This window comes from Hydrogenophaga sp. PML113, from assembly GCF_001777155.1.
Taxonomy (GTDB): Bacteria; Pseudomonadota; Gammaproteobacteria; order Burkholderiales; family Burkholderiaceae_C; genus Hydrogenophaga; species Hydrogenophaga borbori.
The window spans coordinates 392,155-448,457 of record NZ_MIYM01000002.1 but is presented as its reverse complement, the minus strand read 5'-3'; the positions used below and the strand labels follow the sequence as shown (position 1 = coordinate 448,457).

Annotated in this window: 49 protein-coding genes, 1 pseudogene and 1 riboswitch (2 of these 51 only partly in view); of the genes and pseudogenes, 9 read left to right on the top strand and 41 right to left on the bottom strand. The window is 71.4% G+C overall.

The window, feature by feature from the left end; translation table 11 throughout:
* The 5 genes in view from BHU06_RS05455 to BHU06_RS05435 are tightly spaced (at most 27 nt apart) and all read right to left on the bottom strand, a layout consistent with a single transcriptional unit that may run on beyond the window.
* Positions 1-1,188, bottom strand: partial view of an MFS transporter gene (locus BHU06_RS05455; protein WP_070398120.1) — the 5' portion only. The gene continues 186 nt to the left of window position 1, outside the view; 1,188 of the gene's 1,374 nt are visible here — the first part of the coding sequence; it begins with the start codon at positions 1,186-1,188; its stop codon lies beyond the left edge, outside the window.
* A 22-nt stretch (positions 1,189-1,210) separates the two neighbouring features.
* Positions 1,211-1,534, bottom strand: a complete 324-nt coding sequence (locus BHU06_RS05450; protein WP_070398119.1) for an NIPSNAP family protein — start codon at positions 1,532-1,534, stop codon at positions 1,211-1,213.
* A gap of 9 nt (positions 1,535-1,543) precedes the next feature.
* Positions 1,544-2,527 carry a tripartite tricarboxylate transporter substrate binding protein gene (locus BHU06_RS05445; RefSeq protein WP_070398118.1) on the bottom strand — a complete coding sequence of 328 codons (984 nt, stop codon included), beginning with the start codon at positions 2,525-2,527 and terminating at the stop codon, positions 1,544-1,546.
* 27 nt (positions 2,528-2,554) lie between these two features.
* Positions 2,555-3,082: an aromatic-ring-hydroxylating dioxygenase subunit beta gene (locus tag BHU06_RS05440; RefSeq protein ID WP_083292971.1), complete on the bottom strand. Its 528-nt coding sequence runs from the start codon at positions 3,080-3,082 to the stop codon at positions 2,555-2,557.
* On the bottom strand, positions 3,079-4,398 hold the full coding sequence (locus BHU06_RS05435) for a Rieske 2Fe-2S domain-containing protein (protein ID WP_239478287.1): 1,320 nt from the start codon (positions 4,396-4,398) through the stop codon (positions 3,079-3,081). The genes BHU06_RS05440 and BHU06_RS05435 overlap by 4 nt, the downstream gene beginning before the upstream one ends.
* A gap of 97 nt (positions 4,399-4,495) precedes the next feature.
* Here BHU06_RS05435 and BHU06_RS05430 point away from each other — a divergent pair, with 97 nt between their 5' ends.
* Positions 4,496-5,464, top strand: coding sequence for a LysR family transcriptional regulator (locus tag BHU06_RS05430; protein WP_070398117.1), 969 nt, complete (start codon positions 4,496-4,498; stop codon positions 5,462-5,464).
* Between the two features lie 181 nt (positions 5,465-5,645).
* On the opposite strand, the gene BHU06_RS05425 is transcribed toward BHU06_RS05430, so the two are convergent.
* The 4 genes from BHU06_RS05425 to BHU06_RS05410 form a co-directional block, all read right to left on the bottom strand.
* Entirely contained in the window at positions 5,646-6,413 is a 768-nt protein-coding gene (locus BHU06_RS05425) for an alpha/beta fold hydrolase (protein ID WP_070398116.1), read from the bottom strand.
* Between the two features lie 112 nt (positions 6,414-6,525).
* The gene (locus tag BHU06_RS05420; protein WP_070398115.1) at positions 6,526-7,833 is read right to left on the bottom strand and encodes an Hsp70 family protein; all 1,308 of its coding nucleotides are present in this window, start codon (positions 7,831-7,833) and stop codon (positions 6,526-6,528) included.
* Positions 7,830-9,440 carry a gamma-glutamyltransferase family protein gene (locus BHU06_RS05415; RefSeq protein ID WP_070398114.1) on the bottom strand — a complete coding sequence of 537 codons (1,611 nt, stop codon included), beginning with the start codon at positions 9,438-9,440 and terminating at the stop codon, positions 7,830-7,832. Before BHU06_RS05415 ends, BHU06_RS05420 begins: the two co-directional genes overlap by 4 nt.
* Before the next feature lie 8 nt (positions 9,441-9,448).
* The gene (locus BHU06_RS05410; protein ID WP_070398113.1) at positions 9,449-10,927 is read right to left on the bottom strand and encodes an NAD-dependent succinate-semialdehyde dehydrogenase; all 1,479 of its coding nucleotides are present in this window, start codon (positions 10,925-10,927) and stop codon (positions 9,449-9,451) included.
* 250 nt (positions 10,928-11,177) lie between these two features.
* On the opposite strand from BHU06_RS05410, the gene alaS reads away from it, so the two are divergent.
* Positions 11,178-13,811, top strand: coding sequence for an alanine--tRNA ligase (alaS, locus tag BHU06_RS05405; protein ID WP_070398112.1), 2,634 nt, complete (start codon positions 11,178-11,180; stop codon positions 13,809-13,811).
* Here alaS and BHU06_RS05400 read toward each other — a convergent pair whose 3' ends face one another.
* The 8 genes from BHU06_RS05400 to BHU06_RS05360 form a co-directional block, all read right to left on the bottom strand.
* Positions 13,812-14,708, bottom strand: a complete 897-nt coding sequence (locus BHU06_RS05400; RefSeq protein ID WP_070398111.1) for a hypothetical protein — start codon at positions 14,706-14,708, stop codon at positions 13,812-13,814. It abuts the gene before it with no gap.
* 126 nt (positions 14,709-14,834) lie between these two features.
* Complete coding sequence (locus BHU06_RS05395; RefSeq protein WP_070398110.1) at positions 14,835-15,767, bottom strand: pseudouridine synthase; 933 nt, start codon at positions 15,765-15,767, stop codon at positions 14,835-14,837.
* 114 nt (positions 15,768-15,881) lie between these two features.
* The gene (gene trmB / locus BHU06_RS05390; RefSeq protein ID WP_070398109.1) at positions 15,882-16,601 is read right to left on the bottom strand and encodes a tRNA (guanosine(46)-N7)-methyltransferase TrmB; all 720 of its coding nucleotides are present in this window, start codon (positions 16,599-16,601) and stop codon (positions 15,882-15,884) included.
* A 78-nt stretch (positions 16,602-16,679) separates the two neighbouring features.
* Positions 16,680-17,618 (bottom strand): hypothetical protein, encoded by a 939-nt coding sequence (locus tag BHU06_RS22380; protein WP_070398108.1) that lies wholly within the window; start codon positions 17,616-17,618, stop codon positions 16,680-16,682.
* A 471-nt stretch (positions 17,619-18,089) separates the two neighbouring features.
* Positions 18,090-18,869 (bottom strand): hypothetical protein, encoded by a 780-nt coding sequence (locus BHU06_RS05375; protein ID WP_070398106.1) that lies wholly within the window; start codon positions 18,867-18,869, stop codon positions 18,090-18,092.
* Between the two features lie 203 nt (positions 18,870-19,072).
* The gene (gluQRS, locus tag BHU06_RS05370; RefSeq protein WP_070398105.1) at positions 19,073-19,951 is read right to left on the bottom strand and encodes a tRNA glutamyl-Q(34) synthetase GluQRS; all 879 of its coding nucleotides are present in this window, start codon (positions 19,949-19,951) and stop codon (positions 19,073-19,075) included.
* A 15-nt stretch (positions 19,952-19,966) separates the two neighbouring features.
* Positions 19,967-21,058, bottom strand: a complete 1,092-nt coding sequence (locus BHU06_RS05365; protein WP_070398104.1) for an NAD(P)/FAD-dependent oxidoreductase — start codon at positions 21,056-21,058, stop codon at positions 19,967-19,969.
* Positions 21,059-21,083: 25 nt separating this feature from the next.
* Positions 21,084-22,034: a LysR substrate-binding domain-containing protein gene (locus tag BHU06_RS05360; protein ID WP_070398103.1), complete on the bottom strand. Its 951-nt coding sequence runs from the start codon at positions 22,032-22,034 to the stop codon at positions 21,084-21,086.
* 127 nt (positions 22,035-22,161) lie between these two features.
* Here BHU06_RS05360 and BHU06_RS05355 point away from each other — a divergent pair, with 127 nt between their 5' ends.
* The 5 genes from BHU06_RS05355 to dnaE are packed head-to-tail and all read left to right on the top strand — an operon-like array spanning position 22,162 to position 28,221.
* Positions 22,162-22,863 carry a pirin family protein gene (locus BHU06_RS05355; protein ID WP_070398102.1) on the top strand — a complete coding sequence of 234 codons (702 nt, stop codon included), beginning with the start codon at positions 22,162-22,164 and terminating at the stop codon, positions 22,861-22,863.
* 36 nt (positions 22,864-22,899) lie between these two features.
* Positions 22,900-23,307, top strand: a complete 408-nt coding sequence (locus tag BHU06_RS05350) for a DoxX family protein (protein ID WP_070398101.1) — start codon at positions 22,900-22,902, stop codon at positions 23,305-23,307.
* Positions 23,308-23,328: 21 nt separating this feature from the next.
* Positions 23,329-23,883: a flavodoxin family protein gene (locus BHU06_RS05345; RefSeq protein ID WP_070398100.1), complete on the top strand. Its 555-nt coding sequence runs from the start codon at positions 23,329-23,331 to the stop codon at positions 23,881-23,883.
* Positions 23,884-23,920: 37 nt separating this feature from the next.
* Positions 23,921-24,616 (top strand): DUF599 domain-containing protein, encoded by a 696-nt coding sequence (locus BHU06_RS05340; RefSeq protein WP_070398099.1) that lies wholly within the window; start codon positions 23,921-23,923, stop codon positions 24,614-24,616.
* A gap of 35 nt (positions 24,617-24,651) precedes the next feature.
* Entirely contained in the window at positions 24,652-28,221 is a 3,570-nt protein-coding gene (gene dnaE, locus BHU06_RS05335) for a DNA polymerase III subunit alpha (protein ID WP_070398098.1), read from the top strand.
* 87 nt (positions 28,222-28,308) lie between these two features.
* Here dnaE and BHU06_RS05330 read toward each other — a convergent pair whose 3' ends face one another.
* From BHU06_RS05330 to BHU06_RS05235, 20 genes and pseudogenes are all read right to left on the bottom strand, one after another.
* Positions 28,309-28,926 carry a YdeI family protein gene (locus BHU06_RS05330; RefSeq protein ID WP_070398097.1) on the bottom strand — a complete coding sequence of 206 codons (618 nt, stop codon included), beginning with the start codon at positions 28,924-28,926 and terminating at the stop codon, positions 28,309-28,311.
* Between the two features lie 21 nt (positions 28,927-28,947).
* Complete coding sequence (tolA, locus tag BHU06_RS05325) at positions 28,948-29,919, bottom strand: cell envelope integrity protein TolA (RefSeq protein ID WP_070398096.1); 972 nt, start codon at positions 29,917-29,919, stop codon at positions 28,948-28,950.
* Between the two features lie 20 nt (positions 29,920-29,939).
* Positions 29,940-30,380: a biopolymer transporter ExbD gene (locus tag BHU06_RS05320; protein ID WP_070398095.1), complete on the bottom strand. Its 441-nt coding sequence runs from the start codon at positions 30,378-30,380 to the stop codon at positions 29,940-29,942.
* 10 nt (positions 30,381-30,390) lie between these two features.
* A complete protein-coding gene (tolQ, locus tag BHU06_RS05315; protein ID WP_070398094.1) occupies positions 30,391-31,104 on the bottom strand; it encodes a protein TolQ in 714 nt (237 codons plus the stop codon).
* 54 nt (positions 31,105-31,158) lie between these two features.
* On the bottom strand, positions 31,159-31,569 hold the full coding sequence (gene ybgC, locus BHU06_RS05310) for a tol-pal system-associated acyl-CoA thioesterase (RefSeq protein ID WP_070398093.1): 411 nt from the start codon (positions 31,567-31,569) through the stop codon (positions 31,159-31,161).
* 17 nt (positions 31,570-31,586) lie between these two features.
* On the bottom strand, positions 31,587-32,807 hold the full coding sequence (locus BHU06_RS05305; RefSeq protein ID WP_070398092.1) for a pyridoxal phosphate-dependent aminotransferase: 1,221 nt from the start codon (positions 32,805-32,807) through the stop codon (positions 31,587-31,589).
* A pseudogene (gene nusB, locus BHU06_RS05300) lies at positions 32,804-33,262 on the bottom strand (transcription antitermination factor NusB); the annotation flags it as partial. The gene BHU06_RS05305 and the pseudogene nusB, both read right to left, overlap by 4 nt.
* Positions 33,263-33,308: 46 nt before the next feature.
* Complete coding sequence (ribH, locus tag BHU06_RS05295) at positions 33,309-33,773, bottom strand: 6,7-dimethyl-8-ribityllumazine synthase (protein ID WP_070398090.1); 465 nt, start codon at positions 33,771-33,773, stop codon at positions 33,309-33,311.
* 26 nt (positions 33,774-33,799) lie between these two features.
* Positions 33,800-34,930 carry a bifunctional 3,4-dihydroxy-2-butanone-4-phosphate synthase/GTP cyclohydrolase II gene (gene ribBA, locus BHU06_RS05290; protein ID WP_070398089.1) on the bottom strand — a complete coding sequence of 377 codons (1,131 nt, stop codon included), beginning with the start codon at positions 34,928-34,930 and terminating at the stop codon, positions 33,800-33,802.
* On the bottom strand, positions 34,927-35,571 hold the full coding sequence (locus BHU06_RS05285) for a riboflavin synthase (protein WP_070398088.1): 645 nt from the start codon (positions 35,569-35,571) through the stop codon (positions 34,927-34,929). Before BHU06_RS05285 ends, ribBA begins: the two co-directional genes overlap by 4 nt.
* 69 nt (positions 35,572-35,640) lie before the next feature.
* Entirely contained in the window at positions 35,641-36,144 is a 504-nt protein-coding gene (locus tag BHU06_RS05280) for a type IV pilin protein (RefSeq protein WP_083292963.1), read from the bottom strand.
* On the bottom strand, positions 36,137-36,733 hold the full coding sequence (locus BHU06_RS05275; protein WP_070398087.1) for a hypothetical protein: 597 nt from the start codon (positions 36,731-36,733) through the stop codon (positions 36,137-36,139). Before BHU06_RS05275 ends, BHU06_RS05280 begins: the two co-directional genes overlap by 8 nt.
* Complete coding sequence (locus BHU06_RS05270; RefSeq protein ID WP_083292995.1) at positions 36,730-37,719, bottom strand: PilW family protein; 990 nt, start codon at positions 37,717-37,719, stop codon at positions 36,730-36,732. The genes BHU06_RS05275 and BHU06_RS05270 overlap by 4 nt, the downstream gene beginning before the upstream one ends.
* Entirely contained in the window at positions 37,716-38,255 is a 540-nt protein-coding gene (gene pilV, locus BHU06_RS05265) for a type IV pilus modification protein PilV (RefSeq protein ID WP_070398085.1), read from the bottom strand. Before pilV ends, BHU06_RS05270 begins: the two co-directional genes overlap by 4 nt.
* Positions 38,252-38,788 carry a GspH/FimT family pseudopilin gene (locus BHU06_RS05260; RefSeq protein ID WP_070398084.1) on the bottom strand — a complete coding sequence of 179 codons (537 nt, stop codon included), beginning with the start codon at positions 38,786-38,788 and terminating at the stop codon, positions 38,252-38,254. The genes pilV and BHU06_RS05260 overlap by 4 nt, the downstream gene beginning before the upstream one ends.
* Positions 38,785-42,810, bottom strand: coding sequence for a pilus assembly protein (locus BHU06_RS05255; protein ID WP_070398083.1), 4,026 nt, complete (start codon positions 42,808-42,810; stop codon positions 38,785-38,787). The genes BHU06_RS05260 and BHU06_RS05255 overlap by 4 nt, the downstream gene beginning before the upstream one ends.
* Positions 42,811-42,941: 131 nt before the next feature.
* The gene (ribD, locus tag BHU06_RS05250) at positions 42,942-44,081 is read right to left on the bottom strand and encodes a bifunctional diaminohydroxyphosphoribosylaminopyrimidine deaminase/5-amino-6-(5-phosphoribosylamino)uracil reductase RibD (RefSeq protein ID WP_070398082.1); all 1,140 of its coding nucleotides are present in this window, start codon (positions 44,079-44,081) and stop codon (positions 42,942-42,944) included.
* A 43-nt stretch (positions 44,082-44,124) separates the two neighbouring features.
* Positions 44,125-44,574, bottom strand: a complete 450-nt coding sequence (nrdR, locus tag BHU06_RS05245) for a transcriptional regulator NrdR (protein WP_070398081.1) — start codon at positions 44,572-44,574, stop codon at positions 44,125-44,127.
* 16 nt (positions 44,575-44,590) lie between these two features.
* Positions 44,591-45,832: a serine hydroxymethyltransferase gene (glyA, locus tag BHU06_RS05240; RefSeq protein ID WP_070398080.1), complete on the bottom strand. Its 1,242-nt coding sequence runs from the start codon at positions 45,830-45,832 to the stop codon at positions 44,591-44,593.
* 35 nt (positions 45,833-45,867) lie between these two features.
* Positions 45,868-46,029, bottom strand: a riboswitch (ZMP/ZTP riboswitch).
* 50 nt (positions 46,030-46,079) lie between these two features.
* Complete coding sequence (locus tag BHU06_RS05235; RefSeq protein ID WP_070398079.1) at positions 46,080-46,958, bottom strand: lytic transglycosylase domain-containing protein; 879 nt, start codon at positions 46,956-46,958, stop codon at positions 46,080-46,082.
* A 672-nt stretch (positions 46,959-47,630) separates the two neighbouring features.
* Between BHU06_RS05235 and BHU06_RS05230 the strand changes: the two genes are divergently transcribed.
* The gene (locus BHU06_RS05230) at positions 47,631-51,362 is read left to right on the top strand and encodes a DUF748 domain-containing protein (protein WP_070398078.1); all 3,732 of its coding nucleotides are present in this window, start codon (positions 47,631-47,633) and stop codon (positions 51,360-51,362) included.
* Between the two features lie 127 nt (positions 51,363-51,489).
* The gene (locus tag BHU06_RS05225; RefSeq protein WP_070398077.1) at positions 51,490-54,132 is read left to right on the top strand and encodes a DUF349 domain-containing protein; all 2,643 of its coding nucleotides are present in this window, start codon (positions 51,490-51,492) and stop codon (positions 54,130-54,132) included.
* Here the strand turns inward: BHU06_RS05225 and BHU06_RS05220 are convergent.
* The 4 genes in view from BHU06_RS05220 to BHU06_RS05205 are tightly spaced (at most 17 nt apart) and all read right to left on the bottom strand, a layout consistent with a single transcriptional unit that may run on beyond the window.
* Positions 54,122-54,976 (bottom strand): zinc-dependent peptidase, encoded by an 855-nt coding sequence (locus BHU06_RS05220; protein ID WP_070398076.1) that lies wholly within the window; start codon positions 54,974-54,976, stop codon positions 54,122-54,124. The two genes, BHU06_RS05225 and BHU06_RS05220, sit on opposite strands and share 11 nt — an antisense overlap.
* The gene (locus tag BHU06_RS05215) at positions 54,973-55,773 is read right to left on the bottom strand and encodes a UDP-2,3-diacylglucosamine diphosphatase (RefSeq protein WP_070398075.1); all 801 of its coding nucleotides are present in this window, start codon (positions 55,771-55,773) and stop codon (positions 54,973-54,975) included. Before BHU06_RS05215 ends, BHU06_RS05220 begins: the two co-directional genes overlap by 4 nt.
* 17 nt (positions 55,774-55,790) lie before the next feature.
* The gene (locus BHU06_RS05210) at positions 55,791-56,297 is read right to left on the bottom strand and encodes a peptidylprolyl isomerase (RefSeq protein WP_070398074.1); all 507 of its coding nucleotides are present in this window, start codon (positions 56,295-56,297) and stop codon (positions 55,791-55,793) included.
* A gap of 2 nt (positions 56,298-56,299) precedes the next feature.
* Positions 56,300-56,303, bottom strand: the 3' portion of a protein-coding gene (locus BHU06_RS05205; RefSeq protein WP_070398073.1) for a peptidylprolyl isomerase. 590 nt of this gene lie beyond the right edge of the window; 4 of the gene's 594 nt are visible here — the last part of the coding sequence; its start codon lies off the right edge, out of view; the stop codon is at positions 56,300-56,302.

The following is a 56,303-nucleotide window of genomic DNA, read 5'->3' as shown; positions in this document are numbered from 1 at the left end:
CATGATGGCGAGCTGCCAGACCATGGTGTTGAGCGTGGTGGCCGCGCCGATGCGCGCCGGCGGCAGTTCGGCGTAGGCGATGGCCGCCACCGCGTTGAACTGCACCGCGCGGAAGAAGCCCGCGATGGACACGGCCAGCGCGATGGCGCCCAGGCCCCAGGATTCGCGAAACAGCGCGCACACCAGCAGACCGGCCACGCACAGGCTGCCGTTGGCCAGCATCACGCGGCGAAAGCCCCAGCGGCGCAGCATGGGCGTGGTCTGTGTCTTGGTGAGCATGGCGACCAGGCCGGCGGCCAGCAGCACCAGGCCGCTTTGCACCGGCGTGTAGCCCAGGCCCAGCTGCAGCATGAGCGGCAGCAGGAAGGGCAGGGCGCCGTAGCCCACGCGCAGCAGCGAGCCCGACCAGAACGAGGCCGCGAAGGTGGGCACGCGCAACAGCGAAAAGTCGAGCATGGGCAGGCGCGCGCGGCGGTGGCGCCAGCCGTAGGCCAGGCCGAGCGCGGCCATCGGCACCAGCCACAAGGCCCCGCTCCAGCGCCCTTCGCGCAGGCCGTCGAGCACAACGATGGCGATGGCGAGCGCGCCGCCGAGCAGCAGCCAGGACAGCGGGTCGAAGCGGCCGTCGGCCGCCTGCCGGATCTGCGGGAAGGCACGCAGCGAGCCCAGCAGGCACAGCAGCGCAATGGGCACGTTGATGAGGAACACCCAGTGCCACGACAGCCAGGTGGTGAGCAGGCCGCCCAGCGGCGGGCCCAGCATGGGGCCGGCCATGGCCAGCGTGATCATCCAGGCCAGCGCGTTCACCAGCTGCGGCTTGGGCGTGACGTGCACGATGGACGTGCGGCCCACCGGCACCATCAGCGCGGCCGAGGCGCCCTGCAGGGCGCGCGCCGCCACCAGCAGGGGCAGGCTGGTGGCCAGCGCGCACATCAGCGAGCTGAGCGCGAACACGGCCAGTGCGGCCTGGAACACGGTGCGCGTGCCAAAGCGCGAGGCCAGCCAGTCGCCGGTGGGGATGAAGACCACGCTGCACAGCAGGTAGACCGTCATCGTGAGGTTCAGGCTGAGCGGGTCCACGCCCAGGCTGGCCGCGATGTCGGGGATGGCCGGCGCGATGATGGTCGAGTCCAGCTGCTCCATGAAGAAGGCCAGCCCCACGGTGAGGGGCAGCAGGCGCGCGTTCATGGGCAGCGGGTGGCCGGGCGGCTCAGTGCGCGCCGGGCGAGAAGGCGCTGGGGCGCAGCACCGTGGTGGTCTGGCGCGCCAGCAGCGGGCCGTTGGCCTCGCTGGCGGCCTTGCCGGCTTTCCAGTCGGGGTCGGCGCCGAAGGCCTTCCAGGCGGCCTCGCTGGCGGCCGCGTCGGCGAAGGCCACCAGGTAGACGAAGGTGTCGGGCTCGCCCTCAGGCTCCCAGCAATGCAGCAGAGTGATGCCGTGGCGCTGGAACAGGGGCATGGTGAGCCGGGCGAAGCGCTCGCGCAGGGCCGGGCCCTGGCCGGGCGCGGCCTCGTAGCGTTTGAGTTCGTGGATCATGGGAAGAGCTTACTGGGTGACCTGGATGCCGCTGGTCTTGACGAACTCCGACCACTTGCGCGCGTCGTCCGCCACCTGCTTGGCGAACTCGGCGGGCGAGTTGCCGCCGGGCTCGGCGCCCACGGTTTCCATGCGCTTGCGCATGGCCGGCGTCTGCAGGGCCGGGCGCAGCACGTTGGCGATGCGCTCGACGATGGCGGGTGGCGTGCCGGCCGGCGCGAACAAACCGCTCCAGCCGGTGACGTCGAAGCCGGGCACGCCCGATTCGGCGATGGTGGGGATGTCGGGCGTCTGCGGGTAGCGGCGCGCCGTGGTCAGCGCGATGGCGCGCAGCTTGCCCGATTGCATCCAGGTCAAGGCGTCGGAGTAGTTGGCGAAGCTCAGGTGCACGTCGCCGGCCGCGGCCGCCGCCACGGCGGGCGCGCCGCCGCGGTAGGGCACGTGGACCATGTTGATGCCCACCTGGTGCTTCAGGATCTCGCCCGCGAACTGCGTGAGCCCGCCGGCGCCGCCGAAGTTGAGCTTGCCCGGGTTGGCCTTGGCGTAGGCGATGAACTCCTTGAGGTTGGTCACCGGCAGCGAGGGGTTGACCATCAGCACCAGGGGGTTGGTGTTGATGAGCGTGATGGGCGCGAAGTCCTTCACGCCGTCGTAGCCGACCTTGAAGATGTACTGGTTCAGGGTCTGGGGCGCGGCCAGCGCCAGTAGCAGGGTGTAGCCATCGGGCGGGGCCTTGGCCACGAACTCGGTGCCCAGGCTGCCGGCGGCGCCCGGCTTGTTCTCGATGATCACCGGCTGCTTGAGCTCGTCCTGCAGGACGGGCTGGATCATGCGGGCGACGATGTCGCCGATGCCGCCCGGCGCGTAGGGCACGACGATGCGGATGGCCTTGCTCGGCCAGGGGTCGCTGGCCAGGGCAAAGGGGCTGGAGAGCGCGAGGCCGGCGCCGAGCAGCGCCAGCGCTGCCAGGCGGCGCGGGATCGTGGGTGTCATGGGCTTTTGTCTCCGGAAGGGTGGGGGTCAGAGCGGATAGACCATCAAGGTGTCGACCATCCGCGAATCCAGCACGACGCGTCTTTGCGCGATTCGCCATCCCTGGGGTCCCGGCTTGAGCACGTCGTCATAGCGACCTGTCGCGAAGACCTCGGTCTCGCCGGTGTACATGGTCCGGTAGATCACGAAGGACGTGCGCACCTCGCAGCATCCGTCGGCCCGGGGTTCGATGAGGGGCCGACCCATCACGTGGCGGTGGGTGTGGCTCTCGAAGATGTTGGCGATGCGCAGCGCCTTGACGCGGTCGTCCAGCATGCCGCGGCCTTCGCACAACACGATGCCGATGGGGCGGCCGGCCTGCTGGTTTTCGCGCGTGGTCACCTGGTAGACGCCGTCCGGCTCGAAGAAGCCGCTCCATTCCTCGACGCGGTCGTCGTCGAGGGCCTGGCCGTAGCGCTCCAGCAGGTCGGCGATGGCCTCGCGCGCCGCCGGGGAAAGGGCCGGCGCCGCGGCCTGGGCCGTGGCGGGCGTGGGGGAGAGAACAGCGGCGCTCATTCGTGGAATCCCATGATGGTCTGGTAGCCGTGCCAGAAGCCGCGCACGGCCGCTTCGGTGGCGCGCGAGGACTCGTTCGATTCGGCGAGCCGGCCGCCCATCTCGATGAACGAGGCCTTGTCGTCGGAGCCGCGCGTGCCCCGCTGCACGAAGGAGTTGATGCAGCCGTCCTCCAGCGCCACCAGGCCGGCGGCGCCGGTGAGGTTGGCCTGCATCACGCGCATCTTTTCCTGCTCGGGCGTGTCGGTCTCGTAGCCCAGGAAGACCCAGAACAGCTCGGTCTTGTCCACGCCGCGCGGCACCACGAAGCGCACCGCCAGCGAGTTCAGCGTGAGCTGGCTCACCAGCGTGGGAAAGATGGTCTGGATGCTGTGCGTGATCTGGTCGTCGAAGCCGTCCCAGGCCTGCAGCAGCTGCGGGCCGTCGAGCTCGGAGCTGTACTTGGCCGAATGCACCTCGGCGCTCTGGTACTCGGCGGCGGCGTCCAGCGTGGCGCGCTTGCTGTAGCTGATGTGGTGCCACTTCTTCTCGGACAGGATGATGCCGCCGTCCATGTCGAGCCGGTTCACCTTGAAGGTGGTGTAGAAGGTGTGCAGCAGCGTGGCGTGGTACGAGTCGCGCACGTTCTCGGCGTACAGCTTCCAGTTGTTGTGGATCATCTGGCTGTGCGTGCCGAGGATCTTCAGGGGGTGGTCCATGTTGCGCTTGAGGAAGGCGGTGATGCGATCGCCCAGGAATTCCTCCAGCGGTGGCGTCTCGTCCTGGAAGGTGCCGAAGACGATGCCCGCCATCACCGACACGCGGATCGGCTGCAGGCGGTGCTGGGACACATCGAAGTCCTCGGGCATGCCGCCCTTGCCCTTGACGCCCTTCTGGAAGGCCACGCCGCGCAGGCGGCCGTCGAGCCGGTAGTTCCAGGCGTGGTACACGCAGGTCAGCGACTTCTTGTTGTCGTGGTCCTTGAGGCAGACCAGGGCGCCCTTGTGCGCGCAGCGGTTGACCATGGCGTGCAGCTCGCCGTTCTCGTCGCGCGTCACGATGATGGGTGTGTCGCCGATCCAGGTGGTGCGGATGTCGCCGGGGTTCTTCACCTCCACCGCCAGGCAGAGGTAGTGCCAGATCGGGCCGCGGAAGATCTTGTCCTGCTCCATCTGGTAGATGGCGGGATCGGAGAAGACGCGGTAGGGCACGCGCGTGGCGCCGCCGGCGGGCCAGCGCAGGCTCACGGGCGGGGCCACGGGGGCCTCGGCCGCGCGAGCGCTCGCGGCGCCAGCGCACGCGTCGGCGTCGTGCAGTTCGCAGGAGGTGGTGTCCATGTCTCGTGGGGGCGGGATGAAGAAGGTGTGCGGATGCTAGGTACGCGCCACTCATAAGTCGATAAGATGAAGGCGATCAACAGTATCTGGATTGCAGATGGGACAAGACGCCGCCCCCCGCTTCGACCTCAACCTGCTGCGGGTGTTTCTCGCGGTGTACGACACCAAGAGCGTGGGCGGTGCCGCGCAGGCGCTGAACATGAGCCAGCCTGGCCTGAGCACCGCGCTGGCGCGCCTGCGCAAGCAGCTCGGCGACCCGCTGTTCCTGCGTGGCGCCAGCGGCATGGAACCCACCAGCCGCGCGCGCAGCCTGGCCGATTCGGTGCGCGGCATCATGCGCGCGGTGGACGCCGAGGTGCTCAAGCCGCCGGTGTTCGACCCCACCACCTCCACGCGCGAGTTCCGCATCGCGCTCACCGACATCGCCGAGGGCATCTACCTGCCGATCGCGCTGCGGGCCTTGAAGGAAAACGCCTCGCGCATGAGCCTGCGCTCGGTGTTCATGTCGCCGCGCGACCTGGAGGAGGCCATGGCGGCGGGCGAGGTGGACATGGCGGCCGGCTTCTACCCCGACATCAAGGGCTCGGCCTTCATGCACCGGCGCATCGCGCTGCACTCGTTCGCCTGCCTGGCGGCCGCGCGCCACCCCGAGCTGGGCGAGCGCATGACGCCGGAGCAGTTCGCGCGCCTGCCGCACGTGGTGGTGGAGGCCACCGGCCGAAGCCAGGAGGTGTTCGACCGCTTCCTGCAGCGGCGCCAGCTGCAGCGCGACGTGGTGCTGCGCACGCCGCACTTCATGAGCGTGCCCGTCATCGTGGCGGAGAGCGACGCGGTGGCCGTGGTGCCGCAGGCCTTGGCCGATTTCATCATCGACCACCCGCGCATCAAGCAGGTGCGGCTGCCCTTTCGGCCGCCCACGTTCCAGGCCAACCTGTACTGGCACCGCAGCGCGCACACCGACCCGGCCAACCAGTGGCTGCGCCAGGCGCTGATCCGCGAGTTCCCGCGCCTGCAGGCGCGCGCCTACGACCGCAACGGCCGCGCGGCCAATGCGCCGGGCGGGTGATGGTCGTTGCCTGGGTGGTGGGTGTCAGGGCCGGGCACAGGGCCGTGGCGTGCGGCACCTGAGCTGGCCAATCAACGAAAGAACCTCGCTTCTCGCGCCATTGCCCGAACCCTCGGCCCGCCCACCCGCAGCCCCTGAAGCCTGAAGCCCAAAGCCCAAAGCCCAAAGCGTGCACGCGGCCTCAGGCCGCCTCGGCGGGCAGCGCGCGCACCCAGTCGCCCAGTACGCGGGCGAGTTCGTCCGGGCACTCGGCCGCGCTGATGTGCGCGGCCTCCACCTCGGCGATGCGCGCGCCCGCGATGTCGGCGGCGATGGCTTGCGACTGCGCCAGCGGCGTGGCGAGGTCGTGCCGACCCGCGACGACCAGCGTGGGCGTGTGGATGCGCCGGTTGCCCGGGCGCAGGTCCATGGCCGCGATCGCCTCGCAGGCGCGCACATAGCCCAGCGTGTCGGTGCCCAGCAGGCTTTGGCGCAGCCGCTCGGCCACGGCCTGGCCGGCCGGGCTCTGGCGGAACGCCGGCGTCAGCCAGCGGTCGAGCGAAGCGTCGGCCACGGCGGGCATGCCGCTGCGGCGCACGGCCTCGATGCGCGCGTCCCACAGCGCGCGGTCGGCGTAGTGGGGCGCGGAGTTGATGACGGCCAGGCCGCGCAGCAGCGCCGGGTGCCGCGCCGCCAGCGCCTGACCGACCATGCCGCCCAGCGACAGGCCGGCGAACACCACGGGTCGCGACGAGACCGAGCGGATCACGGCAGCGGCGTCGTCCGCCAGGTCGTCGATGGTGTAGGGCGCCTCCGGCGACGGGCCCTGGCCATGGCCCCGGTGGTCGTAGCGCACCACGGTGCAGTGGGTTGCGAGCCGGGCCGTGAGCGCGTCCCACATGTGGCGGTCGAGGGCGAGTGCGTGGCTCAGGACCACGAGGGGCCCTTGTCCTTCCTGACTGATGTTCATGGGGTCTGCCGTGGCGTTGAGGGAACGCCGGGCAGTCTACGGGCGGGGATGGCGCGGGCGCATCGCTCGCAGCGATACGCGGTATCGCGCCGGGCAAGCCCGCCGCGGCCGCTCACGCGAACAGCCGCTGCGCCTGCACGCCCAGCCCCCGGGCCACGCTGGCGTCGCGGTCCCCATGCCAGGCCAGCGCCGCCGGCAGGCGGGCGGCGATGCGCTCGGTCAGGGGCCTGAAGCCGGTGGAGCCGCCGGTGAAGTACACGGCGTCCACCGCGTCGGCGCGCACGCCGGCCGCCCGCAGCGTTTCGTCGGCCGCCGCCACGATGCGCTGCAGCTGCGCGTCCAGCGCCTGCACGGCCTGGGCGCCATCGAGCGTGGCCTGCAGGCCGGGTTCCAGCCGGGCCAGGTCGATGCGGGTGGCGCCGCCCTCGGCGACGGCGATCTTGGCCGCTTCGGCCTGGCCGACGAGGGCGTGGCCCAGGCGCTTCTCCAGCACGGTCATCAGCCGCCGGTACTGCGCGGGGTCGCCGTAGAAGCCGCCCATGCGGCGCAGCTCGGCCATGCGCCGGGGGCTGTAGACCGTATTGATGAGGTGCCAGGTGGCGAGGTCGAAGTACACGCGGCTGGGCGCCTCGCGCGGCGTTTCGCCGGGGCGCCGCGGGCCCAGGCCTTTGTAGCCGCACAGGGGCAGGATGCTGGCCAGCTCGATGTGGCGGTCGAAGTCGGTGCCGGCGACGTGCACGCCATGGTTGGCCAGGATGTCGTCCTGGCGGTCCAGTCGCTGGCGGCGCTCGGGGCCGATGCGCACGAGCGAGAAGTCCGAGGTGCCGCCGCCGATGTCGGCGACCAGCACCAGCTGCTCGCGCTGCACGGTCTGCTCGTAGTCGAGCGCGGCGGCGATCGGCTCGTACTGGACGCTCAGCTCGCGCAGGCCGACGGCGCGCGCCGCGTCTTCCAGCGCCCGCTGCGCCTGGGCGTCGCGCACCGGATCGCCATCGACGAAATAGACCGGGCGGCCCAGCACCGCGCGCTCCAGCGGCGCGCCGGCCTGTTGCTCGGCCAGCGACTTCAGGTGCCGCAGGTAGCCCGAGACCACGTCGAGGTAGCGCACCGATCGGCCGGCGCCCACCTCGGTGCTCTGCTCGGCCAGGCTGGAGCCGAGGATGCTCTTCATCGAGCGCATGAGCCGTCCCTCATGCCCCTGCATGTAGGCGGCCAGGGCCTCGCGGCCGTACGCGCGCTGCGGCTCCTCGTGGGCCGCCAGGCCCTCCACCTGGTAGAAGACCGCGGTGGGCATGGTGCGCCGGCCGGGCTCCACCTCGACCAGCTCGACGCCGCCGCCGGGTGCCGGCAGCGCGATGGCCGAGTTGGAGGTGCCGAAGTCGATGGCGCAGAAAGGGGGGCGCGCCGCCGGGGCGCTCAAAACCCCACCGCTTGCCCGTCGCGCCGCGAATCGCTGGCGGCCACGTAGCCGTCCTCCAGGTCGTCGCTCAGGCGTGCGATGAACTGGCCGCTGCCGAAGTCGAGGTAGCTGTCGGCGGTGGGCTCGAAGCGGTGGCCCAAGGCCTTGAGGCCCTCGCGCAGCGCGGGGTTCATGGTGGACTCGAAGTCCACGTCCAGACCCTTGCCCCACTTCCAGCGCGGCGCGTCGCTGGCGGCCTGCGGCTGCTGGCCGTGCACCAGCATGCGCACCAGCGTTTGCACGTGGCCCTGGGGCTGCATGTTGGCGCCCATCACGCCAAAGCCCATCACCGGCTGGCCGCCGCGCGTGAGAAAGCCCGGGATGATGGTGTGGAAGGGCCGCTTGCCCGGCGCCACCTGGTTGGGGTGGCCGTCCTGCAGCGTGAAGCCGTGGCCGCGGTTCTGCAGGCTCACGCCCCAGCCGGGCACCACCACGCCGCTGCCGAAGCCCAGGTAGTTGGACTGGATCAGGCTGACCATGCGGCCCTGCGCGTCGGCGGTGGTGAGGTACACCGTGCCGCCGCGCGGCGGCTCGCCCGGCCCGGGGTCGATGGCGCGCTTGGGGTCGATGCGCTGGGCGCGCTCGCGCAGGTAGGCGGGGTCCAGCAGATCGGCCGCGGTGACCTCGGTCATGTAGCGCTCGTCGGCCACCCAGCGGTAGGTGTCGGCGAAGGCCAGCTTCATGGCCTCGATCTGCAGGTGCTGGCCTTCGATGCTGTCGGCCCCGAAGCGGCCGATGTCCAGCTGCTCCAGCATGCCCAGCGCCATCAGCGCGGCGATGCCCTGGCCGTTGGGCGGCAGCTCGTGCACCGTGTGACCGGCGAAACCGATCTCGATGGGCCGCACCCATTGCGCCTGGTGGGCGGCGAGGTCGCTGGCGCGCAGCTGGGCGCCGTGCTCACGGGCGAAGGCCTCGATGGCGGCGGCGATCTCGCCGCGGTAGAAGGCCTCGCCGCGGGTTTGGGCGATGGCGCGCAGCGCGCGGGCCGCGTCGGGGAAAGCGAAGCGCTCGCCCGCCTGCGGCGCGCGCCCGCGCGGCAGGAAGGCCTGGGCGAAGCCGGGCTTGTCGTGCAGCAGGGGCACGGCCTGCGCCCACTTCTTCGCGATCACCGGCGCCACCGCGTGGCCGCGCTCGGCGAGTTCGATGGCGGGCGCCATCAGGTCGGCGAAGGGCAGGGCGCCGAAGCGCTCGGACAGCGCCGCCCAGCCGCCCACGGCGCCGGGCACGGTGACGGCGTCGAAGCCGCGCAGGGGCATCTGGCCGCCGTGCTTCTGATCGAAGTAGGCCTTGCTCCAGCCCATGGGCGCCACGCCCGATGAGTTCATGCCGTGCAGGCGCTCGCCGTCCCAGACGATGGCGAAGTTGTCGCTGCCCAGGCCGTTGGAGCAGGGCTCCACCACCGTCAGCGCGGCGGCGGTCGCGATGGCCGCGTCGATCGCGTTGCCGCCCTTGAGCAGCATGCGCAGCCCGGCCATCGCGGCCAGCGGCTGGGTGGTGGCCACCGCGTTGCGCGCCATCAGCGGCGCGCGCGAGACGGGGTAGGGGTTGTTCCAGTCGCTGAACCGCATCGGGGAGCTCACTTCAGAACATCCCCCAGGCACAGGTACTTGATCTCGACGTAGTCGTCCATGCCGTGGTGCGAGCCTTCGCGGCCCAGGCCGGACTGCTTGACGCCGCCGAAGGGCACGTGCTCGGTGGCCAGGATGCCCACGTTGATGCCCACCATGCCGTACTCCAGCGCCTCGCTCACGCGGAAGATGCGGCCCACGTCGCGGCTGTAGAAGTAGCTGGCCAGGCCGAACTCGGTGTTGTTCGCGGCGTCGATCGCCTCCTGCTCGGTCTGAAACTTGAAGACCGGCGCGAAGGGGCCGAAGGTCTCCTCGCGCGCGCACAGCATGTCGGCCTTGGCGCCGGCGACCACCGTGGGCTCGAAGAACTGGCCCTGCAGCTTCTTGCCGCCGGCCACCACGGTGCCGCCCTTGGCCAGCGCATCGTCCACGTGGCGCTGCACCTTCTCCACCGCCGCGTCCTCGATCAGCGGGCCCTGCACCACGCCGTCTTCAAAACCGTTGCCCACCTTGAAGGCCTGGACCTTGGCGGCGAACTTCTGCACGAACTCGTCGTACACGCCGGCCTGCACGTAGAAGCGGTTGGCGCAGACGCAGGTCTGGCCGGCGTTGCGGTACTTGCTGGCCAGGGCGCCTTCCACGGCGGAGTCGATGTCGGCGTCGTCGAAGACGATGAAGGGGGCGTTGCCGCCCAGCTCCAGCGCCAGCTTCTTCACCGTGGGCGCGCACTGCGCCATGAGGATGCGGCCGACCTCGGTGGAGCCGGTGAAGCTCAGGTGGCGCACCGTGTCGCTGGCGCACAGGGCCTTGCCCACGGCGATGCTCTGCTGCGAGTCGGCGGTGATGACGTTGAGCACGCCGGCCGGGATGCCCGCGCGCACGGCCAGTTCGGCGGCGGCCAGGGCGGTCAGCGGCGTGAGCTCGGCCGGCTTGATGACCACCGGGCAGCCGGCGGCCAGGGCCGGCGCCACCTTGCGCGTGATCATGGCCAGGGGGAAGTTCCAGGGCGTGATGGCCGCGCACACGCCGATGGGCTGCTTGAGCACCAGCAGGCGGCGGTTGGGGTCGAAGGTGGGCAGGGTCTCGCCGTTGACGCGCTTGGCCTCCTCGGCGAACCACTCGACGAAGCTGGCGCCGTAGGCGATCTCGCCCTTGCCCTCGGCAAAGGGCTTGCCCTGCTCGGCGGTGAGGATGCGGCCCAGGTCTTCCTGGTTCGCCATCAGCAGGTCGTACCACTTGCGCAGCAGGTTGGCGCGCTCCTTGGCGCTGCGCGCGCGCCAGGCCGGCCAGGCCTTGTCGGCGGCGGCGATGGCGGCTTCCGCGTCGGCCGCGCCCAGGTTGGCCACGTCGGCCAGCTTCAGGCCGGTGGCGGGGTCGTGCACGTCGAAGCGGGCGCCGCCCTTGATCCACTGGCCGTTGATGAGGCCGTCGGTCTTGAGCAGGCTGGGGTCTTTCAGCAGGGCCAGGGGGGAGGTTTTCATGTCCATGGGTGTCTCCGTCGGTTCGCGAGGCAGCGGGAAGGTGAAAATTTAACTTGTTAAATAATTCAGGGCGCGATTGTGCTCCCGATCCGGGGTGGGAGCATAGCCCCGGGGGTGGGGCGGGGGGGGGGGGAGCGCTGGCGACCGCCCACCCGGGGCGGTGGTTTTCCCCGGGATGGGGGCGCCTGTCCCGCATGTTGGAAAATAGCGGGTTCGCGTGCCCGGCGCGCTCCCATTCCGCAGCCCAAAAGGTCCTATGACAGCCCCCACGACCGCTCCCGTCTCCGTCGCCGACATCCGCAAGAGCTTCCTGGACTTCTTCGCCTCCAAGGGGCACACGGTGGTGCCGTCCAGCCCGCTGGTGCCGGGCAACGACCCCACGCTCATGTTCACCAACTCGGGCATGGTGCAGTTCAAGGACGTGTTCCTGGGCACCGACAAGCGCCCCTACGTGCGGGCCGCGTCCGTGCAGGCCTGCCTGCGCGCCGGCGGCAAGCACAACGACCTGGAGAACGTGGGCTACACCGCGCGCCACCACACCTTCTTCGAGATGCTGGGCAACTGGAGCTTCGGCGACTACTTCAAGCGCGAGAGCCTGAAGTGGGGCTGGGAACTGCTGACCGAGGTCTACAAGCTGCCCAAGGAGCGCCTGCTCGCCACCGTCTACATCGACGACGACGAGGCCTTCGACATCTGGACGAAGGAGATCGGCCTGCCGCCCGAGCGCGTGATCCGCATTGGCGACAACAAGGGCGGCAAGTACAAGAGCGACAACTTCTGGATGATGGCCGACACCGGCCCCTGCGGCCCCTGCTCGGAGATCTTCTACGACCACGGCCCGCACATCCCCGGCGGCCCCCCGGGCAGCCCCGACGAGGACGGCGACCGCTTCATCGAGATCTGGAACCACGTGTTCATGCAGTTCGACATGAAGGAAGACGGCAGCGTGGTGCCGCTGCCCGCGCCCTGCGTGGACACCGGCATGGGCCTGGAGCGCCTGGCCGCCATCCTGCAGCACGTGCACAGCAACTACCAGATCGACATCTTCGCGGCGCTGATCGAGGCCGCCGCGCGCGAGACCCACACCAGCGACCTGGCCAACCCCTCGCTCAAGGTCATCGCCGACCACATCCGCGCCACCGCCTTCCTGGTGAGCGACGGTGTCATCCCCAGCAACGAGGGCCGCGGCTACGTGCAGCGCCGCATCGTGCGCCGGGCCATCCGCCACGGCTACAAGCTGGGCCAGAAGACGCCCTTCTTCCACAAGCTGGTGCCGGTGCTGGTGCGGCTCATGGGCGCGGCCTACCCCAACCTGGCCCGCCAGGAGCAGCGCATCGTCGAGGTGCTCAAGGCCGAGGAAGAGCGCTTCTATGAAACGCTGGCCAATGGCATGGAGATCCTGGACGCCGCGCTCGCGGGCGGCCAGACGGTCCTGCCCGGCGACGTGGCCTTCAAGCTGCACGACACCTACGGCTTCCCGCTGGACCTGACCAACGACGTCTGCCGCGAGCGCGGCGTGGCGGTGGACGAGGCCGGCTTCCAGGCCGCCATGGAGCACCAGAAGGCGCAGGCCCGCGCGGCTGGCAAGTTCAAGATGGACAAGGCGCTGGACTACGGCGGCGCGGGCAACCAGTTCGTGGGCTACGAGCGGCTCGAGGCCCCGGGCAAGATCGTCGCGCTCTACCTCGACGGCACGCCGGTGGCCGCGCTCAAGAGCGGGCAGAGCGGGGTGGTGGTGCTCGACAGCACGCCCTTCTACGCCGAGAGCGGCGGCCAGGTGGGCGACGAAGGCCTGATCACGGCCGGCTCGGCGCGCTTCGCGGTGGCCGACACGCAGAAGATCAAGGCCGACGTGTACGGCCACCACGGCACGGTGGAGCAGGGCACGCTCAACGTCGGTGACGCGGTGAACGCGCAGGTGAACACCGCGCAGCGCGCCGCCACCGTGCGCAACCACAGCGCCACCCACCTGATGCACAAGGCCCTGCGCGAGGTGCTGGGCGATCACGTGCAGCAGAAGGGCTCGCTGGTGAACGCCGAGCGCACGCGCTTCGACTTCGCGCACAACGCGCCCCTCACCGACGAACAGGTTCGCCGCATCGAGGCCCTGGTCAATGCCGAGATCCTGGCCAACGCGGCCACGCAGGCGCGCCTGATGGACATCGAGTCGGCCCAGAAGACCGGCGCCATGATGCTGTTCGGCGAGAAGTACGGCGACACGGTGCGCGTGCTCGACATCGGCAGCAGCCGCGAGCTGTGTGGCGGCACGCACGTGACGCGCACCGGCGATATCGGCCTGTTCAAGGTGGTGGGCGAGGGCGGCGTGGCCGCCGGCGTGCGCCGCATCGAGGCCGTCACCGGCGAGAACGCGCTGGCCTACCTGCAGTCGCTGGAAAGCACCGTGGCCCAGGCCGCGGGCGCGCTGAAGGCGCCGGTGGCCGAGCTCACCGCGCGCGTGGGCCAGACGCTGGAGCAGATCAAGGCGCTGGAGAAGGAAATCGCCGCGCTCAAGGGCAGGCTGGCGTCCAGCCAGGGCGACGAGCTGCTGGGCCGCGCGGTGGACGTGAAGGGCCTGAAGGTGCTGGCCGCCACGCTGGATGGCGCCGACGCCAAGACCCTGCGCGACACGATGGACAAGCTCAAGGACAAGCTCAAGAGCGCGGCCATCGTGCTGGCGGCGGTGGACGGCGGCAAGGTGCAGCTGGCCGCCGGCGTCACGGCCGACAGCGTGGGCAAGGTGAAGGCCGGCGAGCTGGTGAACTTCGTCGCCCAGCAGGTGGGCGGCAAGGGTGGCGGCAAGCCCGACATGGCCATGGCCGGCGGCACCGACCCGAGCGGGCTGGCGAAGGCCCTGGCCTCGGTGCAGGGCTGGGTGGCCGAGCGCGTCTGATCAGCCCGGCTGGCCCGAGGTGTCCGCCAGGTCCGCCGGGCGCGAGGCCACGAAGCCCAGCCGGCCGATCTGGAACAGCACGTTGCGCAGCAGGCGGGCCAGTTGCGCGCGCGCTTCGCGCGAGGGCGCGAGGGCCATCAGCGAGATCGAGGGCAGGCGGGTTTCCACCGCGTCTTCCTCGGCGGCGGCCCAGGGGCGCAGCAGGTGGTCGCGGCCCATGGCCAGGCGCGCGTCGACCAGGGCGACCGCGCGCTCCAGCTTGCGCATGTCCTCAAAGCCGATGTCCCAGCAGACCTGGCGGCCCTCGTGGCGTTCGATCACGCTGCAGCCCAGGGGCAGCGTCCAGCGCTTGGGCTCGGTCTTGCTGGAGAGCAGGCGGCGGGCGTGTTCCCACAGCGAACCGGTGTCCGCCACGAAGGACTCCAGCGCCTGGCGGATTTCCACCGCCATGTCGCCCTGAGAGCCCGGGCCGGGCACCACGACCACGCCGTCGCCGTCGAGGCGCGAGCCGTCCACCGTGATGCGCTGCGGGTGCCAGCTCTTGGCCACCGAGTCGGCCACGCCGCGCACCAGCTCGCGCGCGGCCCAGGGGGCCAGCATGAGGGTGACGCCACCGGACTGCAGCACGCGCAGGTCGACCGGCGTGGCCGAGCCCTCGCCCAGCAGGCGCTGCAGCACGGTCGCGGCCTCGCGCTGGTCGTGGCGGTCGGCGCCCATCAGCACCACCACCACGTGGGGCACGGTGCGCTTCATGGCCGGCGCGATGCAGACCATGCACTGCACCTTGGCCTGGGTCTGGGAGAACACGTCGCAGGAGCTGCGCGGGGGCAGCACGGCGCCGTCGTGGTTGAGCGCCTGCACGACGGCGGCGGGCGTATCGATGGAAGTGCGGGGCATGTAAGGCGAAAGCGCGACAGCGGGGACAGCGAGGGCGGTGGCCCACCCTCTCGTCGGCAGCTTCGAGGTTTTCTTGACCTGGCGTTCCCCGCCAGCGGATCGCCTGCGCCTGTGGGCGACCGCCGGTCAGGGCAAGGGCCAGTCCAGCGTGCGCGCGCTCTCGAAGCGCCGGGCCTGGCCCGTCACCGGGTCGGTGAAAGCGATGGCGCTCGCCAGCAGCCGCAAGGGTTCGGTGAAATCTTCGACCCCGTCGGGGCCGCGCCGCACGCGCGGGTAGAACTGGTCGCCCGCAATGGGCAGGCCCAGGGCGTCGAGGTGCACGCGCAGCTGGTGGCGCTTGCCGGTGAGCGGTGCCAGGCCATAGCGGGCCCAGGCGCCGCGCACCTCCAGGCGCTCGACGCGCGTCTCGCTGTTGGGCTCGCCCTCGGCCTCCACCATGCGGAAGAAGGCCTCCACGTCCTCTTCGATGCGGCTGCGGCGGGTGAGGGGCAGCGCGAGCGTGGGGTCGTGCGGCGCGATGGCTTCGTAGGCCTTGTCGACCGCGCGCTCGCGGAACAGCGCGTGGTAGGCGTTGCGGTCCTGCGGCCGGAGGTTGAACACCACCAGGCCGGCGGTTTCGCGGTCGATGCGGTGGATGGGGTTGAGCGAGTCGAGGCCTGTGCGCTGCTTGAGCCGCACCATCAGGCTGTGCCGCACATAGCGCCCGCTGGGCGTGACGGGCATGAAGTGCGGCTTGTCGGCCACCAGCAGGTGCTCGTCGTGGAACAGGATCTGGGGCTCGAAGGGAATCTCCGCTTCGTCCTCGACATGGCGCCAGTAGTAGAGCCGGGCGCCGGGCTCGCAGGGGGCTTCGGGCGCCAGGGCCTGGCCGTGGTCGTCCAGCACCTCGCCGCGCGCCAGGCGCCGCGCCCATTCGCCGGGGGCGATCACCGGCAGGCGCTCGCTCAGGAACTGCAGCACCGAGGCCCAGGGCGCCGGTTGGGTGAAGGGAATGGCCACGCAGCTGGGCGACACGCCCTCGCGCGTGGGAATCAGGGGGTTCTTGGGGCGGTGCGCCATGCGGGTGTCAGACGGGCGAGAGGGACGCTTTGTACTGCAGGCGCCAGCCCTGCTGCCGTTGCAGTTGTCGCTGCCCTTGCCGGGGCCCTGCTGAAGGGCTGAGGGCTGGCACGCTCAGACCCGGCGCCAGACCAGGTCCCACACGCCGTGGCCGAGCTTCAAACCGCGGTTCTCGAACTTGGTGAGCGGGCGGTAGTCGGGCTTGGGGGCGTAGCCTTCGACCGTGTTGCGCAGCAGGGGCTCGGCGCGCAGCACCTCCAGCATCTGCTCGGCGTAGGGCTGCCAGTCGGTGGCCAGGTGCAGGTAGCCGCCGGGCTTGAGCTTGTTCGCCAGGCGGTTGACGAACGGGCCCTGGATCAGGCGGCGCTTGTGGTGCTTGGTCTTGTGCCAGGGGTCGGGAAAAAACACGTGCACGCCGTCCAGGCTGGCGTCGGCCAGCATGTGGTCCATGACCTCGACCGCGTCGTGGCGCAGGATGCGGATGTTCTCCAGCCCGCCGTCGCCGGCGAGCTTGAGCAGCGCGCCCACGCCGGGCTCGTGCACCTCGCAGCAGAGGAAGTTGTCCTGCGGCCGCACGCTGGCGATGTGGGCGGTGGCGCCGCCCATGCCGAAGCCGATCTCCAGCACCAGCGGGGCCTCGCGGCCGAAGGCGGCGCGGGCGTCCAGGCGCTGGTCGGCGGTGTAAGGCAGTAGGAAGCGCGGGCCATACACCTCGTAGGCCTTGGCCTGCGCGGCCGTGGTGCGGCCCGCGCGCAGCACGTAGCTCTTGACCTGCCGCAGGTAGGGCACGTCGCTGGGGGGAGTGCGCGGTTGCGCGTGGCGGGGGTCGGTCATGGTCGGGCCGGGATTTTAGGGGGCGTGCCGACCGGGCCGCCCAGGCCCAGTTTCCCCCGGCCCGTCCGCGAGACGGCTTCAATCGTGCAGATAGAACGACAGCAGGCCTTGAAGGGCCTGGGCCGCGTCCTCGCGGTGCGTCGACAGCAGCGCATCGGTCTCGACGCGATCGCGCAGCGCGGCCAGCTGGCGCTGGCGTTGCGCGGGGTCGGGCGCGTGCAGGGCATAGAACAACTGGGCGAAGGTGGACACCGTGTGGGCCAGCCCTGGCGGCGCGCGCAGCGGCGACGCATCCCCAGAGGGGCCCAGGCCCTTGCGCAGCACGTACAGGGCCCCTTGCAGGGCCAGGAGGTGGACGGGCGGCCGGGCCGGCGTGAAAGGGGCGACGGGGGGGCGCATCGACTGCTGGATCCACGAAGCACAGGCGCCGTAGAGCCGCTGCGCGAAGTGCGGTCGATGCGCCACGTCGATCGCGTGCGTCAAGTCGCTGAGCAACTCGAACAGGTGCTGGATGGCCGTCGCGGCATCGCCCCCATCGGGGTCCGACAGGCGCAGCAGCGCGCGCAGGATGAGGTCGTCGAGCCGGCGCTGGTTCGGCGCCGACTGCCGGGACCGCTGGAACGATTGCACCACCGGCGCCAACTGCGCGGCCAGCACGCGGCAGAGCTCGCGCCACACGGTCCAGTCCGTCGATGGGCCCGGGCTGGGTGCGCGATGCAGGGCCGCCCAGGTGCGTTCGGTCGCTCGGTGCTCGGGCTTTTGCAGGTGGGACACCAGGTGGAAGAGGCGGGCGGTGGGGTCGCTGGGCGCATGGAAGGGATGCCACCGCTCGTAGCCGCGGAACAGGTCCGCGCGCGCCGCGGGATCTGGTTGCGCCAGCAGCACGCGCAGGACAGCGGCGTGCGTCGCCGCCTGCTCCGGGGTGCGCGCCGGCAGGCGGGGCATGAGCAGCAACCAGAGGGCCGAGGCCGGGTTGGGCGGCCGGTGGCGGCTGAAGGGCGGGGGGTTGTCGCGCACCAGCCGCGCGGCACGCCCGGCGGCGAGTGGGCTGTGCGGTGGGTGGGGGCTGGGGGGCGGCAGGCCCGGGCCAGGCCATGGGTGGCGCCGTGCGTGGGAGGTGGAGAGGGCCTTGCTGCAGGACATGGACCGGGTTCAGTGGAGGGGCTTGGGCTTGAACAGCGTGTGGATGAGTTGGGCGATGTCCGGCGCGTGGTTCTTGGTGAGTCGCCGCCCAGCAGCTGCTGCTGCGCCGAAGGGGGTGCCGTGCGTGGGGTGGGCGCGGCGGTGTCGGTGCAGGGCTTGCCCGCCCCATGGGGGTGGGATTCGCGGCTGGCGCTCAGGGACCAGGACCCGGTCCTGTGGTGGTGCGGGTTCGGCTGGGGGAGCGTGAACCGCTCGGGGCCGGAGGTGAGCGCTTCCCTGGCGAGTTGAGGGGTGGAGGGGGTGGAGGCCGAGGCGCGCGGGGACGTCGACGCGCGTGCCGTCTCTTCAGAGCTGGACAGCGCGGTGGTCGGGGTCTGCGAGCGCGACAGGGAGCGGGTTTTGTCCTCTGGGGGGGCCGCTCTGCGTGTCTTCTTGCCAACGTAGGTCGGTGTCGGTCTCATCGGCAGTGAGGGGTGGGTTGGGACGTGGGGGCGCAGGCGCAACCGGTGGCATCAAGGGCTGGCCGGCTTGCACGCGCTGCCTGGCCGTGATGAGGCACAGGCGCATCCACTGGGTGGGGTCGGCGCGTTGCACCAGCTTGTCGAGCGCGTCGCGCGACGCGGCGTTCAGGTGCACCGACGGGTCCGCGCGGTTCGTCCAGCCGCGCTCGGCCAGGCACAGGATGGCCGGCACCAGATGCTGCGTTGCATCGGGCTCGAAGCCGGCCATGAGGGTCTGGGGGACCTTGGGTGCACGGCACAGCAGTTGGTGCAGCAATGCGGCGTCCTGGGGCCGGTCCTTGAACACGGCGCAGACCAGCCGGGAGGCGGCCATGGGGTTGCCGGCTTCGAGCCAGGCCTGGCACACGGCAAGCAGCGCCTGGGTGTCGCTTTCGTTCAGGGTGGGCGTGCGCGGGGCGAAGGGCGGCGGGCCGATCAGGGTGCCGAACACCAGCGCGTGCAGGCGGGGGTAGTCGTCCGTCTTGGCGATGGCCGTGGCCTCCCGCGCGTCGTGCCCCCATGCCATGAGTTGGCGGTGGGCCTGTTCGTACTGGCCGCCTTTGTTGAAGGTGGTGTTGAGCTCGATGCCCAGCCGCTGGAAGTGCGTGGAAATGCTGGATCGCAACCCGGTTCGCTGAGGGGGGGCGGGGCGGCGCTCGGGTGAGGCGGTCTCGGTCTCGGCGCGGGTCCGGGACGGCGGCGTGGTCCTGGGCGTGGTAGGGGGGGAGTAGCGTTCCATGGTCGGGCGGGGAGGCAGCGGCCGTGGGCCGCGATCGCTGAACGCCGGTTGAGTGGTCGGGCCGGACAGGCCCGTTCCTGATGGAGCGCTTAAGGCGCAGAGCCGGCCCAGGCCTGGGACCAGTCCTTCAGCGCCGAGGCGACGCTCCCCGTGCGCGGGCCCAAGCCCAGCGCGCGCGCCGCCGCGTTCAGGGCCGCGAGTGGGTCGCTCAGGTCCAGCGCCTGAGCGCCGTTCTGCTTGCTCAGCTTCTCGCCGTTGTCGCCCCGCACCAGCGGGGTGTGCAGGTACCGCGGCGTGGGCAGGCCCAGCGCGCGTTGCAGCAGGATCTGGCGCGGCGTGTTGTCGGCCAGGTCCTCGCCGCGCACCACGTGGGTGATGCCTTGCGCGGCGTCGTCCACCACCACGGCGAGCTGGTAGGCCCACAGGCCGTCGGCGCGGCGCAGGATGAAGTCGCCCACCGTGGCGGCCACGTCCTGCGACTGCGGGCCGAGGCGGCGGTCGTGCCAGTGCACCACCGCGCCGTCCGGCACCCGAAAGCGCCAGGCGCGCGGCGCGCGGCCCCGCAGGCCGCCGCTCTCGGGCCGACAGGTGCCGGGGTACACGGCGGCCTGGTGGCGCTCGCGCGGCGTGCCGCTGGCCAGCAGGGCGCGCTCGATGTCCTGGCGCGAGCAGGCGCAGGGAAACACATCGCCCTGCGCGATGAGCCGGTCCAGCGCGGCCTGGTAGCGTGCGCCGCGCGCCGATTGCCACACCACGGCTTCGTCGCTCTCCAGGCCGCAGGCGGCGAGCTGTTGCAGGATGAGCCGGTCGGCCCCGGGGATGCAGCGCGGCGTGTCCACGTCCTCGATGCGAACGAGCCAGGCACCGCCGTGGGCGCGCGCGTCCAGCCAGCTGGCCAGCGCGGCCACCAGTGAGCCCGCGTGTAGCGGGCCGGTGGGCGAGGGCGCGAAGCGTCCGCGGTAGCTCACCGGGTCATGGGGCTTTCAGGCCACGGCCAGCGCGAGCTCCAGGCCAGACACGAAGGCGTCTTCCACCCGGTGGCCCAGGCACCAGTCGCCGCACAGGCCAATGCCCAGCGCGGTGTCGAGCAGGTGGCTGCGGCCCAGCGGGGTCTGGGTTTGCGCGTAGCGCCAGCGCTGCACCTCGGCGAAGGGCGGCGTGGCGCGGATACCGGTGATTTCGGCGAAGCCCTTGAGCAGCTTGGCCTTCACGCGCTCGCCGTCGTCTTCCAGGTGCTTGGTCGACCACGCGGGGCTGGCCTGCACCGTCCAGCGCTCGATGGGGTCGCGCGCCGGCTTGCTCGACTCGCGCGCCAGCCAGCTGATGCGGTGGTGCGTGCTGCGCGCCGCGCTCCACTGCGGGCCCAGGTGGTACAGGCCCGGTTGCATGGCCTGGGGGAAGGCGACCATCAGCGTCCAGCAGGGCGCCACGTGCACCGGCGCCAGCGCGGCGCGCAACTCGGGCGCCAGGCCCGAGGCCAGGAGCAGCGCGTGCGCCTGCGGGTGGGGAATGGCCAGCAGCACGCGATCAAAGCCGCCCAGCACGCGCTGGCCGCCGTCGCCGTCGTCGGTGCGCAGTTGCCATTGCCGGGGGTGCAGGGCGTCGGCTTCGATCCGCGCGACCCGCGTGTCCAGCAGCGCCGGGGCCGAGGCCTGGCCGTGGGCCTCGGGTTGGAGCAGCGGCTGCGCCCAGAGCGCGACCAGGGCGTTCATGCCCGGCGCGGCCACGAAGTGCGGTTCGGTGGGCGGCGGGGCGCTGGCCAGCACGTGGCCGACGGCGTCGAGCACGCGCACGGTGCTGGCGCTCCAGGCGCGCACGGCGCGGGTGGCGGTGGCGCGCAGCGCGAGCTCGAAGCGCGCATCGCGCACGGTGAAGTACTGCACGCCGGGGTCGAAGCCGCCGAACTCGGTGCGCCGGGTGGCCATGCGCCCGCCGACGGCGGACGCGGCCTCGATCAGCGTGACGCGGTGGCCGGCCTGCAGCAGGGTGCGCGCGGCGGTGACGCCCGCCATGCCCGCGCCCACCACGGCGACGTGCAAGGGGGCGCGCGGAATCGAGGTAGGGCGTGAAGTCATTGGGCGAATGTAGCAGCGGCGGTGCTCAACTCTGGTGGTGGTTGTTCAGCAAGGCCTCGCGCGTGCCGGCGTGCTTGAGGTGGTCCAGCCACCAGCGCAGCGCGCGGGCTCCGTCGGCGGCGTGGCGCGTCTGTCGCCAGGCGTAGGCCACGCGGAAGCTGCGCTCGCCCTGCTGCACCGGCTTGACCACCAGCCGCCCGGCGTTGATGAAAGGCTGGGCCAGCGCCGTGGGCAGGAAGCCCGCGCCCAGGCCGCGCAGCTGCGCCTCCAGCTTGTGCTGCATGGTGGGCACGGTGAGCACGTCCTGGCCGGGCAGCAGGTTGTGGCTGACGCCGCGGCCGCGCTGGGTGCTGTCGGCCACGGCCACGGCGCGGTGCTGGCGCATGTGTTCCTCGGTCAGCGTGGCCTCCAGGCGCGCCAGCGGGTGGTGTGGCGCCACGGCATAGACGAAGCCCGCCGTGCCCAGCGGCGCGGCCTGCAGGCCCGGGCCCACGGAATCGGCCGCCACGCCCAGGGCGATGTCGGCCAGCCCGTTCTGCAGGGCCTCCAGCGTGCCCGAGAGGGTTTCGGCGCGCAGCCGCAGCCGCGTGGGCGCGCCGGTGGCGTAGAAGGACTCGCACAGCTCGAACAGGGTGGCGCGCGAGATCAGCGCGTCGGCCGCGATGGTGAACTGCGGCTCCCAGCCCGTGGCCACGCGCTTGACGCGGCGCGCCACGGCGTCGAACTCGTTGAGCAGGAATTCGCCCGCGCGCAGCAGTTCCTCGCCGGCCGGGGTGAGCATGGCGCGGCGCGCGCTGCGGTCGAACAGCAGCACGTCCAGCGCGTCTTCGATCTGGCGGATGCGGTAGGTGAGGGCGCTGGGCACCATGCCCAGGTCGCGCGCGGCGGCGGCCATGCTGCCGAGCCGGGAGACGGCCTCCACCAGGGCCAGGTTCTCGGCGGACAGGGCGCTGCGGGCGCTGATGGGAGCGGGCATCTGGGGGTGTTTCTGTTCAAAGATTTTGAATGATGCCATCAAAAGCCTGCGGCCCCGGTCAGGGGGGCGGCGCCCAGAATTCAGCCCATGCCAGCCCGCTGGCCCCCCCGAAAGAAAGGACCCCACCATGATGCAGATCCGCCGCTCCGACGCCCGTGGCTATGCCGATCACGGCTGGCTCAAGAGCTACCACTCCTTCTCCTTCGCCGACTACTTCGACCCTGCCTGGATGGGCTGGGGCAACCTGCGCGTCATCAACGAGGACCGCATCGCCCCGGGCACTGGCTTCGGCACGCACGGCCACCGCGACATGGAGATCATCAGCTACGTGTTGCAGGGCAACCTGGCGCACAAGGACAGCATGGGCAACGTCAAGGGCATCCCGCCCGGCGACGTGCAGCGCATGAGCGCCGGCAGCGGCGTGCGCCACAGCGAGTTCAACCATGCGCCGAACGACACCACGCACTTCCTGCAGATCTGGATCGAGCCGAACCAGCGCGGCATCGAGCCGAGCTACGAGCAGAAGGGCTTTGCCGAGGCCGACAAGCGCGGCCAACTGCGCCTGGTGGCCTCGCCCGACGGCCGGGACGGCTCGGTGACCATTCACGCCGACGCCGCCATGTACGCGGGCCTGTTCGACGGCGCGGAGGCCGCGCAGATCGCGCTGGACCCGAAGCGCAAGGCCTATGTGCACCTGGTGCGCGGCGAACTCGAGGTCAATGGCCAGCGCCTGGCCGGCGGCGACGCGGCCGTGCTGGACGGCGAGACTTCGCTTACCCTGGGCAAGGGCAAAGACGCCGAGGTGCTGGTGTTCGACCTCGCCCACTGATTCCCCCAACCGCTTTTCAACCCTGGAGAACCTCCCATGAACGCCCTGCAAAATCCCTTCGCCCTGCTGGCCCGCCTGCTGATGGCCGTGTTGTTCTTGCCCGCCGGCATTTCCAAGATCTCAGGCTTCGCGGGCACGGCCGGCTACATCGGCTCGGTCGGCCTGCCCATGCCTGAAGTGGGCGCGGCGCTCGCGATCCTGGTCGAGGTCGGCGCGTCCATCCTGCTGGTCATCGGCCTGTGCACCCGCCCCGCCGCATTGGTGCTGGGGGTGTTCACGTTGGTTGCCTCGTTCTTCTTCCACAATTTCTGGGCGATGCCGGCCGATGCGCAGATGATGCAATCGCTGATGTTCTTCAAGAACATCGCCATCGTGGGCGGCCTGCTCGCCATCGCCGCCTTCGGCGCCGGCGGCTGGAGCCTGGACGCCAAGCGCGGCGCCTGAGCGGACCCGGAGCGCACACGCATGACCAAAGTGGTTGTCGTCTACCACTCCGGCTATGGCCACACGCAGCGCATGGCGCAGTCGGTGGCCGATGGCGCGGGGGCCGAGCTCATCGCCATCGACGCCGATGGCAACCTGCCCACGGGCGGCTGGGAGGCGCTGGACGCGGCGGACGCCATCGTCTTCGGCTCGCCCACCTACATGGGCAGCGTGAGCTGGCAGTTCAAGAAGTTCGCCGACGCCTCCAGCAAGCCCTGGTTCGCGCAGAAGTGGAAGGACAAGATCGCCGCCGGCTTCACCAACAGCGCGGGCATGAACGGCGACAAGCTGGCCACGCTGAACACCCTGTTCACCCTGGCCATGCAGCACGGCATGATCTGGGTGAGCCAGGGACTGATGCCCGCCAACACCAAGGCGGCCCAGCGCGACGACGTGAACTACCTCGTGTCGTACAGCGGCGCCATCGCGCAGTCGCCGTCCGACGCGGGCGCCCAAGACATGCTGGCGGGCGACCTGGAAACGGCGCGCCTGTTCGGCGAGCGGGTGGCGGCGATCGCGGCACGGTTCAAACCCTGATCTGAGCCGCTCCGTGGAGGCGTAGCATGCTGTCTCCATGAAGATCTTCAGCATCCTCCCCTGGGCAGACTGGCTCGCGCTGGTCTGCTTTTTTTCGCTCTGGATCGGCTACGCGACCGTTGCCAAGCCCTGGGCCCGGCGCAGGCCCTCGCTGCTGGCCACCACCAACCGCTACCGGCGCTACTGGATGGAACAGGCCATCGCCCGCGACCCGCGCATGCTCGACGGCCTGATCACGCAGAACCTGTCGAGCACGCCGTCCTTCTTCTCGTCCACGTCCATCCTGATCATCGGCGGCCTGTTCGCGCTGCTGGGCACCACGGACAAGGCCACCGAGCTGATGAGCGAGATCCCCTTCGCGCAGGCGACCACGCTGATCGTCTTCGAGTTCAAGATCCTGGTGCTGATCGCGATCTTCGTGTACTCGTTCTTCCGCTTCTCCTGGTCCATGCGGCAGTACACCTTCGTGGCGCTGGTGATCGGCTCCATGCCCCCGCCCGAAGATTTCGCCGCGGGCAAGTTCGACCGGCGGGCCTACGCCGACCGCGCGGGTGCCCTGGTGGCCTCGGCCGCCGAAACCATGAACGACGGCCTGCGCGCGTACTACTTTTCGTTCGCGCTGCTGGGCTGGTTCGTCTCGCCCCTGGCCATGGTGATGGCCACGGCCGTGGTGACGGCCATCCTGTACAGCCGGGAATTCCGCTCCGAGGTGCTGCACATCCTGCGCGACTGAATCGGGGACAGAGGGGCGCCTTCTAAAATCGGGTGATGTTTGTTCACCTGCGCCTGCACACCGAGTTTTCCGTCGTCGACGGCACCAACCGCATCGATGAGGTGATGGCCGCCGCCGCGGCCGACGGCCAGCCCGCGCTGGCCATCACCGACCTCAGCAACCTCTTCGGCGCCGTCAAGTTCTACCGCGCCGGGCGCGACGCCGGCGTCAAGCCCATCATCGGCGCCGAGGTGCTGCTGCAAGGCTTCACCGAGGAAACCCCGAACGCCATGCCCGGCGCCCACCAGCCGCCGCTGCCGCGCGTGCTGCTGCTGGTGCAGGACAAGCAGGGCTACCTGAACCTGAGCGAGCTGCTGGCGCGCGCCTGGACGCGCAACGTGGTGCGCGACCAGGCCGTGATCAAGCGCGAATGGCTCGAAGAGCTCAACGCGGGCCTGATCCTGCTGTCGGGCGCGCAGGCCGGCCCGGTGGGGCAGGCGCTGATGGCCGGCGATCCGCAGCGCGCGAGCGACGCCGCCCTGAACCTGGCCACCCTGTTCCCGCACCGCTTCTACATCGAGGTGCAGCGCGCCGGGCGCGCCGACGACGAACGCCACGTGGTCGCGGCCGCGCAGCTGGCCGCGCGGCTGCGCCTGCCAGTGGTGGCCACGCACCCGGTGCAGTTCCTGCGGCCCGACGACTACGAGTCGCACGAGGCGCGCGTGTGCATCGCCGAGGGCGAGATCCTGGCCAACAACCGGCGCGTGCGCCGTTTCACGCGCGAGCAGTGGTTCAAGCCCGCCGCCGACATGAGCGCGCTGTTCGCCGACCTGCCATCGGCCGTGGCCAACACGGCCGAGATCGCCAAGCGCTGCAACCTCACGCTGGTGCTGGGCAAGCCGCAGCTGCCCAACTTCCCCACGCCGCTCATCGATGGCGTGCCCATGCCCATGGAGGACTTCTTCCGCCAGTCCTCCTTCGAGGGCCTGGAGGAGCGCCTGGCGCACCTGTACCCCGACGAAGCCGAGCGCGAGAAGCAGCGCCCGCGCTACGTGGAGCGCCTGGAGTTCGAGATCGGCACCATCCTCAAGATGGGCTTCCCGGGCTACTTCCTCATCGTGGGCGACTTCATCAACTGGGCCAAGAACAACGGCTGCCCGGTGGGGCCGGGCCGCGGCTCGGGCGCGGGCTCGCTGGTGGCCTACGCGCTCAAGATCACCGACCTCGACCCGCTGCAATACAACCTGCTGTTCGAGCGCTTCCTCAACCCGGAGCGGGTGTCCATGCCCGACTTCGACATCGACTTCTGCCAGGGCAACCGCGACCGCGTCATCGAGTACGTGAAGCAGAAATACGGCAAGGACGCGGTGAGCCAGATCGCCACCTTCGGCACCATGGCCGCGCGCGCGGCCATCCGCGACGTGGGCCGCGTGCTCGACCTGTCCTACGGTTTCTGCGACGGCATCTCCAAGCTGGTGCCCAACAAGCCCGGCATGAGCGTGACCCTGCAGTACCCGCCCGTGCCCAAGAAAGAGGGCGACAAGAACAACTACGCGCTCGAGATGGAGCCGCTGCTGGCCGAGCGCGTGCGCCAGGAAGAAGACGTCAAGACCCTGATCGAGCTGGCACAGAAGCTCGAGGGCATGACCCGCAACGTGGGCATGCACGCGGGCGGCGTGCTGATCGCGCCCGGCAAGCTCACCGACTTCTGCCCGCTGTACGCACAGCCCGGCAGCGACTCGGCCGTGAGCCAGTACGACAAGGACGACGTCGAGGCGATCGGTCTGGTGAAGTTCGACTTCCTGGGCCTGGCCACGCTCACCATCCTGGAAATCGCGCGCGAGTTCATCATGAAGCGCCACAAGGGGCAGGAGAACTTCCGCTTCGAGGACGTGCGGCTTGACGATCCCAAGGTCTATGCCCTGTTCTCGCGTGGCCAGACCGAAGCCGTGTTCCAGTTTGAAAGCCGCGGCATGCAGGGCATGCTGCGCGACGCCAAGCCCACGCGCCTGGAGGACCTGATCGCGCTCAACGCGCTGTACCGGCCGGGCCCGATGGACCTGATCCCCAGCTTCGTGGCGCGCAAGCACGGGCGCGAGACGGTGGAGTACCCGCACCCGGCCGTGGCCGACATGCTCAGCGAGACCTACGGGATCATGGTCTACCAGGAGCAGGTGATGCAGACAGCGCAGATCCTGGGCGGCTACTCGCTCGGTGGCGCCGACCTGCTGCGCCGCGCCATGGGCAAGAAGAAGGCCGAGGAGATGGCCGAGCACCGCGAGAAATTCCGCGCCGGTGCGCTCAAGACCCACGGCATCCCGCAGGACAAGGCCGACGAGGTCTTCGACCTGATGGAGAAGTTCGCGGGCTACGGCTTCAACAAGTCGCACGCGGCCGCGTACTCGCTGCTGGCCTACCACACGGGCTGGCTCAAGGTGCACTACACGGCGGAGTTCTACTGCGCCAACATGACCGTGGAAATGGACGACACCGACAAGCTCAAGGTGTTGTTCGAGGACGCGCAGAAGATGGGCATGGCCTTCGAGCCGCCCGACGTGAACCGCGGCGTCTACCGCTTCGAGCCGGTGACAGACAAGCTCATCCGCTACGGTCTGGGCGCCATCAAGGGCACGGGCCAGCAGGCCATCGAGGCCATCGTGGCCGCGCGCGAGGGCCGTGGCGAAGGCCCCAACGGCGGCGAGAGCGGTCCGTTCAAGAGCCTGTTCGACTTCTGCCTGCGCGTGGACCGCACGCGCCTGAACAAGCGCACGGTGGAAGCCCTCATCAAGGCCGGCGCCTTCGACGCCCTGCACCTGAACCGCGCCGAGCTGCTGGCCACGCTGGACATCGCCTTCGAGTACGCGGCCACCACGCAGGCCAACGCGCACCAGGGCGGGTTGTTCGACATGCTGGGCGGCGACGACCACGGCTCCAGCACGCAGGAGCCCGACCTGGTCGCGGCCATGCCCTGGGGCGTGAAGGAAAAGCTCACGCACGAGAAGAGCGCCATCGGCTTCTACTTCTCGGGCCACCTGTTCGACGAGGTGGAGCGCGAGGTGCGCCGCTTCGCGCGCACGCGCCTGGTGGACGTGGTGGACAGCCGCGACCCGGTGATCCTCGCGGGCATCGTGACGGACTTCCGCGTCATCAATGGCCAGCGCGGCAAGCTCGCGCTGTTCAAGATCGACGACAAGACCGGCGTGCTGGAAACCAGCGCTGACGAGAACCTCATCAACACGCACCGCGCGCTGCTCAAGGACGACGAGCTGATCGTGGTGCAGGCGGTGGCGCAGCCGGACCGCTTCTCGGGCGGCCTGCGCCTGAAGATCCAGCAGGTCTGGGACCTGGCCAGCGCGCGCTGCCGCTTCGGCAAGTACCTGCGCGTGGCGGTGAACGGGCACGCGCCGTCCGTGGCGCAGCTGGTGCGCGACTTCCCGCCCAAGCGCGAGATGAGCGACCAGGGCGAGTTCGTGCGCGGCCTGCCGGTGCGCCTGGCCTTGCAGCGGGACGGCGCGCGCTGTGAGCTGCAGCTGGACGATCGCGCGCTGTTCTTCCCGACGGACGCGGCGCTGGCGAGCTGGATGGCCCAGGCGCACGAGCGGCGCGCGGAGATCGTGTTCGATTGACCGGGCGCCGCGGACACCGCGCGGTCGGCTGAGGCGCCGGGCCATGCGCGATGGGCCGGCTTCAGGTGCCGGCTTCAGGTGCCGGTTTCAGGCACTGGCCTTGGGCTTCGGCTTGAAGGCGTGCACGGTTTCGCCGCGGGCGAGCATGTTCACCAGCTGCGCGATGCGCTTCGCGCGCGTCGCTGGCCTGACGGCCGTCTGGATGCGCCAGAGCACGGCGTAGCGGTTGCTCGCGTTGAGGGTGGCGAAGAAGGCCTTGGCCGGCGGGTTGGCGTCCAGCGCGGCGACCAGGTCCTCGGGCGCGGTGGACGTCCTCGCACCGTCGTAGGCCTGGGCCCAGCGGCCGTCGGCCCGGGCCGCCTCCACCTGCGCCAGGCCCGGCGGCTGCAGGCGGCCCGCCCCGATCAGCCTGGCCACCTTGTCGACGTTGGTCTTCGACCAGAGGCTGCGCGCGCGCCGCGGCGTGAAGCGCTGCAGGAAGTGCTGGTCGTCCAGGCCCTTCTTCTGGCCGTCGATCCAGCCCCAGCACAGCGCGATCTCCACCGCCTCGGGGTAGGTGACGCTGGGCTCGGTGGCACCGCGCTTGGCGATCTTGAGCCACAGCCCGTCGGACGTCGCGTGGTTCTTCTTCAGCCAGGCCTCGAAGGCCTTGGCGTTCTTGAACAGCGTCGGGGCGGCGGGTGGGGCGGGTGGGGCGGCGGGCATGTCCGCAGTGTGCCGCGGACCTTAGTCCAGCGGCCGCAGGCCGATTTCCAGCGAGGGCGGCACGCGCCCGTCCACGTCGCGCGGCAGGGTGCCGGTGCGGTCGATGGCGCGCAGCACAGCCTCGTCCCACGCGGCGTTGCCGCTGCTCTTGACGAGGCGGCGGCCAGTGATGGTGCCGTCTGGCGCAACCCGCACTTCCACCTCGGCGCGCGGGTTGCCCGGCGCCACCTCGGTGAACACGATGTTGGGTTTGATGCGCGCGGCCACCTTGCCCGCGTAGCTGGCCGATGGCCCGCTGGACTGCTGGGCCGTGCCCGTGCTCTGCGGCGGGCCGCTGGCGCCGGCCTGGCCCATCATGCGGGCCATCTGTTCCTTGCGCAGTTGCTCTTGCACCTGCGCCTGGCGCTTCTCCTGCTCGGCCTTGCGCTGGGCCTCGCGTTTTTCCTCGGCGAGCTTTTGCTGGCGCTCGGCCTCGGCGCGTTTTTTCTCGGCGGCCAGTTTCTCCGCGGCGGCTTTTTCGGCCGCGGCTTTCTTCTCGGCCGCGGCCTTTTCCGCCGCCTGCTTTTCCTCGGCTTTCTTCTGCGCCGCGAGGCGCTCGGCGCGTTCGCGTTCCGCCTTCTCCTTTTCCTTGGCCTTCTGCGTGGCGATGTCGGCCTGCTGCTGCGCCGGGGCGGGCGGTGGTGGTGGCGCCGGGCGCGGCGCGGGGGCCGGCGCAGGCGGCGGGGGCGGTGGCACCGGCGCGGGCGGCGGGGGCGGCGTGGGGGCCGGCGCGGGTGGCGGTGGCGGGGCGGTGGCGCGCGGTGCGGCCTGCTGCGGCAGGCGCGACCACAGCTCGGCCTCCACGGCCGGCGTGTCGGCGTCGCGGCGCCAGTTCACGCCCCAGGTGAGCGCGAGGATCAGCAGGGCGTGGACGCCGATGGCCTTGCCCAGCGCGCCGCCCCAACGGCCCTGTGGCGGCGGGGCAAGGTCGAGGTGGTCGGCGGTGGAGCGCATGGCGATCGGGACTGGCAAGCTCAGCGGGTGGTCTGCACCGACAGGCCCACGCGCTGCACGCCGGCGCGCTGCAGGGTGTCCATGGTGCGCACCACGGTCTCGTAGCGGATGGTCTTGTCGGCGCTGATGATCACGGGCACGCTGGCCTGATCGGCCTGGCCCGTGCCCTGCAGTTCGAGCACGCGCGCGGCCAGCAGGTTGAGGGGCACGAGCGCGCCCTCGCCACTGCTGCTGCCTTCGCGCACGCGCAATTGTTCTTCCTTGTCGATGGTCACCTGCACGAAGCGGTCGGGCTGGCGCTGGGCCTGGCCCACGGTGGGCAGGGCGATCTGGCTGGGCGTGATGAGCGGGGCCGTGACCATGAAGATGATCAGCAGCACCAGCATGACGTCGATGAACGGGACCATGTTGATCTCGTTCATCGTGCGGCGGCCGCGGCCGCGGGCGGCGAGCTTGGCCATGTTCGGTGCCTCAGAAGGTGGATGCCGACGCCGTGGCGTGCTGGGGCGGGTGCGAGCCCAGGTTGCGCTGCAGGATGTTGGAGAACTCCTCCATGAAGGTCTCCAGGCCGTTGGCGACGCGGTCGATGTCGTGCGCGAAACGGTTGTAGGCCACCACCGCCGGAATGGCGGCGAACAGGCCGATGGCCGTGGCCACCAGGGCTTCGGCGATGCCGGGCGCCACCGTGGCCAGCGTGACCTGGGCCAGCGAGGCCAGGCCGGTGAAGGCGTGCATGATGCCCCAGACCGTGCCGAACAGGCCCACGTAGGGGGCCACGGAGGCCACCGTGCCGAGGAAGGAGAGGTTGGACTCCATCACGTCGAGTTCGCGCTGGAAGCTGGCGCGCATGGCGCGGCGCGCGCCATCGAGCAGGGCGCCGCTGTCGGTGATGCGGCGCTCGCGCAGCTTGCTGAATTCGCGCATGCCGCTGGCGAAGATGCGTTCCATGGGGCCGGCATTGCGGGCGTTCTGCGCGGCAGCGGCGTACAGCTCGTTCAGGTTGGTGCCCGACCAGAACTCGCGCTCGAAGGCGTCGTTGCGGGCGCGCACGCGCTTGAGTGTGCCAAGCTTGCGGAAGATGGCCGCCCAGCTGATGAGCGACATCAGCACAAGCAGCGCCACCACGGCCTGGACCACCCAGGTTGCGTGGAGCATGAGCTGGACGATGGAGAGTTCTGGGGTCATGGGTGCAGAGATCGGAACGGGTGGAAAAGGTTTCGGTCTGTCACCGGGCGCGGTTCAGGCCAGGCCCAGGGCCTGGAGCAGCGAGGCCGGCATGCGCCGGGGCGCCAGGGTGCGGGCGTCGACCCAGCCGATGCGGATGCTGCCTTCGCACAGGCATTCCCCCGCCGGGGTGTCCCGGCGCGCCGACTGGGCGATTGTCAGCGAGGCGCGGCCCGCTTCCGTGACCTCGGCGGTAACGAGAAGCAAATCATCCAGGCGCGCGGGGCGCAGGTAGCGCAGGTCGGTGGCGCTCACCACGAACATGGCGCCCTCGGCCTCGCGCAGGCGCTGTTGTTCCACGCCGCGCGCGCGCAGCCATTCGGTGCGGGCGCGTTCGAAGAACTTGAGGTAGTTGGCGTAGAACACGATGCCGCCCGCGTCGGTGTCTTCCCAGTAGACGCGCACGCGCCACTCGAAAGGCGCCATGAGTGGCGGGGGCGCATTCACCAGGCCGCCTCCAGCCGCGCCACGGCTTCCTGCAGCTGCTCCATTGAGTTGGCGGTGGAGAAGCGCAGGTAGCGCCCGGCCTCGGCCTGCGCGAAGTCGCGCCCCGGCGTGGCCGCGAGCTGGCAGCGGCGCATGAGCTCGAAGGCCAGGGGCCAGCTGCCGCCGGTCTCGGGGCTGTCGCCGGGCGGTGCCATGCCCCAGCGCTCGCACAGGGCGCCCACCTCGGCCCAGGCGTAGAAGGCGCCGTCGGGCATCACGGGCACGGTGAGGCCCAGGCGGTTGAGCTCGGGGATGAAGTAGTCGCGCCGGGCCTTGAAGGTGGCGCGGCGGCGCTCGTACTCGGCCAGGCTGTCGGGCTCGAAGCAGGCCAGCGCGGCGTGTTGCGAGATGGCGCTGGGGCAGATGAACAGGTGCTGCGCCAGGCGCTCGACCGCGGGCACCAGGGCGGGCGGCAGCACCAGCCAGCCCAGGCGCCAGCCCGTCATGTTGAAGTACTTGCTGAAGCTGTTGACGCTGATGACGGTCTCGCCCAGGCCGTCGGGCAGGGTGAGCGCGGTCTGGCCGAAGGCGGCGTCGTGGCTCAGGCCGAGGTAGATCTCGTCGAGCAGCGTGATGCCCTGGCGTTCGCGCACGGCGGCGGCGATGCGCTGCAGTTCGTCGCGCGCGATCGAGGTGCCCGTGGGATTGGACGGCGAGGCCAGCAGCACGCCGCGCGTGCGCTCGCCCCAGTGCGCCTGCACCTGCTCCGCGCTGAGCTGAAAACGCTGGCCGGGCCCGCAGGGGACCATGCGTGCCACGCCCTCGGCCGCCTGCACGAACTGGCGGTTGCAGGGGTAGCTGGGGTCGGGCATGAGGATCTCGTCGCCCGCGTCGATCAGCGCCAGGCAGGCCAGCTGCAGCGCGGCCGAGGCACCGGCCGTGACGACGATGCGCGAGGCGTCGACCGTGGCACCGAAGTGCGTGGCGTACCAGCCGGCGATGGCCTCGCGCAGCGCGGGCAGGCCCAGGGCCTGGGTGTACTGGCTGCGGCCGTCGCGGATGGCGCGCTCGGCGGCCTGCTGCACCAGCGGCGGGGCGGTGAAGTCGGGCTCGCCGATGTTGAGGTAGATCATCGGGCGCTGGCCGGCGCCGCCCTCGGCCGCGAGGCGGGTGGCGGCCTTGGCCAGCTCCATCACGTAGAAAGGCTCGACGCGCTCGGCCCGGCGCGAGACCCTCATCGGCGGGCCCCGGCGCGGGGCGACGCCGCCACCTCGGCGGGGCGCAACTGCTCGGCCAGGGGGTGCAGCACGCCGTTGACGAACTTGTGGCCGTCGGTGCCGCCGAAGGACTTGGCGAGCTCGATGCACTCGTTGAGCACCACGCGCCAGGGCACGTCCAGGCAGTGGCGCAGCTCGTAGGCGCCGATCCAGAGCACCCCGTGCTCGATGGGCGAGGTCTCGGCGAGCGGGCGGTCCAGGCGCGGGGCGATCAGCGCGTCGAGTTCGGCGGCCTGTTCGATGCAGCCGCGCACCAGGGCGTCGAAGTGCAGGCTGTCGCACTTGTGGAAGCCGGTGAGGTCGCGCGTGAAGACGTCGATGTCGTCGACCGGGTTGCGGCCCACCAGGTGCTGGTACAGCGCCTGCAGCGCGAACTCGCGGGCGCGGGTGCGGGCCGACTTGTCGGTGGCCTTGCGCGGCTTGGCGTGGCTGGGGTCGGAAGCGGGGGCGGTGCTCATGGGATCAGCCGATGCGGTCGAGCACCAGCGCCATTTCGACGGCCACGCGCGCGGCGTCGCGGCCTTTGTCGATCTGGCGCGCCAGGGCCTGGGCCTCGTTCTCGGTGGTGAGGATGGCGTTGGCGATGGGGATCTGGTGGTCGAGCGCGACGCGGGTGACGCCCGCGCCGGATTCGTTGGCCACCAGCTCGAAGTGGTAGGTTTCGCCGCGGATGATGCAGCCCAGGGCGATCAGGGCGTCGTACTCGTCGAGTTCGGCCATGGCCTGCAGGGCCAGGGGCACTTCCAGCGCGCCGGGCACCTTGACGTGGGCGATGTTCTTCTCGTGCACGCCCAGGGCGAGCAGCTCGGCCTGGCAGGCGCTGAACAGCGCGTCGGTGATGGCTTCGTTGAAGCGTGCCTGCACGATGCCGATGTGCAGGCGTTTGCCGTCGAGCAGGTCGGCCGTGCCTTTGTCTGCGCCAAACATGGAGGGGCTTTCGTTGTCGTGGGGGGTCAGTGGGGGTGGCCGATGAAGCCGGTGATTTCGAGGCCATAGCCCTGCATGCTGGGCATGCGGCGCGGCGTGCCCAGGAGCTCCATGCGGCTCACGCCGCACTCGCGCAGGATTTGCGCGCCCACGCCATAGGTGCGCAGGTCCATGCGGCCGCGCTCGGGCGCCTGGGCGGAGCGGGCGGTGCCCTCGAACTGGGCGAGCAACTGCTCGGCCGCCTCGCCACAGTTGAGCAGCACGGCGACGCCGCGCCCGGCCTGGGCCAGGTGGCGCAGGCTGGCGTCCAGGCCCCAGCTGTGCATGGAGCGGTCGATCTCGAGCGCGTCGAGCACGGACAGCGGCTCGTGCACGCGCACCGGCACGCTCTCATGGGCTTGCCACTCGCCCATCACCAGGGCCAGGTGCAGCGCGCCGCTGGGCTGGTCGCGGAAGGCGTGGGCGGTGAAGGTGCCGAAAGCTGTCTTGAGCGGGCGGCTGCCCACCTTGCGCACCAGGCACTCGGTGCGGCTGCGGTATTCGATGAGGTCGGCGATGGTGCCGATCTTGATGCCGTGCTCGGCCGCGAACAGCTGCAGGTCGGGCAGGCGGGCCATGGTGCCGTCGTCCTTCATCACCTCGCAGATGACGGCGGCGGGCGAGCAACCGGCCATGGCGGCGAGGTCGCAGCCGGCTTCGGTGTGGCCGGCGCGCATGAGCACACCGCCCTCGACCGCCTGCAGCGGGAAGATGTGGCCGGGCTGGACCAGATCGCTGGCCTTGGCGTTGGGGGCCACGGCGGCCTGCACGGTGCGCGCGCGGTCGGCGGCGGAGATGCCGGTGGTCACGCCCTCGGCGGCCTCGATGGAGGCGGTGAAGGCCGTGCCCATCTTGGTGCCGTTGCGCGGCACCATGGGCGGCAGGTTCAGCCGCTCGCAGCGCTCGCGCGTGAGCGTGAGGCAGATCAGGCCGCGGCCGAAGCGGGCCATGAAGTTGATGGCCTCGGGCGTGACGTGGTCGGCCGCCAGCACGAGGTCGCCCTCGTTCTCGCGGTCTTCCTCGTCCACGAGGATGACCATGCGGCCGGCGCGGATGTCGGCCACGATGGCTTCGACGGGGGAGATGGCCACGGGGGCCAGGGTTTCGGGGGCGTTCATGCGGGCTCCTTGGCCGGGCTGAGGCCCGCGCCGAGCATGCGCTCGACGTAGCGGGCCACGGTGTCGATCTCGAGGTTGACGGCGCTGCCGGCGACCAGGTCGCCCAGGGTGGTGTGCTGCACCGTGTGAGGGATGAGGTTGATGCTGAACTCGCAGCCGTCGGGCCGGTCGGCGACGCGGTTGACGGTGAGGCTCACGCCATTGACGGTGATGGAGCCCTTGTAGGCCAGGTACTTGCCCAGCTCCGACGGCGCGAGCACGGCGAGTTCGTGGCTTTCCCCGACGGGGGCGAATCGCAGCACGGTGCCGGTGCCGTCCACATGGCCGGAGACGATGTGGCCGCCGAGCCGGTCGTGGGCGCGCAGGGCCTTCTCGAGGTTCAGGCGGCCACCGACGGCGTCCAGCCCGGCGGTGCGGGCCAGCGATTCGGCGGAAATGTCGATGGTGAAGCGGTCGCGGGTGGTGTCGAGCGTGGTGACGGTCATGCAGGCGCCGTTGAGGGCGATGCTGTCGCCCAGGCCGACGTCGGCCAGGTACCCGGCCGGGGCCTCGATGGTGAGGCGCCGCCCGTGCTGCAAAGAACCGCCCAGCGCATGGGAGTCGGCGATGCGCCCCACGCCGGTGATGATGCCGGTGAACATCCGGGCATTTTCGCAGGGTTTGAGGGACCGTCCGTCGCGGGCGCGTCGCCGGCCCCGCGACAGGCGGGGTCAGCCACCGCGGAAGCAGTCCGCCAGCACGGCGTTGGCGGCGGCGTTGCGCAGGGCGCGGGCGCCGGTGTGGTCGAGTTCGAGGTCGCCGCAACGGTCGGCGGCCATGGCGCCGGCCCGCACGGCGCGCAAGGTGTAGGTGTGGGCTTGGGTGGCCACGCCCACGGCCTGGCCGTTTTCGACCAGCGTGAGGGTGTAGGCCGGCGAGCCTTCGCGTGGGCTTTGGGTCAGGGCGGGGGGCAGTGTGGCGCCCACGTGGGTGTCCATGCTGCTGTAGCGCCGGCGCAGGAACTGGCTGGCCTCTTCGAGGGCGCGCTGGGCGTCCGCCCGCCGGCCCTGGCGCACGTATTCGGCGTAGCTGGGGTAGGCGATGCCGGCCAGCACGGCGACGATGGCGCAGGTGACCATCAATTCGATGAGGGTGAAGCCCCGGGCGCCGCGCGCGTGGCGCCGGGTGATCCGGGCGGGGTGCGGTGGGGGCGCCGCGACACGAAGCTCATTCATAGCCTTTTCCATTGAAGTGCACGGGCTCGGGCGAGATGACCGATTGCAACCAGACCTCCGCTCCACCCAGCAACTGGCCGCTGCCATTGAAGCTGGCGCCCGCCGACAGGCCGCGTGCCGTGACGAGGTAGCGGCCATCGGCCAGGGGCTCGGCCAGGCAGCGCGGCGCGGGCGCGCCCTGCAGGGCGGCGCTGGCGTTCTGCCCGGCCACCGGCGCGGTGATCAGCACGGCGCTGGTGTCGGCCCAGTTGGCGAGCTTGGCCCAGGCCGCGTTCCGGTCGCTGGCGTCGGCGATCGCGGTCGTGCCCACGCGCTGTTTGATCACGGCGTCGAATCGGGTGCCACCCTCGACCGAGTCGATAACCACGGCCTCGCAGTAGCGCAGGCCGCTTTGGGCGGACAGCCAGGCGACCTGGTGGACCCGCGCGTTGTTGCTGATCTCTTCCACGGTGGCGCTGCGGCGCGCTGCGAGCAGGCCCGCGAAGGCCATCACCAGCAGCAGCACCAGCACCACGGGCAGCGCCAGGCCCCGGCCGCGCGCGGGGCGCCGCGCCGGCACGGTGGGAGCGGGCAGGGGGCGGTTCCTCATGGGTTGGTGTTCAGGTCGCGGTAGGGATTGGCCACGGCGCCGGCACTGGCGTCATAGGGCTGGGGCAGGGCCGGGCGCACATTGGGCAGCGGGACCATGGCGCGGTAGGCCCGGCGCAGGCGGCCATCGGTGGCGGTGTGCACGGCGCCGTCGCAGCCGATGTGGCGGGTGGTGTCGTTCATGTTCAGGCCGTCCCGCGGCACGGCCCGCGCCGAGCGCACCACCAGGCACAGTTCCACCGCGGCCACGCGCGCCCACCCGTCGCCGGGTGGCAGGTCGCTGGCCGAGACGAGGGCCGTGACTTGGTGAGGGGGCACCTCTCCTGCGGTGGGGCGGCGGGTGATCGCGTACCGGAATTGGAGGCCTTCGACGTTCGGCACCAGCGCCGCCGCGGCGCTGAAGCTGCCGGGGCCGTCGCTGCCGCGGCAGTAGAGCGTGGGGACGTTGTCGTTCGTGGGGTCGGTGGCGATGTAGAAGCGGTTGTCGGCGAACGATGGCTCGACCTTGGGGGCGAGGGCCGTCGCGGCGATGCCGACGTTCGTGCAGTTGGCGGGCAGCGGTGTGTTGGTGCCGCTGGCGAGAACCATCTGGGTGTTGAAGGCGGTGGCCTGGAAGCGCAGGGCGATGGCGTCGTTGCCGCCGCCACCCTGGCAGGCGAGCGATTCGAGGGCGCCGGTCTCGGTGGCGCTGGTGAAGCCGCCGTCGCAGCCGCGCAGGGGCGATTCCTTCAGCAGGCGCAGGCCGTCGGCGCCCGTTTCGGAATAGCCCGCGAGGCGCAGCTGCGAGCGCAGCGTGTCCAGCGCCAGCGCGCCTTCCTCGTTCATCTGCGATTCGAGGGCACCGAAGCGCGTGCCGCTGGCCGCCTGCAGGTAGGTGAAGCCCACCACGCCCACGAGGAACAGGCCCAGGGCCAGGGCCACCATCAGCTCCACCAGGGTGAAGCCGCGCTGGCGCGCTGCAGGCCATGGGCGGGTGGATCGTTTCATAGGCCCACCCGGAAATGCATGCAACTGGCGCCCTGGCGGTCGCTGTCGCTCAGGCCCTGGGGGCACTGCCGCGTGGCGGCCGGGACCAGACCCTGGGCGTCGCTGACCGGGGTGTCGCGCCAGAGCAGCCAGACATCAAGGTTGCGTGCCGTGGCGCTGGGCAGCGAGTGGGCCTGGGCGCGCCCTTCGGGCAGGGCACTGGCCACCGCCTGGAGGAATTCGCGCTGGTCCGCCTGCGCCACGGCCTGGGCCGCGGCCAGGTCGGCGGCGTCGGGGTCCAGCGGGGCCGCGGCGGGCGCCGTGGCACCCAGGGCCAGGTCGTAGGCGCCCAGGTCGAAGCCATAAACGTTCAGCCGGGCGCGCTCGGCGTACTGCTGGACCAGGGTCTGCCCCAGCAGCCGCCGCTGCGCCGATTTCTGGTGGCCGATGGCGGCGGCGCTCAGGCGCGCCATGGCGAGCAGGCCGACACACGTCACGAGCAGGGCGATGAGGACTTCGATCAGTGTCGAGCCCCGGGCCGCGTGTCGAGGGTTCATGGTTTGGCCTCGGGCGTTCCCACGCGGGCGCGACCGAGCATGTTGATGGTGATGACCTGCGTCGGCCCGCTCGCGCCTTGGGGCTGGACGCTCACCGTGTCGCTTGTGCCGCTGAGCGTGCCGTTGCTGCGAAAACTCAGCTGGGCGGGCGAGTTCTTGTCGCGCATGGCGGCGATGCCGGCCTGCGCGCCGCGCTGGGCGATCACCGGTTCGCCCGCGTCCCGCTCGCCATTGCCGTCGAGATCGGAGAACACCAGCCAGCCGCCGGCCCAGTCGGCGCCCGTGGAGCACCTGCCGGCGCTGCCGATCGCGCAGACCACGACGGGCCGGGAGGTGCGCGTGGCGGTGCTGCGCGCCAGGCGCACATCGCCGATGAAGGCGTCGACGGCGCTGTCCTGCCGCCACTGGCGGACCAGCGCGGCGAACGAGGGCATGCCGATGGCCAGCAGCACCGCCAGCACGGCGATGGCCACCATCAGCTCGATCAGGGTGATGCCACGCGCTGCGCGCGCCAGGCGATGTGAGGCGTTCATTGCGGCAGTCGGGTGAGCTGGTACTGCTGGCGGCTCCAGGCTGCGGGGCAACTGACGCCCGCGGCCTGCTGCCCGTTGCCCACGCCCAGGAGGCTCAGGCGGGCGGCGCGGCAGCCGGGGTTGTTGAAGGAGCTTTCGCCGTTCTGGGTGGCCACGTACCGTTCGGCATGTTGCGCGGGGCCCATCTTGGCTTCGGGCGTGGTGTTCACCAGCGCGTTGCCACGCGCGTAGCCGCCGGCGGCGACAAAGACCATGGACGCCTCGTCGAGCCGGCCGTCCTGGTCGGTGTCGAAGGCCCGCCTGCCGGCGCCATCGAGCGCGTTGAGCACGTAGATGGCGCCCCCCGGCGCGTCGGCGCCGGTGCAGCTTTCTGCGTCGCTGCCGCCTCGGTTGATCACCACGGAACCGATGACCACGCTGGAGCCGGCGTTGGCCAGCGGTTCGATCACGCGCTCGCCCGCGCGCGCCATCTGTCCCTGGCCGTCCGCGCCGCCGAGCCGCAGCTGCCAGCCTTTGCTGGCCTGGGGGCCGTCCCAGGCGATCGGGTGGCGGCTGATCGAGAAGTAGCTCTTGCCGTCCACGGTGGCCTTGAGTGCCTCGGGCTTCTGCTCCAGCAGTTGGTCCGGCGACACGGTCTGGAAATTGGCGGCTTCGCTGCCGTCGGTGCGCGAGGTGGGGTCCCAGATGCCGTAGATGGCCTCGCGCTGCGAGGTGTCGCTGGCGTCGCTGTCCTCCAGCAGCATGCCGGTGGCGGCGACGACGATGAGGCCACCCTTGGGGTGGGCTTGCCAGGCCGGCGCCGCGTAGATCGGGCGGTGGTTTTCCGCGGTGAACAGCGGTTGGCCGTAGGAGACCCTCCAGTTGGCGGGCGCGCCGCGCAGGTCGAAGCGCCACAGGTGCCCCCGGGCGTCGCCCGCATAGGCCGCGACGATGCGCTTGCGCGTGTCGCGAACCAACGTGACGCCGCCCAGGCCACGGCCCGCGGAATAGGCTACCGGCAGGGTGATCGTGCGCAGCACCTGGCCTGTCAGGGCGTTGAGCACCACCAGGCCGTGGCGGCTGCCGTCGGCCTGTCCGTTGTAGTGGCCGCTGTTGAGCACCACCACCCAATCGCCCGAATCGGTCTGGCCACTGCGAGCGGGGTTGGTCATGTGGCCGGTGGCAAAGGGCGTGTTGTCGCCGTCGTTGGCGGTGTCGATGGCGTCGGGGCCGGTTTCCCAGAGGAAGTCGTTCTGGTCCATCTGGGTCTCACCCCGCGCGCCGAGCCGGGGCCGCAGGGCATAGACCACCCGCTCTCCCCGACCGCCGCTGCCCACCACCAGCGAGTTCCATGAGCTGCCGTCAAACACGTCGTGCGTGCTGAGCGGGCCGTCCAGCACGTAGCGAAAGCCGCTGTCGGGCTGGGCCTGGTCCAGCAGGCGGCGCAGGCTGCGCCGGGGCATGTAGGCGGCGATCTCCCGGCCGTTGGCGGCGTCGAGGGCGTGCACCACGCCAGCGTTGGTGGCCACGAACAGGGTGTCGGGGGGCAGGGCGATGCGGTCGCGGTAGGCGGCGTAGCGCTCCTTGCCGCTCACGGTGCTCTGGGCGTCTTCGTAGCCATAGTGCTGCGACGCGCCGAGCAGCACCGGGGCGCTGTTGACGATGGCGCCGAGGGGCGAGGCGCGCAGGCGGTACGGCTGGTCCCTGAGGTCGATGACCGGGTCTTTGCCGCGCAGGTAGTCGACGAAGCGCTCGTCGTCGGGGAGCTTGTCGGCGTGGGCGCCCATGCGCAGGGCGCTGCGGATGCCGCTGGGCAGTCGGTCGAGGCGACCCTTCAGCTCGACGCCCAGCCCGTCGTCGCCAAGGCTGTAGAGCCGCCGGTCGGCGGGAGCGGGCATTTGTTGCTGGGCCGACCAGTAGGTCTCGCTGGGCGGCTTGAGCGCCTGGCCATTGGCGTCCTGGTCGAGCAATTGGGGGTTGCCGTTCTGATCGACCTGCTGGGCCGTGACGTTGCCGATGTTGTCGGTGGTGCGGTAGTCCACCTTGAACTTCAGGCGGCCGTCGAGCGAATCGGCCGCGGCCGGAGCGCTTCCCAGCGCGATGCCGGCGTCGTTGCCGCTGGCGTCGAGGATGTCCGAGAGGATGGCGTCGATGGTGGCGCGCACGCCGGCGGCGTCCTGCACGCTGAAACTGCGGCCGCCGCCGGTGTAGCCGGATTGGATGAAGTCGTCGATGCGGTCGGATTCCGGGCGGGCGAATTCCCAGAATTTGTAGCTGTTGTTCCACGCGGTGGTGCGCAGATCGGCGCCCTTGGAGGGCCAACGGGGGGACGTGGCGCCCTGGTACCCGTTCGCCAGGTACTGGTTGCGGTAGGTATTGATCTGCTGAAAGCTCAGGCCCGATGCGACGCCGTTGTCGCCCGAGGGGCGGATCAGGTAGCCGATGGCGTAGGTGGTGAGGTTCTGCCAGAACGCGGGCTGCAAGTCGCGGGTGGGGACGTTGTTCTCCAGTTGAGGCCGCAGGTCGGTATGCCAGTGGTACTGGGCGGCGAGATCGGCCAGCCCGCCCGTGGCGGGGCCGGGGTAGGGGACGTACCGTTGCCGGCCACTGCTGATGCCCTCGGGCTGGTAGGCAAAGGTCTCGGCGGGCGCGTTGCCGGCGGTGCTGCGCGTGAAGCCCGGGCCTTGGGTGGCGTCCTGGTTGGGGGTGTCGGGCGGCGTGCCCCGCAGGTCGTCGTCGCTCCAGCCGCCGTCGGACAGCACCACCTGGTAGGCGCGCCGGCAACCCAGCTCCGGGTTGGAGGCGTCGCTCACGCGGCTCGGGTCTCGGGCCCAGGGGTTTTCCTTGGCGCCGGTGCCCACACCGAAGTAGCTGGCCACGTCCTTGTAGGCCCGTTGGAGGGGGGTGCCGCCGTTGGCGTAGTTGCCATAGAGCCATTGGTAGAACTGATCGTTGGCCGGGCCTTTCGCCCAGGGGCGCACGCCCCGCAGCACCTGGGGCCTGCTGGTGCTCTTGCCCAACTGCGGCACGGCGCCTGACTCGGGCACCATGTTGATCGGTCGATAACCGATGCGCGCCAGGCCGTCGGTGAGTTTGTCGCTGTGCAGGGCCTGGCCCAGGGCGGTTTTGATCGCCTCGATGCGGGTGCGGTAGTAGCGGTACCAGTTGAGGATGTTGGTGACTTCTTCTTCGCGGGTGCAGCGCAGCTTCAGGGCCTGGGCGCAGTCGGTGCGCTGGTGGTCGGCCGGCAAGGCGATCGGGTCGGTGCCGTCGTGGCGGACGTCCACCGTGCGCAGTACCCGATTGCAGGTCGTGCCGAATGCCGTGCTCCTCAGCGCGCCGTTGGGCGCGGCCTTGTCGCAGAGGACGTAGGTGAACGGTGGCGTGTTGCTGTTGAGATCGGCGGCGCCATGGGGGCGGTTCACCGGGGCCCATTGACTCAGACTGAGGGAGTAGAGCGGCGTCTGGTTCTTTGGCTCCTGCACCGGCGGGTAGTTGGGAAACTGGGCGCTGATGATCAGAACCGGGGCGGCGCCGGCCGGGGCCATCGGATCGGCGAAGACCTTGTACGAAAACGCCGCGGAGCTGGCGTTGGAGATGAACTGGATGCCGTCGTTGGCTTGCAGCGGCTCACCCTTGGCATCCACCCGTGGCCGATAGGTGATCCGAGGGTTGTAGTACATGGGGTTGACGTCGGGTGAGCGCTGCGCCTCGAACATCGGCTGACCGTCGTCTCCGGTGGGCAGGCCGCGCCACCCTGGCCGGCTGACGTCGTACCCATCGGGATAGGGGATCGCCATCGACCCCGAGTTGTCCAGCGAGACCACGATGTTGGGTTTGGCGCCCGTGCTGCTGACCAGCAGCGGGCGCTGGCTGGGCTGGGCCTGGACCTCCACCGCGCCCAGCCCGGCGGCGGTGCCGATGGCGCACAGCAGCCAGCCCGGCAGATGCGCTGCCGGGCGTGGGGTGCGTGGCGGACGGGGGATGGGCGCCGGGCCAGGCGCGGGATGGGGCAGGGGACGGGAGCAGGGCGAGCGCGACATGGCCCGCGATGGTTCAGCCGCTTCGCCAGGCCCGCCGGGCATCAGCCGATGGACTGCATGGCCAAACGGATGCAGAACTAAGTGCTACTCACTTTGCGGTAGTTCGACCGCCAACGGTCGCGCCCGGGTGATCAGTGGTCCGTGAGAAATGCGTCTCGGCCCTCGAGCCGGGCGCGCAATCGCAGGTCGGTGCCCACCGGCAGGGTGTCCAGCCAGCGCAGGGCCACGCCGTCGGCCAAACGTTCCAGCGGGCCGAAGGGCGCCATGCCGGCTCCCTGGCCGAGCAGGCGGGGCGCCAGGTAGACCAGCAGCTCGTCCACCCAGCCCTCGCGCAGCAGGGACGCGTTGAGCTTGGCCCCGGCCTCGACGTGCAACTCGTTCACCTCGCGCCGGCCCAGCTCTTGAAGCGCGGCGCCCAGGTCGACCTTGCCGTTCGCGCCGGGCATCGGGAGGGTGTCGGCGCCGCGTTCCCGCAGCGCCGCGGCCCGGGGCTCGGCAGCGTCGGCATGGAAGAACCACCGCTGGCGCGGCAGGCCACCGTGCGGCGGCTCGAACAGCCGCGCCGTGGGCGGGGTGTCCAGGCGGCTGTCGATCACGGCCAGGTGCGGTTGGCGCAGCAGGCCCGGCAAGCGCGCGTCCAGGCGGGGGTTGTCTTCGAGCACGGTGCCCGCGCCCGTCAGCACGGCGCAGGCCCGGGCGCGCCATCGGTGGCCGTCTTCGCGGGCGGCTTCTCCGGTGATCCACTGGCTCTGTCCGTTGGGCAGGGCCGTGATGCCATCGAGCGAGGCGGCCATCTTCATGCGCACCCAGGGCCGTCCGCGCACCATGCGGCTGAAGAAGCCGATGTTGAGTTCGCGGCTGGCCCGGGCGATGGGGTGGTCGCCGGGCAGCAGGTCGACCGCGAGGCCGGCGGCGCGCAGCCGCTGCAGGCCTTGGCCGGCCACGCGGGGGTTGGGGTCGGTGGTGGCCACCACCACGCGCGCCACCTGGGCCGCGATCAGCGCGTCGCAGCAAGGCGGGGTGCGGCCGTGGTGCGAGCAGGGCTCCAGCGTGACATAGGCGGTGGCGCCGGCCGTGCCTTCGCCGCGCGCCTGGGCGTCGCGCAGGGCCATGACCTCGGCGTGCGGCCCGCCGGCCTGCTGGGTGTGGCCCGAGCCGATGACCCGGCCGTCCGACGCGACCAGCACACAGCCGACGCGGGGGTTGGGGTTCGACAGCCAGAGGGCGCGCTCGGCCAGTTCGAGCGCCGCCGCCAGGGGCCCGGTGCTCACCTCGCGGCTCCTGCGCGGGCGCGGGCCGCGCACCGGGGGGCCATCAGCGCTTCACCTCATCCACCAGCGCCCGGAACTCGTCGATGTCCTCGAAGCTGCGGTAGACGCTGGCGAAGCGGATGTAGGCGACCTTGTCGAGCTTCTTGAGCTCGCGCATCACCATCTCGCCGATGCGGTTGGCCGGGATCTCGCGCACGCCCAGGTTGAGCAGCTTTTCCTCGATGCGCTCGATCGCGGCATCGACCTGCTCGGTGCTCACCGGGCGCTTGCGCAGGGCCAGCGCGAAGGAGGCGCGCAGCTTGTCGGGCACGTACTCGACGCGGCGGCCGTCCTTCTTGACCACCATCGGGAAGCTGACGTCGGGCCGCTCGTAGGTGGTGAAGCGCTTCTCGCAGTGGCCGCAGCGGCGGCGGCGGCGGATGAAGTCGGCGTCTTCCGAGACCCGCGTCTCGACCACCTGGGTCTCGAGATGGCCGCAGAAGGGGCACCGCATCGCCGCCGCTCCGGGTTCAGCGGTAGACCGGGAAACGCGCGGTCAGCGCGTTGACCTTTTCGCGCACCGCGGCGATGTTGGCCGGGTCGCGGTTGTCGAGCACGTCGGCCACCAGGTTGGCGGTCAGGCGCGCTTCCTCGTCCTTGAAGCCGCGCGTGGTCATGGCCGGGGTGCCGATGCGCACGCCGCTGGTCACCATCGGCTTCTCGGGGTCGTTGGGGATGGCGTTCTTGTTGATCGTCATGTGCGCCTGGCCCAGCACCGCCTCGGCTTCCTTGCCGGTGATGCCCTTGGCGCGCAGGTCGACCAGCATCACGTGGCTTTCGGTGCGCCCGCTCACGATGCGCAGGCCGCGCTGGGTGAGCGTCTCGGCCACGATCTGGGCGTTTTTCACCACCTGCTGCTGGTAGGCCTTGAACTCGGGCGAGAGCGCTTCCTTGAAGGCCACGGCCTTGGCCGCGATCACGTGCATCAGCGGGCCGCCCTGCAGGCCAGGGAAGATGGCGCTGTTGATGGCCTTCTCGTGCTCGGCCTTCATGAGGATGAAGCCGCCGCGCGGGCCGCGCAGGCTCTTGTGGGTGGTGGAGGTCACCACATCGGCGTGCGGCACCGGGTTGGGGTAGACGCCGGCGGCGATCAGGCCGGCGTAGTGCGCCATGTCGACCATGAAGAGCGCGCCCACGTCCTTGGCCACCTGGGCGAAGCGCGCGAAGTCGATGCGCAGGCTGTAGGCCGAGGCGCCGGCGATGATGAGCTTGGGCTTGGTCTCGTGGGCCTTGCGCTCCATGGCGTCGTAGTCGATCTCTTCCTTCTCGTTGAGACCGTAGGACACCACGTTGAACCACTTGCCGCTCATGTTGAGCGCCATGCCGTGGGTGAGGTGGCCGCCTTCGGCCAGGCTCATGCCCATGATGGTGTCGCCGGGCTTGAGGAAGGCCAGGAACACGCCTTCGTTGGCGGAGGCGCCGCAGTGCGGCTGCACGTTGGCGGCCTCGGCGCCGAAGAGCCGCTTGATGCGGTCGATGGCCAGCTGCTCGGCCACGTCCACGTACTCGCAGCCGCCGTAGTAGCGGCGGCCGGGGTAACCCTCGGCGTACTTGTTGGTGAGTTGGGTGCCCTGCGCGGCCATCACGGCCGGGCTGGCGTAGTTCTCGCTCGCGATGAGCTCGATGTGGTGTTCCTGGCGGGCGTTTTCGGCCTGGATGGCGGCAAACAGCTCGGGGTCGGTCTGTTCGATGAGGATGCGGCGGTCGTACATGGCAGTCCTGAATGACGAGGAACCTTGCGCGTGACAAGGGCTGCCCAGGCGAACGGCTGAACGCCCGGCCTGTCGACGCGGGCGGTGCGCTTCCCAGTGGTTGTCCCGGTGGTCGCCCTGAACAGGGGGCCGGGTGTCCACGTCAGCGGCCGATCCCCGCAAGGGGTGGCCGCCTATCGCCAGTCGCGCACCGCGCTAGTTTAGCCCAGCGGGCTGCGGATCCCGCCGGCCGCGCGGGCGGGCGGCTTCAGGACGGAATGGCCGTGGACGGGGGCGCCACCGTGGGCCGGACCTCGGCCTCGACCTCGTTGCTCGGCGCCGGGGCATTGACGGGGATGGCGCGCGCCGGCGGTGGCGCGTCGAAGTGCTTGAGCGGCGCGCCCTGGGCCACGCGCTGGATGCGCAGGTGCTCGGCCATCACGCGGTTGATGTACCAGCTGCCGTCGGTGGTGACCGCGCCCACGTAGAGGCGCAGGCCGCCCTCCAGGGAGCCGGCGCGCTTGACCGCGTCGCTCAGCACGCGAGCGCCCACGCGCAGGTTCGACAGCGGGTCGAAGGCCGCCAGCTCGCCGCCGAAGTCCTCGTACTTGTCGGTGTGCACGCGCGTGAGCACCTGCATCAGGCCCTGGGCGCCCACGGGGCTCTGGGCAAAGGGGTTGAAGCGCGACTCGATGGCCATCACGGCCAGCAGCAGCGTCGGGTCCAGGCGGCTGCGCTCGCCAATCAGGTAGGCCTCGGCCACCAGCGCGCCCACGGGTTCGGGCGCCACACGGTATTTGCGGCTGAGCCACTGCGTGACTTTGGCCTGCTGCTCGGTCAGGTCGCGCAGGTTGGCCACGGTCACGCGGTCGATGGCGGTGGGTTCCACCTCGACGTCGCGCTCGACCAGCTGCTGCGCCTCTTGGCGCTGCAGCAGCCAGCTCAGCAGCCGCTCCTCGGCGCTGGCGCGCAGGTCGGCGCGCATGCCGAAGACGAGCAGGGCCACCGCGGCCACCGTGCCGAGCAGCGCCAGGCTGTTCTGCGTGGTGTGGATGAACCCCTGGTACACGTCGGAGGCGGCGTGGTTCAGGGACGATGCCAGGGCACGTGTCGTGCTCTTCTGCGGCGTCGGCGAGTGGGTCCTCATGGGTCGCTCCTTGCAGGTCGCCCGCGGCGTTCGTGGGAACGGCGCGGGCGGTCGTTGGGGGGGCTCTCGGTGGATGGCCGGGGGGGCCGGTTCCAGCGAGTGGGCCTGCCGTACAGGCCCGGGTTTACCCTCGCGTGGGCAAAAGTCGGCGGATGGTAGGGAGGCGTTAATAGCCAGTCAATGGTTTTGAACGCTGTTTGAAGAATAATTAGTAATATAAAATCGCCGGCCGACGTGCCAAATTAGACAAGTGCAGCGCCGCCGCCAATGGCCACGCGGGTTTGCGCGCGATGACAGGCGTATGACCGCTGGTCGGCCGATGCCCACCTTTCATGGGGCAAAACGGGGTTTTGGGGCGCCGGAATGGGCGGCCGGGTCGCGATTGAAAAGTTCCATGGCCGGGCGACGCGCGTGCCTTGATTCGACCGTTGGCGCGGCGTACGCTTCACCCGTCGGTCGCAGACCGGCACAGCCGACCCGGTGGAGATCCATCGAACGGCCCCTTTGGGAGCAATCTCTTGCTCCCCGGCTGGCGGGACATCACCCTCCCACCACCCAACCGACGGCAAGCGCTTCATTGCCCGCCGTCAACCCCGGCGGGTTTTTCCCGCCGGGGTTTCTTGTTTTTGGGGCCGTCATGCGGCGTGGCCCTGGCTTGCGCGACACTCGCGCATGGCCGACACCGCAACGGATTCCCCCGTCCCCCATCCGCCCACTGCTGCGCCGCGCTCGCGCCTCGCGCGGCGCCTGGCCTGGGTGGTCGCCGGCCTGCTGCTGCTGTGGGGCCTGACCTGGCTGGGCCTGCCGCCGCTGCTGAAGTGGCAGCTGCAAAAGCAGGGCAGCGAGCGGCTGGGCCGCGCGGTCACGGTGGAGCAGGTGCGCTTTCACCCCTGGTCGCTGGAGCTGTGGGTGGATGGCCTGCGGGTCGCTGGCGCCGAGGGCGCCGACGAGCTGCTGTCGGTGAAGCAGCTCTATATGAATGCGGAGCTGCAGTCCCTGGTGCGGCTCGCGCCGGTGATCGATGCCCTGAAGGTCGACACGCCGCGCCTGGCGCTGCGCCACCTGGGGCAAGGGCATTGGGACTTCGACGACGTGCTGCAGCGCCTGACGCCGCCGCCGCCCAGCGGGCCCCAGGACAACTCGCCCGCGCGCTTCGCCGTCTTCAATATAGAAGTGGTCAACGGCCAGGCCAGCGTGCGGGACGAGCCCGTGGGCGTGACCCACCACCTGGACGGTCTGCAGATCGCCGTGCCCTTCCTGAGCAACCTGGGGTCGCGCCGCGAGGTGGTGACCGAGCCGCGGCTGGCTTTCACGCTCAACGGCAGCGCCTTCGACAGCCGCGTGGCCACCACCCCATTCGCCGAGGACCACCAGACGCGCGCGCGCCTGCAGATACCCGAGCTGGACCTGGCGCCCTACCGGCCGTACTGGCCCAAGGCCTGGCCGGTGCAGCTCACCTCGGGGGCGCTGCACCTGGACCTGACGCTCGACTTCGAGCAGCACGCCGAGCCGACCCTGGTGGTGGCCGGCACCGCGGGCCTGTCGAACCTGCGCCTGGACGAAGCGGGTGGCGCGCCCCTGCTGCTGTCGCCGCGCCTGGACGTGGCGCTGCAGCGCGTGGAGCCCCTGCGCCGGCGCGTGGCGCTGGGCGCGGTGCGCTGGCAGGGACTCGAACTCGACCTGCGCCGCGACGCGCAGGGGCGGCTCAATCTTCAGCGGCTGGCGGCCAGCTGGCCCCTGGCCCCGGCGGCTGAGGCCAAACCCGCCTCCGCACCCGCCCCGGCGCCGGAAGCGGCCTGGCAGCTGGCCGTGCAGGGCTTCGAGCTCAGCGAGGCCCTGGTCCGCTGGCGCGACGCCTCGGTGCAACCCCGGGCCGAGCAGGACCTGCGCATCGCCTCGCTCACGCTCGCGCCGATCGCCTGGCCGGTGAAGGAACCCGCGCGCCTGCAGCTCGCCGCCGCCGTGGGCGAGGCCACGCTCAAGGCCGAGGGCGAGGTCGCGGGCGACCGCGCCCAGGTGCGCGCCGCGCTCGACAACTGGGGCCTGCGCCTGGCCGCGCCCTACCTGGCCAGCGTGCTGGCGCCCGAACTCGACGGCCGCGCCCGCGCCAGTCTGGTGTTCGACTGGGTGCGCGGCGCCGAGGGCCAGCCCGACCAGCTGGGCCTGCAGGGGCCGGAGCTGGTGCTGGAACAGCTGCAATTGGGCCCGGCCAAGCGCCCGCTGGCCCGGCTGGACAGCCTGCGCCTGGCCGAACTGAAGATCGACCTGGCGAAACACCACGCCGAGCTGGGCCAGGTGGCGCTGGACAACCCCGTGCTCGACGCCCACCGCGACGCGCAGGGCCGCTGGATGGTGGAGCGCTGGCTCAAGCCTGCGCACGCCGCCCCGCCCGCCGGGCCGGCGGCCACGAAAGAAGCGGCCCAGGCCGCCCAGGCGGCCGAGCCCGCCGCGTCCTGGACCTGGCGCCTGGCCGACGCCCGCCTGCGCGGCGGGCGCGTGCGCTTCATCGACGACAGCAAGGCCAACCCGGTGCGGCTGGACCTCGACCGCTTCGACGTCCGCCTGCAGGACCTGCAGCCCCCCGGCGAGCGCGCCCCCGAGGCGCCGCTGAACCTCAAGCTGCGCGTGGCCGGCGGCGGGTCCACCGCCGGCACCGTGGCCGCCGACGGCCGCCTGCGCCTGCCCGGTCCGGCCGGCGCCGGCCCCGACCTGCACTGGCGCGGCCGCGTGCAGGTGGAGCGATTTCCCGTGCACGCGCTGGAGCCCTACCTGGCCGACTACCTCAACCTGGAACTGCTGCGCGCCGACACCAGCGTGCGCGGCGACATCGACCTGACCCTGCCGGCCAATGGCCCGCGCGTGCAGGCCGCGGTGGACCTGGCGGTGGAGGACTTCCGCGCCAACACCGGCTCGCCCGGCGAGGAACTGCTGCAGTGGCAGTCGCTGCAGGTGCGTGGCCTGCGGGTGCGCCAGGCGCCGGGGCAACCCCTGTCGGTGCAGGTGGCCGAGACCGTGCTGAGCGACTACTACGCGCGCATCGCCATCGACCTCAACGGGCGCTTCAACCTGCAGGACCTGGTCAAGCCCGCGCCGGGCGAGCCGGCCGCGCCCGCCGCCCCGGCGGCCACCGCCCCGGCACCCGGCGCGCCCGCGCCCAACGCCGCCACCACCACGGCCGCCGCGCCGCCGCCCGGCCCGGCGGCCGACATCCGCATCGGCCCGATCAGCCTGGTCAACGGCCGCATCCTGTTCTCGGACCACTTCGTGCGGCCCAACTACAGCGCCAACCTCAGCGAGGTCACGGGCTCGCTCAGCGCGTTCTCCAGCACCCCGGCCGCGCCCGGCCAGCCGCCCGAGATGGCCACGCTCTCGCTCAAGGGCCGCGCCGAGGGCACGGCCACGCTGGACATCAATGGCCGCATCAACCCGCTGGCCACGCCGCTGGCGTTGGACATCAAGGGCGTGGTGCGCGACCTGGAGCTGCCGCCGCTGTCGCCCTACAGCGTGAAGTACGCGGGCTACGGCATCGAACGCGGCAAGCTCAGCGTGGACGTGGCCTACCAGGTGGAGCCGAACGGCCAGCTCACCGCCAGCAACCAGATCGTGCTGAACCAGCTCGCCTTCGGCGAGCGCGTGCCCGACAGCCCGGCCAACCTGCCGGTGAAGCTGGCCGTGGCCCTGCTGGCTGACCGCAACGGCGTGATCGACATCAACCTGCCCATCAGCGGCTCGCTCAACGACCCGCAGTTCCGGCTTGGCCCGGTGATCGTGCGGGTCATCGTCAACCTGATCGGCAAGGCCATCACGGCGCCGTTCTCGCTCATCGCCAGCGCCTTCTCGGGCGGCGGCGCGGACGCCAGCCAGATCGGTTTCGATCCCGGCCGTGCCGAGCTGAGCGACGCCAAGCGCACGCAGCTCGAGTCGCTCGCCAAGGCGCTGGAGAACCGGCCGGCGCTGCGGGTCACCATCGTGGGCCACAGCGACCTGGAGGCCGAGCGCGCGGGCTGGCAGCGCGCCCGGCTGGACGGGCTGCTGCAGGCCGAGAAGCGCCGCCGTCTGGCGCGCGCCGGCGGCGAGGTGCCCGCGCGCGTGAGCGTGAGCGCGCAGGAGCGCCCCGAGCTGCTGCGCGAGGCCTACCGCCGCGCCGACATTCCCAAGCCGCGCAACCTCATCGGCCTGGGCAAGGACATTCCGCTGGAAGAAATGGAGGCGCTGCTGCTGGCCGCCCAATCGCCCACCGAGGACACCATGCGCGAGCTGGCGGTGGCGCGCGCGGTGGCGGTGAAGGACTTCCTGGCCGGCCTGCGCTTGCCCGAGGACCGCCTGTTCCTGGGCGCGCCCAAGACCCAGGCCAGCGGCGACCAGTGGGTGCCGCGGGCCGAACTGCAACTCGCGCCGCGCTGAGCGGCGCGACCGCGGGTAAGCCGGCGCCGCGCTGAGCGGCGCGACCCGGGGAAAGCCGGCGCCGCGCCGAGCGGCGACAATACGCGTTTCTCCGCGCGGCCCGCCGCGCATCCGCTGCCCTTTTCACATGTCGCTGTTTTCTCCGCGCCAGACATCCGCCCCCGAGCCCGCCGTGAACACCCCCTCCAACCCCAAGTCCGCCAACGCCCATCCCCTGGACGCGCTCACCGGCGGCGTCTTCTCGGCCCCCACCGCCGGCGAGCGCGCCGCGCGCGTGCGCGATTGGCTCGCCACCGATCCCTCGGCCGAGCACATGAACGAGGTGTTCAAGGAGCTCAGCCAGCGCGACCGCGGCGCGGCCAAGGCGCTGAAGGAAAAGCTCGACGAGCTCAAGCGCCAGAAGTCGCAGGAGCAGGCGGCCAGCGAATGGTCGGCCAAGGCCGAGGCCCTGCTGGCCGCGTCGCGCCTGAACCTGGCCGATGCCCTGGCCTGGCAGCGCGACGCCGCGCGCGCCGGCGCGCCGCTGTCGCGCGAGCCCCTGGCCACGCTGCGCCAGCGCCTGGCCGAGCGCATCAAGTCCATCGAGGACCTGCAGCACGCGGTGCAGGTGGAGCGGGAGGCCGCCGTGCTGATCGCCCAGCGCATCGAGGTGCTGTCCACCAAGCCCTGGCAGGAGGCCCGCCAGGCCGCCGACGCGCTGCGCGGCGACGTGGCCCAGTGGCAGCAGCAGATCGACGGTCTGACACAGGACCCGCAATGGGCCAGCGTGGAGGCCAAGTTCCCGCCCATGCTCGAGGCCTCGCGCCAGCAGCTGCAGCTGGTCTGGGACGCCTTCGATGCCGCGCTGGCCCAGGCCACGGCGGCCGCCGCCGACGCCAACGCCCCGCTGCCGGCCGTGCCCGTGTGGGCCGACGAGCTGCGCGCCGCGCGCGGCCTGGCTCCCGCCGAGCAGCAGGCCGCCAACGAGCAGGCGCAACAGGCCCAGCAGGCGCGCCGCGAGCGCGCCGGCGCCGAGATCGAAAAGGCCGTGGCCGCGCTCGAGGCCGAGGTGGCCGAAGGCCATGGCAAGGCCACGCCCAAGGCCGCGGCCGAGCTGCGCCAGCTGCTCAAGCAGCACGGCCGCCTGATCGGCCAGGCGCTGGAAGCGCGCGCCCATGCCGTGCTGTCGCAAGCCGGTGAACTCGAAGGCTGGCAGCGCTGGCGCGCCGACCAGCTGCGCGAGGAGCTGGTGGCCAAGGCCGAGGCGCTGACGCAGGCACCCGAGGGCCAGCGGCCCACCGGACGCAAGCTGCAGGAGGCCATCCGCCAACTGCGCGAGCAGTGGAAGACCACCGACCAGGGCGGTGCGCCCAATCACGCGCTCTGGAAGCGCTTCGACGAAGCCTGCACCGAGGCGCACAAGGGCGTGGAGGCCTGGCTGTCGCAGGTGCGCCAGCAGGCCGAGGCCACGCGCGCCCAGCGCCAGGCCATCATCGACGAACTCAAGGCCTGGACCGCCGCGCACGCCGAGAGCAGCGACTGGAAAGCCCAGCTGCGCGAGCTGCACGCCTTCTCCGAGCGCTGGCGCCAGGCCGGCCACCTGAGCGAGAAGGCCTTCGCCGAGGTGCAGCCGCTGTGGAAGGACACCATGCACCAGGCGCACGCGCGCCTGGAGGCCGCGCAGGCCGAGAGCGTGGCGCGCCGCCGCGCCTTGATCGAGGAGGCCGCCGCGCTGTCGCAGGCGCAGCCGCTGCGCATCGACGCCGTGAAGGCCCTGCAGCAGCGCTGGCAGGCAGAGGCGCACGCCGTGCCGCTCGACCGCAAGCAGGAACAGAAGCTGTGGGAGGCCTTCCGTTCGCCCATCGACGCCGCCTTCGAGCGCAAGACCAGCGAGCGCCAGCAGCAGGCCGGCGCGCTCAGCGCCGTCGACCAGCGCGTGCTGGACGCCTCACGCGAGCTCGAGGCCGCCACGCAGTCGGGCGACGCACAGCGCATCCGCGCGGCCATGGCCGCGCTGGAGGCCGCCGGGCGCGCGGCACCACCGGCGGCCACGCCGGCCGCGGCGCCAGAGGCCGCCGCTGGCGGGGAGGCCGCACCGGCCGACGGCGCCGCGCCCGCGCCCGCGCCCACCGCGCCACCGGCCGCGCCGCGCAAGCTGGTGGCCATGCGGGGCGACGACCGCCCCGGTGCCAGGAAAGCCGAACCCGCGCCCCGCGACCCGCGCCGGGATGGCCGCCCCGGCCGCCCCGACGCGCGCGGTGGCCGAGACGGTCGCGATGGCCGTGACCGCCGCGACTTCCGCGATTCGCGCGAGGACCGCGAACCGCGCGGCCCACGCCTGGGCGACACCGCCTTCCGCGCGCAGCGCCAGGCCATGGAAGCCGCGCAGGCCAGCTTGCGCCGCCTGGCCGAGCAGGCGCACGGCGAGGTGCTCACCCAGGTGCTGGACGCCTGGCGCGCGCGCGACGCGCAGCAGCTGCCCCCCGCGCAGGCCCTGGGCGGGCGCGTGGCGCCGGCTCAACGTTCGGCCTGGGCCTCCGCGCTCGGCCAGCCCGCGAATGCCTTGCCCGCCGAGGCCCTGCTGCGCCTGGAGATCGCCGCCGATGCGCCGACCCCGGCCGAGCACCTGAGCGAGCGCCGCCTGCTGCAGCTGCAGTTGCTCACGCGCCGCAACGCGCCATCGCCCACGGAAACCTGGGCGCAGGACGTGGCCCAGGTGCTGGGCGGGGCGCACGACGAGAAGTCGGCGCGGCGTCTGCAGGCCGCGCTGAAGGCGCTGCTCAAGCGCTGAGCGGGCGCGCGCTGAGGAAGAAGGCGTCGTAGAGCGCCAGCAGGGCGGGGAACTCCTGCCCGAAGCGCTCGCGGTTCACGAAGTAGGCCTCGCAGGTCACGGCGAAGAACTCGGCCGGGTCCTTCGCGGCGTAGCCGTCCAGCCAGGGCGGCTCGCCGCCGAAACGCTCGGCCATGGACACGGCCTCGCGGAAGCCGTCGAAATGCGCCGCCATCACGCGCTGCCAGCGCGCGCGGGCCTCGCGCGGATCGCGCGTGCCCAGGAAGCCTAGGGGCAGGGTGGGCGCGCCCTGCGGGTGCTCGCCGGCCTGCAGCTCGCGCATGTCCATCTTGTGCACGAATTCGTGGATCACCACGTTGTGGCCGATGGCGGCGCGCTCGCCCGCGCTGGCCACATCCTCCCAGCTCAGCATCAGCGGGCCGCCGTCCATGGCCTCGCCGGCCAGGGCCTCGGTGTACTCGTGCACCACGCCAGCGGCGTCGTGCACCTTGCGGCGCGCCAGCACGGCGCCGGGCTGCAGCACGATGCCCACGAAGTCGTCGTACCAGTCGAGCAGGTCGGGCGCGCGGCGCAGGGCGCGCCCATCGGGGCCGTGCAGGTGCAGCAGCGGGCGGCAGGCCTGCGCCGCGATGGACAGCGCCATGGCGTCGGTGACCACCAGGCCGTTGGCGCCGCTGAATTCCTTCTCGACCAGGAAGTGCTGGCACAGCAGGCGCAGGCGCGCGCGGTCCCCACCGTTCAGCGCGGCGAGGAAGGGCAGGGCCGCGAGCGTGTCGCGCCACAGGGCCTCGGGAATGGGGGCGGGGCGGCGCCAGCGGCGCCGCAGCGAGGCCAGCCAGCTCACGCGGCGCTCACCCGCTGCGCGCCGCGCTCGCTCAGGCGCAGCGCATCGGCGCGCGGCGGCTGGGCGCCCGCGTCCCAGTCGCTGAGCACGAGGCGCCGGCGCCCCGGGGCCAGCGCGTGCTCGGCCGGGCGGTGCGTGTGGCCGTGGATCAGCGTGGCGGCGCCGGCCTGTTCCAGCCAGGCGGTGGCCGCGTGGGCGTCCACGTCCGCCCACAGTCCGGGGTCGGGGCCCAGGCTGCGCTTGCGCGCCTCGCTGCGCGCGCGCAGATCGCGCGCGATGGCCTGGCGTTCGACCAGGGGGCGGGCAAGGAAGTCGCGCTGCCAATCGGCGCCGCGCACCTGGGCGCGAAAGCCCTGGTAGTCGGTGTCGGCCAGGCACAGCGCGTCGCCGTGGCTGAGCAGCCAGCGCTGACCGGCGAACACCAGCACGGTGGGGTCGTGCAGGGCCGTCATGCCGCAGGCGGCCAGGCCCTCGGGGCCGAGCAGGAAATCGCGGTTGCCGGCGATGAAGAAGGTGGGGGTGTGGCGGGCGAAGCCGCTCAGGGCCTGTGCGCAGCCGCGCCAGAAGCGGCGGTCGGCGTCGTCGTGGGCCTCGTCGGGCGCGAGCAGGTCGTCGCCGACCCAGACCTCGAACAGGTCACCCAGGATGAAGAGCGCGTCGGGCCGGGGCGCGCGCGCGAGGTAGGCGAGCCAGGCGGCGTGTGTGGCCGGATCGCCCGCGTGCAGGTGCAGATCGGAGATCAGCTCGACGGATCGCCACGACGCGGGCGCCACCAACTCGGGGAAGCGCTCGGTCATGGGCGTGGGCCGGTCGCTCAGACGGCGACCGCTTTCTCGATCACGACGTCGGTCTTCGGCACATCGTCGTGGAAGCCGCGGCGGCCCGTGGGCGCGCCCTCGATCTGCTTGACGATCTCGCTGCCCGCGACCACCTTGCCGAACACGGCGTAGCCCCAGCCCTGCGCGCTGGGCGCGGTGTGGTTGAGGAAGCCGTTGTTGGTGACGTTGATGAAGAACTGCGCGGTGGCCGAGTGCGGGTCGCTGGTGCGCGCCATGGCCACGGTGTAGACGTCGTTCTTGAGGCCGTTGTTGGCCTCGTTCTGGATCGGCTTGTCGGTGGGCTTCTGGTTCATGCCGGGTTCGAAGCCGCCGCCCTGGATCATGAAGCCGGGGATGACGCGGTGGAACACGGTGTTGTCGTAGTGGCCCTTGTTCACATAGGCCAGGAAGTTGGCGGTGGACTGCGGCGCCTTCTCGGCATCGAGTTCGAGCGTGATGACGCCCATGCCGGCGATGTGCAGTTCGACTTTCGGATTGGCCATGTTCAT

Coding starts and splice junctions, on each gene's coding strand:
- BHU06_RS05280 (WP_083292963.1), bottom strand. CDS start 36,144: ATGAATGAGCTTCGTGTCGCGGCGCCCCCACCGCACCCCGCCCGGATC.
- BHU06_RS05350 (WP_070398101.1), top strand. CDS start 22,900: ATGAACGCCCTGCAAAATCCCTTCGCCCTGCTGGCCCGCCTGCTGATG.
- BHU06_RS05415 (WP_070398114.1), bottom strand. CDS start 9,440: ATGCGGTTCAGCGACTGGAACAACCCCTACCCCGTCTCGCGCGCGCCG.
- trmB (WP_070398109.1), bottom strand. CDS start 16,601: ATGACCGACCCCCGCCACGCGCAACCGCGCACTCCCCCCAGCGACGTG.
- tolA (WP_070398096.1), bottom strand. CDS start 29,919: ATGCGCTCCACCGCCGACCACCTCGACCTTGCCCCGCCGCCACAGGGC.
- BHU06_RS05225 (WP_070398077.1), top strand. CDS start 51,490: ATGTCGCTGTTTTCTCCGCGCCAGACATCCGCCCCCGAGCCCGCCGTG.
- BHU06_RS05395 (WP_070398110.1), bottom strand. CDS start 15,767: ATGGCGCACCGCCCCAAGAACCCCCTGATTCCCACGCGCGAGGGCGTG.
- BHU06_RS05440 (WP_083292971.1), bottom strand. CDS start 3,082: ATGAGCGCCGCTGTTCTCTCCCCCACGCCCGCCACGGCCCAGGCCGCG.
- BHU06_RS05285 (WP_070398088.1), bottom strand. CDS start 35,571: ATGTTCACCGGCATCATCACCGGCGTGGGGCGCATCGCCGACTCCCAT.
- BHU06_RS05230 (WP_070398078.1), top strand. CDS start 47,631: ATGGCCGACACCGCAACGGATTCCCCCGTCCCCCATCCGCCCACTGCT.
- BHU06_RS05445 (WP_070398118.1), bottom strand. CDS start 2,527: ATGACACCCACGATCCCGCGCCGCCTGGCAGCGCTGGCGCTGCTCGGC.
- BHU06_RS05260 (WP_070398084.1), bottom strand. CDS start 38,788: ATGAACGCCTCACATCGCCTGGCGCGCGCAGCGCGTGGCATCACCCTG.
- BHU06_RS05425 (WP_070398116.1), bottom strand. CDS start 6,413: ATGAACATCAGTCAGGAAGGACAAGGGCCCCTCGTGGTCCTGAGCCAC.
- ribH (WP_070398090.1), bottom strand. CDS start 33,773: ATGTTTGGCGCAGACAAAGGCACGGCCGACCTGCTCGACGGCAAACGC.
- nrdR (WP_070398081.1), bottom strand. CDS start 44,574: ATGCGGTGCCCCTTCTGCGGCCATCTCGAGACCCAGGTGGTCGAGACG.
- BHU06_RS05410 (WP_070398113.1), bottom strand. CDS start 10,927: ATGGACATGAAAACCTCCCCCCTGGCCCTGCTGAAAGACCCCAGCCTG.
- BHU06_RS05270 (WP_083292995.1), bottom strand. CDS start 37,719: ATGAAACGATCCACCCGCCCATGGCCTGCAGCGCGCCAGCGCGGCTTC.
- BHU06_RS05275 (WP_070398087.1), bottom strand. CDS start 36,733: ATGAGGAACCGCCCCCTGCCCGCTCCCACCGTGCCGGCGCGGCGCCCC.
- ybgC (WP_070398093.1), bottom strand. CDS start 31,569: ATGGCGCCTTTCGAGTGGCGCGTGCGCGTCTACTGGGAAGACACCGAC.
- BHU06_RS05430 (WP_070398117.1), top strand. CDS start 4,496: ATGGGACAAGACGCCGCCCCCCGCTTCGACCTCAACCTGCTGCGGGTG.
- BHU06_RS05360 (WP_070398103.1), bottom strand. CDS start 22,034: ATGCCCGCTCCCATCAGCGCCCGCAGCGCCCTGTCCGCCGAGAACCTG.
- BHU06_RS05450 (WP_070398119.1), bottom strand. CDS start 1,534: ATGATCCACGAACTCAAACGCTACGAGGCCGCGCCCGGCCAGGGCCCG.
- BHU06_RS05210 (WP_070398074.1), bottom strand. CDS start 56,297: ATGGCCAATCCGAAAGTCGAACTGCACATCGCCGGCATGGGCGTCATC.
- BHU06_RS05355 (WP_070398102.1), top strand. CDS start 22,162: ATGATGCAGATCCGCCGCTCCGACGCCCGTGGCTATGCCGATCACGGC.
- BHU06_RS05365 (WP_070398104.1), bottom strand. CDS start 21,058: ATGACTTCACGCCCTACCTCGATTCCGCGCGCCCCCTTGCACGTCGCC.
- BHU06_RS05255 (WP_070398083.1), bottom strand. CDS start 42,810: ATGTCGCGCTCGCCCTGCTCCCGTCCCCTGCCCCATCCCGCGCCTGGC.
- BHU06_RS05320 (WP_070398095.1), bottom strand. CDS start 30,380: ATGGCCAAGCTCGCCGCCCGCGGCCGCGGCCGCCGCACGATGAACGAG.
- pilV (WP_070398085.1), bottom strand. CDS start 38,255: ATGAACCCTCGACACGCGGCCCGGGGCTCGACACTGATCGAAGTCCTC.
- alaS (WP_070398112.1), top strand. CDS start 11,178: ATGACAGCCCCCACGACCGCTCCCGTCTCCGTCGCCGACATCCGCAAG.
- BHU06_RS05215 (WP_070398075.1), bottom strand. CDS start 55,773: ATGACCGAGCGCTTCCCCGAGTTGGTGGCGCCCGCGTCGTGGCGATCC.
- BHU06_RS05400 (WP_070398111.1), bottom strand. CDS start 14,708: ATGCCCCGCACTTCCATCGATACGCCCGCCGCCGTCGTGCAGGCGCTC.
- BHU06_RS05330 (WP_070398097.1), bottom strand. CDS start 28,926: ATGCCCGCCGCCCCACCCGCCCCACCCGCCGCCCCGACGCTGTTCAAG.
- BHU06_RS05235 (WP_070398079.1), bottom strand. CDS start 46,958: ATGAGGACCCACTCGCCGACGCCGCAGAAGAGCACGACACGTGCCCTG.
- BHU06_RS05305 (WP_070398092.1), bottom strand. CDS start 32,807: ATGAGGGTCTCGCGCCGGGCCGAGCGCGTCGAGCCTTTCTACGTGATG.
- BHU06_RS05345 (WP_070398100.1), top strand. CDS start 23,329: ATGACCAAAGTGGTTGTCGTCTACCACTCCGGCTATGGCCACACGCAG.
- glyA (WP_070398080.1), bottom strand. CDS start 45,832: ATGTACGACCGCCGCATCCTCATCGAACAGACCGACCCCGAGCTGTTT.
- dnaE (WP_070398098.1), top strand. CDS start 24,652: ATGTTTGTTCACCTGCGCCTGCACACCGAGTTTTCCGTCGTCGACGGC.
- BHU06_RS05340 (WP_070398099.1), top strand. CDS start 23,921: ATGAAGATCTTCAGCATCCTCCCCTGGGCAGACTGGCTCGCGCTGGTC.
- tolQ (WP_070398094.1), bottom strand. CDS start 31,104: ATGACCCCAGAACTCTCCATCGTCCAGCTCATGCTCCACGCAACCTGG.
- BHU06_RS05435 (WP_239478287.1), bottom strand. CDS start 4,398: ATGGACACCACCTCCTGCGAACTGCACGACGCCGACGCGTGCGCTGGC.
- ribBA (WP_070398089.1), bottom strand. CDS start 34,930: ATGAACGCCCCCGAAACCCTGGCCCCCGTGGCCATCTCCCCCGTCGAA.